Source organism: Streptomyces sp. NPDC047880 (assembly GCF_040706515.1).
In the GTDB taxonomy this organism is placed as follows: Bacteria; Actinomycetota; Actinomycetes; order Streptomycetales; family Streptomycetaceae; genus Streptomyces.
Map to the genome: position 1 here is coordinate 1 of NZ_JBEZOK010000031.1, position 57,671 is coordinate 57,671.

43 protein-coding genes and 1 pseudogene (1 of these 44 running past the window's edge) are annotated in these 57,671 nt (G+C 67.4%); 19 read left to right on the top strand and 25 right to left on the bottom strand.

Annotation, left to right across the window (positions count from 1 at the left end):
• Positions 1-1,079 precede the first annotated feature (1,079 nt).
• The 6 genes and pseudogenes from AB0937_RS33410 to AB0937_RS33435 all read right to left on the bottom strand — a co-directional run bounded on the left by AB0937_RS33410 (position 1,080) and on the right by AB0937_RS33435 (position 8,739).
• Positions 1,080-1,397 (bottom strand): DUF742 domain-containing protein, encoded by a 318-nt coding sequence (locus tag AB0937_RS33410; RefSeq protein ID WP_366717281.1) that lies wholly within the window; start codon positions 1,395-1,397, stop codon positions 1,080-1,082.
• Positions 1,383-4,184, bottom strand: a pseudogene (locus tag AB0937_RS33415) (GAF domain-containing SpoIIE family protein phosphatase); the annotation flags it as partial. The gene AB0937_RS33410 and the pseudogene AB0937_RS33415, both read right to left, overlap by 15 nt.
• A gap of 34 nt (positions 4,185-4,218) precedes the next feature.
• The gene (locus AB0937_RS33420) at positions 4,219-5,148 is read right to left on the bottom strand and encodes an ATP-binding protein (RefSeq protein ID WP_366717140.1); all 930 of its coding nucleotides are present in this window, start codon (positions 5,146-5,148) and stop codon (positions 4,219-4,221) included.
• Positions 5,145-7,211 (bottom strand): hypothetical protein, encoded by a 2,067-nt coding sequence (locus tag AB0937_RS33425; RefSeq protein WP_366717142.1) that lies wholly within the window; start codon positions 7,209-7,211, stop codon positions 5,145-5,147. Before AB0937_RS33425 ends, AB0937_RS33420 begins: the two co-directional genes overlap by 4 nt.
• Complete coding sequence (locus tag AB0937_RS33430) at positions 7,208-8,140, bottom strand: alpha/beta hydrolase (protein ID WP_366717144.1); 933 nt, start codon at positions 8,138-8,140, stop codon at positions 7,208-7,210. Before AB0937_RS33430 ends, AB0937_RS33425 begins: the two co-directional genes overlap by 4 nt.
• 452 nt (positions 8,141-8,592) lie before the next feature.
• A complete protein-coding gene (locus AB0937_RS33435) occupies positions 8,593-8,739 on the bottom strand; it encodes a hypothetical protein (protein WP_366717146.1) in 147 nt (48 codons plus the stop codon).
• 727 nt (positions 8,740-9,466) lie between these two features.
• On the opposite strand from AB0937_RS33435, the gene AB0937_RS33440 reads away from it, so the two are divergent.
• Together AB0937_RS33440 and AB0937_RS33445 are read left to right on the top strand one after the other, a co-directional pair.
• Complete coding sequence (locus AB0937_RS33440; RefSeq protein WP_366717148.1) at positions 9,467-10,774, top strand: ATP-binding protein; 1,308 nt, start codon at positions 9,467-9,469, stop codon at positions 10,772-10,774.
• Positions 10,775-11,013: 239 nt separating this feature from the next.
• On the top strand, positions 11,014-12,267 hold the full coding sequence (locus tag AB0937_RS33445) for an ATP-binding protein (RefSeq protein ID WP_366717149.1): 1,254 nt from the start codon (positions 11,014-11,016) through the stop codon (positions 12,265-12,267).
• Positions 12,268-12,489: 222 nt separating this feature from the next.
• Here the strand turns inward: AB0937_RS33445 and AB0937_RS33450 are convergent, their stop codons facing one another.
• Complete coding sequence (locus AB0937_RS33450; RefSeq protein ID WP_366717151.1) at positions 12,490-13,062, bottom strand: hypothetical protein; 573 nt, start codon at positions 13,060-13,062, stop codon at positions 12,490-12,492.
• Positions 13,062-15,635 (bottom strand): DnaB-like helicase C-terminal domain-containing protein, encoded by a 2,574-nt coding sequence (locus tag AB0937_RS33455; RefSeq protein WP_366717153.1) that lies wholly within the window; start codon positions 15,633-15,635, stop codon positions 13,062-13,064. The genes AB0937_RS33450 and AB0937_RS33455 overlap by 1 nt, the downstream gene beginning before the upstream one ends.
• Positions 15,636-16,098: 463 nt before the next feature.
• Between AB0937_RS33455 and AB0937_RS33460 the strand changes: the two genes are divergently transcribed.
• Positions 16,099-16,323, top strand: a complete 225-nt coding sequence (locus AB0937_RS33460; RefSeq protein ID WP_366717155.1) for a hypothetical protein — start codon at positions 16,099-16,101, stop codon at positions 16,321-16,323.
• A 646-nt stretch (positions 16,324-16,969) separates the two neighbouring features.
• Positions 16,970-17,473: a lamin tail domain-containing protein gene (locus AB0937_RS33465; protein WP_366717157.1), complete on the top strand. Its 504-nt coding sequence runs from the start codon at positions 16,970-16,972 to the stop codon at positions 17,471-17,473.
• 152 nt (positions 17,474-17,625) lie between these two features.
• Here AB0937_RS33465 and AB0937_RS33470 read toward each other — a convergent pair whose 3' ends face one another.
• From AB0937_RS33470 to AB0937_RS33490, 5 genes are all read right to left on the bottom strand, one after another.
• Positions 17,626-18,441 (bottom strand): hypothetical protein, encoded by an 816-nt coding sequence (locus AB0937_RS33470; RefSeq protein ID WP_366717159.1) that lies wholly within the window; start codon positions 18,439-18,441, stop codon positions 17,626-17,628.
• On the bottom strand, positions 18,438-19,346 hold the full coding sequence (locus AB0937_RS33475) for a sigma-70 family RNA polymerase sigma factor (RefSeq protein WP_366717161.1): 909 nt from the start codon (positions 19,344-19,346) through the stop codon (positions 18,438-18,440). Before AB0937_RS33475 ends, AB0937_RS33470 begins: the two co-directional genes overlap by 4 nt.
• A complete protein-coding gene (locus tag AB0937_RS33480; protein ID WP_366717163.1) occupies positions 19,343-19,561 on the bottom strand; it encodes a hypothetical protein in 219 nt (72 codons plus the stop codon). The genes AB0937_RS33475 and AB0937_RS33480 overlap by 4 nt, the downstream gene beginning before the upstream one ends.
• Before the next feature lie 800 nt (positions 19,562-20,361).
• On the bottom strand, positions 20,362-20,853 hold the full coding sequence (locus AB0937_RS33485; RefSeq protein ID WP_366717165.1) for a hypothetical protein: 492 nt from the start codon (positions 20,851-20,853) through the stop codon (positions 20,362-20,364).
• 32 nt (positions 20,854-20,885) lie between these two features.
• Entirely contained in the window at positions 20,886-21,218 is a 333-nt protein-coding gene (locus AB0937_RS33490; RefSeq protein ID WP_366717167.1) for a hypothetical protein, read from the bottom strand.
• Between the two features lie 414 nt (positions 21,219-21,632).
• Between AB0937_RS33490 and AB0937_RS33495 the strand changes: the two genes are divergently transcribed.
• From AB0937_RS33495 to AB0937_RS33510, 4 genes are all read left to right on the top strand, one after another.
• Entirely contained in the window at positions 21,633-21,770 is a 138-nt protein-coding gene (locus AB0937_RS33495; protein WP_366717169.1) for a hypothetical protein, read from the top strand.
• Positions 21,771-23,401: 1,631 nt separating this feature from the next.
• Positions 23,402-24,184, top strand: coding sequence for a hypothetical protein (locus AB0937_RS33500; RefSeq protein ID WP_366717171.1), 783 nt, complete (start codon positions 23,402-23,404; stop codon positions 24,182-24,184).
• A 49-nt stretch (positions 24,185-24,233) separates the two neighbouring features.
• Complete coding sequence (locus AB0937_RS33505; protein ID WP_366717173.1) at positions 24,234-25,337, top strand: XRE family transcriptional regulator; 1,104 nt, start codon at positions 24,234-24,236, stop codon at positions 25,335-25,337.
• Positions 25,338-25,419: 82 nt separating this feature from the next.
• On the top strand, positions 25,420-26,163 hold the full coding sequence (locus AB0937_RS33510) for a hypothetical protein (RefSeq protein WP_366717175.1): 744 nt from the start codon (positions 25,420-25,422) through the stop codon (positions 26,161-26,163).
• Between the two features lie 12 nt (positions 26,164-26,175).
• Here the strand turns inward: AB0937_RS33510 and AB0937_RS33515 are convergent, their stop codons facing one another.
• The 4 genes from AB0937_RS33515 to AB0937_RS33530 form a co-directional block, all read right to left on the bottom strand.
• A complete protein-coding gene (locus AB0937_RS33515) occupies positions 26,176-26,811 on the bottom strand; it encodes an integrase (RefSeq protein ID WP_366717177.1) in 636 nt (211 codons plus the stop codon).
• Positions 26,808-27,050, bottom strand: a complete 243-nt coding sequence (locus AB0937_RS33520) for a hypothetical protein (RefSeq protein ID WP_366717179.1) — start codon at positions 27,048-27,050, stop codon at positions 26,808-26,810. Before AB0937_RS33520 ends, AB0937_RS33515 begins: the two co-directional genes overlap by 4 nt.
• Positions 27,047-27,223 (bottom strand): hypothetical protein, encoded by a 177-nt coding sequence (locus AB0937_RS33525; RefSeq protein ID WP_366717181.1) that lies wholly within the window; start codon positions 27,221-27,223, stop codon positions 27,047-27,049. Before AB0937_RS33525 ends, AB0937_RS33520 begins: the two co-directional genes overlap by 4 nt.
• Positions 27,224-27,510: 287 nt before the next feature.
• Positions 27,511-27,948 (bottom strand): hypothetical protein, encoded by a 438-nt coding sequence (locus AB0937_RS33530; protein ID WP_366717183.1) that lies wholly within the window; start codon positions 27,946-27,948, stop codon positions 27,511-27,513.
• A gap of 1,235 nt (positions 27,949-29,183) precedes the next feature.
• Between AB0937_RS33530 and AB0937_RS33535 the strand changes: the two genes are divergently transcribed.
• Together AB0937_RS33535 and AB0937_RS33540 are read left to right on the top strand one after the other, a co-directional pair.
• A complete protein-coding gene (locus AB0937_RS33535) occupies positions 29,184-31,175 on the top strand; it encodes an AAA family ATPase (protein ID WP_366717185.1) in 1,992 nt (663 codons plus the stop codon).
• A complete protein-coding gene (locus AB0937_RS33540) occupies positions 31,172-32,920 on the top strand; it encodes a UvrD-helicase domain-containing protein (RefSeq protein ID WP_366717187.1) in 1,749 nt (582 codons plus the stop codon). The genes AB0937_RS33535 and AB0937_RS33540 overlap by 4 nt, the downstream gene beginning before the upstream one ends.
• Positions 32,921-33,210: 290 nt before the next feature.
• Here AB0937_RS33540 and AB0937_RS33545 read toward each other — a convergent pair whose 3' ends face one another.
• The 4 genes from AB0937_RS33545 to AB0937_RS33560 all read right to left on the bottom strand — a co-directional run bounded on the left by AB0937_RS33545 (position 33,211) and on the right by AB0937_RS33560 (position 37,230).
• Positions 33,211-34,416, bottom strand: a complete 1,206-nt coding sequence (locus AB0937_RS33545) for a hypothetical protein (RefSeq protein ID WP_366717189.1) — start codon at positions 34,414-34,416, stop codon at positions 33,211-33,213.
• A 208-nt stretch (positions 34,417-34,624) separates the two neighbouring features.
• Positions 34,625-35,398, bottom strand: a complete 774-nt coding sequence (locus tag AB0937_RS33550; protein WP_366717191.1) for a hypothetical protein — start codon at positions 35,396-35,398, stop codon at positions 34,625-34,627.
• 10 nt (positions 35,399-35,408) lie between these two features.
• A complete protein-coding gene (locus tag AB0937_RS33555; RefSeq protein WP_366717193.1) occupies positions 35,409-36,173 on the bottom strand; it encodes a TIGR04255 family protein in 765 nt (254 codons plus the stop codon).
• A 139-nt stretch (positions 36,174-36,312) separates the two neighbouring features.
• Positions 36,313-37,230, bottom strand: a complete 918-nt coding sequence (locus tag AB0937_RS33560; RefSeq protein WP_366717195.1) for a hypothetical protein — start codon at positions 37,228-37,230, stop codon at positions 36,313-36,315.
• 441 nt (positions 37,231-37,671) lie between these two features.
• Between AB0937_RS33560 and AB0937_RS33565 the strand changes: the two genes are divergently transcribed.
• Both AB0937_RS33565 and AB0937_RS33570 read left to right on the top strand, forming a co-directional pair.
• Positions 37,672-38,385 carry a hypothetical protein gene (locus AB0937_RS33565; protein WP_366717197.1) on the top strand — a complete coding sequence of 238 codons (714 nt, stop codon included), beginning with the start codon at positions 37,672-37,674 and terminating at the stop codon, positions 38,383-38,385.
• A complete protein-coding gene (locus tag AB0937_RS33570) occupies positions 38,382-38,942 on the top strand; it encodes a hypothetical protein (protein WP_366717199.1) in 561 nt (186 codons plus the stop codon). Before AB0937_RS33565 ends, AB0937_RS33570 begins: the two co-directional genes overlap by 4 nt.
• Before the next feature lie 69 nt (positions 38,943-39,011).
• Here AB0937_RS33570 and AB0937_RS33575 read toward each other — a convergent pair whose 3' ends face one another.
• Entirely contained in the window at positions 39,012-39,146 is a 135-nt protein-coding gene (locus tag AB0937_RS33575; protein ID WP_366717201.1) for a hypothetical protein, read from the bottom strand.
• Between the two features lie 239 nt (positions 39,147-39,385).
• Between AB0937_RS33575 and AB0937_RS33580 the strand changes: the two genes are divergently transcribed.
• The 5 genes from AB0937_RS33580 to AB0937_RS33600 all read left to right on the top strand — a co-directional run bounded on the left by AB0937_RS33580 (position 39,386) and on the right by AB0937_RS33600 (position 44,770).
• Positions 39,386-40,045: an HNH endonuclease family protein gene (locus AB0937_RS33580; RefSeq protein WP_366717203.1), complete on the top strand. Its 660-nt coding sequence runs from the start codon at positions 39,386-39,388 to the stop codon at positions 40,043-40,045.
• Between the two features lie 1,362 nt (positions 40,046-41,407).
• Positions 41,408-41,671, top strand: coding sequence for a helix-turn-helix transcriptional regulator (locus tag AB0937_RS33585; RefSeq protein WP_366717205.1), 264 nt, complete (start codon positions 41,408-41,410; stop codon positions 41,669-41,671).
• Between the two features lie 160 nt (positions 41,672-41,831).
• Positions 41,832-42,716 (top strand): DUF6083 domain-containing protein, encoded by an 885-nt coding sequence (locus tag AB0937_RS33590; protein ID WP_366717207.1) that lies wholly within the window; start codon positions 41,832-41,834, stop codon positions 42,714-42,716.
• On the top strand, positions 42,713-43,201 hold the full coding sequence (locus AB0937_RS33595; protein ID WP_366717209.1) for a hypothetical protein: 489 nt from the start codon (positions 42,713-42,715) through the stop codon (positions 43,199-43,201). Before AB0937_RS33590 ends, AB0937_RS33595 begins: the two co-directional genes overlap by 4 nt.
• Positions 43,202-43,300: 99 nt before the next feature.
• Positions 43,301-44,770, top strand: a complete 1,470-nt coding sequence (locus tag AB0937_RS33600; RefSeq protein WP_366717211.1) for a UvrD-helicase domain-containing protein — start codon at positions 43,301-43,303, stop codon at positions 44,768-44,770.
• 414 nt (positions 44,771-45,184) lie between these two features.
• Here the strand turns inward: AB0937_RS33600 and AB0937_RS33605 are convergent, their stop codons facing one another.
• The 3 genes from AB0937_RS33605 to AB0937_RS33615 all read right to left on the bottom strand — a co-directional run bounded on the left by AB0937_RS33605 (position 45,185) and on the right by AB0937_RS33615 (position 55,911).
• Positions 45,185-45,505: an ankyrin repeat domain-containing protein gene (locus tag AB0937_RS33605; RefSeq protein ID WP_366717283.1), complete on the bottom strand. Its 321-nt coding sequence runs from the start codon at positions 45,503-45,505 to the stop codon at positions 45,185-45,187.
• A 59-nt stretch (positions 45,506-45,564) separates the two neighbouring features.
• On the bottom strand, positions 45,565-52,077 hold the full coding sequence (locus tag AB0937_RS33610) for an RHS repeat-associated core domain-containing protein (protein ID WP_366717213.1): 6,513 nt from the start codon (positions 52,075-52,077) through the stop codon (positions 45,565-45,567).
• Positions 52,078-52,236: 159 nt separating this feature from the next.
• Positions 52,237-55,911, bottom strand: a complete 3,675-nt coding sequence (locus tag AB0937_RS33615) for a LamG-like jellyroll fold domain-containing protein (RefSeq protein ID WP_366717285.1) — start codon at positions 55,909-55,911, stop codon at positions 52,237-52,239.
• Positions 55,912-56,240: 329 nt separating this feature from the next.
• Here AB0937_RS33615 and AB0937_RS33620 point away from each other — a divergent pair, with 329 nt between their 5' ends.
• Together AB0937_RS33620 and AB0937_RS33625 are read left to right on the top strand one after the other, a co-directional pair.
• Complete coding sequence (locus AB0937_RS33620) at positions 56,241-56,471, top strand: e9imm peptide (protein WP_366717215.1); 231 nt, start codon at positions 56,241-56,243, stop codon at positions 56,469-56,471.
• An 815-nt stretch (positions 56,472-57,286) separates the two neighbouring features.
• Positions 57,287-57,671 carry the 5' end (the start) of an RHS repeat-associated core domain-containing protein gene (locus AB0937_RS33625; protein WP_366717217.1) on the top strand. Its footprint extends 6,566 nt past the window's final position, so 385 of the gene's 6,951 nt are visible here — the first part of the coding sequence; it begins with the start codon at positions 57,287-57,289; the stop codon falls past the right edge of the window.

The following is a 57,671-nucleotide window of genomic DNA, read 5'->3' on the forward strand; positions in this document are numbered from 1 at the left end:
ATCCTCTTCGTGCAGACCGTCCCGGCGCTGGCCGCCCTTGCGCTGGTGCTGGCCGCGCACTGACCGGCCGGGCGGGACGTCACGCGTCCCCCGCGTCGCTCTGCCTCCGGCAGCCGAATACTCGCTTCGCTCGTTTCGCGCGTCCCCGCGCGAATGGCCCGCCTCCGGCGGGGAGTTCTGGAATTGGCCTCCGGCCATTCCAGAACTTGCGTGCCTCCGGCACGAAAAGCGAGCAGAGAGGGTTTGTGCCTCCGGCACAAACTCGCGGGTTTTCGATTGGGTGTGAAGTATGGGGTGTTGGTGTTGGGGTGGGAGTTGAGGGAGCGTCACCCGGCTTTTCGGGGTGAGAGTTCAGGGAATCTCCGATTTCCCCTGAACACGGAAGGGAATTGATTGGTATTCCGTGAGAAAAGTAGAACACGGAATACCAGACAGAGACAACAGGCCCCCTCCGGGGTCCTGTTGCTGTGGACGAACGAGAGCAGGGGCCTGCGCCTGCCTCCGGCAGACGAGGCCCGTTCCTGGCTCCCGAGCTGGGCAAGGAGCTAGCCGCCAACTCCACCCCACGGGCCCAGGGGCCCATCACCATGGCCAGCGCGGCGGCCGCCGGCCGACGCGTAACACCACACAGGCCGGCACCCGGATTCCCGAAGCTGCCGCCACCGACCACACCCGTGCCCCTCCATCGAACAGTTGTCCTCAGCCCTCGCCCCCCCCGGCCCCGCGCTCCGAGCGGGCGCCCGCGGCCGGCGTCCAACGGGTACCTCATCCCTGAACTCCTGTGCGCCCCTGGGTAGTTGCTGGGGTAGGGATCGCTGCGAGCCGCGTATGGATCGGCTGGATCGCCGACCAGTGCGGAGAGCAGCATATCGACCGCGGTCCCAGCGTTTAGCCGGTGTGGGGCATGCCCCCTTGTCAGGGCTGCCGAGGCCCGGGTCCCTTACGCCCTCGCCGGATGGGTGCAGGCCCTTCCCCGGAGCCGCGCCGCCTGGTCACCTTGGGTTCGAGCAAGAGCCGCGCGAACTCGACGCTGGCGAGATCCCGTTGCGCTGACCGACGCACCCAGTCCGTGTGGAGGACTACAGCTTGCGGAGGCTGTTGAGCACTCGTTCGATCAGACTTGTATGGGCCTGGAGGCCGTCATTCTCGCGTTCAGGTTCGTGAATGGCTACTAGCCCCGCTTCTGCCAGATCAGCCACCAGGATGCGCGTGGCCCCCAGCGGAATGGACAGTAGCGCCGAAACTTCCGCCACCGACTTGATGTCACGACACACGTAGCAGATCCGCTGATGTTCCGGCAGCAGCCCCGTCAGTTGTTGAGCGCTGGCAGTGTTCACCACGAGTGCCTCGATGGCCAGTTGGTATCGCGGCCTGGTCCGCTCGTTGCTGGGTGCGATTCCCTCGAGACGGGCGGCCAACAGTGCGATGTCATCATCCCGGTCGCCGGGGCCGAGCATGTCGAGCACCTCGTCGCACAGCGCTTCCAGGGGCGGCGGATGGTCCGGCCCGGTGAGCTGCGCGACCGCGGCGAGCTTCTCCCGCAGCTGCTCGATGCCGGTCCACACATCGCGCAGCCGCGACTCGACCAGGCCGTCGGTGTACAGGAGCAGTGTCGCACCGGCGGGCGCGTCCAGCTCCACGACCGCGAAGTCCACGCCACCGACCCCGATCGGGGCACCGGTCGGCACGGGCAGCACCTCGGCACGGCCGCCCAGATGAAGCAGGACGGGCGGCAAATGACCGGCGTTGGCGATGGTGATCCGGTGCGATACCGGGTCGTACACGGCATAGAGGCAGGTCGCCATGCGGTCCACGCCGAGACGCTGGGCCTGCTCGTCGAGGTGGTGCAGGACCTCCTGCGGCGGCAGGTCGAGGCCGGCCAGGCTCTGGGCCTTCGTGCGCAGCTGGCCCATGATCGCGGCGGAGGCCATGGAGTGGCCCATGACGTCGCCGACGACGAGGGCCACGCGGTTGCGCGGTAGAGGGATGGCGTCGTACCAGTCGCCGCCGACGCGGGATGACGAGGAGGCGGGCAGGTAGCGGGACGCCAGCTGCACGCCCGCAAGTTGTGGGAGCGTCTGCGGGAGCATGCTGTGTTGGAGTCGGGCAGCGATATCCGCGTCGTGGTTGTGCTGCGTCATGTTTCCGAGCGCGAGTGCACTGTGAGCAGCAAGTTGCCCGGCGATCAGAAGGTCATCTGGATCGAAAGGGGCACGGTCCTGGCGGCGCACGAAGAGTGCGATGCCGATCACGCGGCGCTGGCTGCGCAGCGGGGCGACGATGGCGTGGTTCTCCATGGGCACTGCAAACGTCAGCCCCCTACCGAGGAGTTCGGCCAGGGCGGCACGGGCGTCGGGCTCGTCGATTAAGGCCGGGTGCCCATTCTGCAGCACGTCTGCGAGTGCGCTGCCCGGCCTTACTTCGCACATGTCGTTGATCATTTGGAGGGCGGACCGCGGAGGCGACGATGGCGCCAGATTGCCCGCGATGCCGTCCCTATGGTGGTCATCCCACCGCCGTAGCGCGATGGGTCTGGTGGGCCGCTCGTCGCCGACCGGCATCGGGTCGCTCAGGTAGACAATAAGGTCGTCTGTAACGAGTGGCACTGCGGAAGAAGAAAGGGCTCGGAGGATGTCGTCGACGTCCAGTCCGTCGTCGATCCGAGCCGTAGCGTCAGCCAAAAATGAGGCCCCACCGTCTGGCTGCTGTGTGCCATTGCTGATACCGAGTGCCTGAAGCACGCTGCGGGCGGCATGGCCGAAGGGCCGCACTTCGGCAGGGAGGTGCTGCAGGGCGGCGGGATCGTGCAGTACTGCGGGCACACTCACCGTGCCGTGAGCGCGGGTGCTCACGTGCTCCTCCAGCATCCCGCACAACTGCCACGCCTCGTGTTGGGGAAGCAGCCGCTTCAGCTCCGCTTCGGCGCCGTCGCGGAAGGCCATCACGAACGTGCCGTTCTCTTGCGGATGAAGGGACACGATGGCGCTCGTGATCAGCTCGGCAAGGTCGGCGACCGTGGCTTGGGGCACAAGCTCGTGCCGGATCAGCTGAACCACTGGTAGACCTATGCGCCCGACCAGGGCGCACAGGACGGCGAGTTTGACCGCATGCGGCGAAGCCGTTCGGACGAACGCCTGGACCGGATCGATTTGTGCGGTCCGGCCGGAGTTGGTGCTGTCGCGCTGGATTCGCCCGGTGGGAGGAATGAGTATGGCGTCGCAGCCGCTGGGATCGCCTCGCATCTGGGCGCGTGCCCAGCGACCGAGTGAATGCGGGCTCAACGACAGGACAGGGACAGGCAACCAAGCAAGCGGGCCGTCTGCCGGCTCCTCCAGGAGCGGTGGCATGCCGAAGTGCAGTGTGGTGCTGCCGTTGCCGGGCACGGCTTGGGTGGCGCAGACGCCAGGGAGGTCAAGCGCGCTGCGGCGCCACAGTTTCGGGGGCAGTGGATCGAGTAGTGCCACTGACGTCGATTGAGCCCAGGCGCGCAGTTGCTTCCAGATCTCCTGCCGATACCAACCGGGGGCCGAGCAGTCCGACACGAGCAGAACCAGTCGTCTGCCCTGAGGGGAGAGCACGTGATCCGGGCCGGCCACCGCTCCCTGGTGATCGTAGAGGAGAGGTTGTGCTTCATCAAACGTCAGCCCCCAGGTGCGCAGGAGCCGGAAGGCTCCCAGGTGGTCTAGCACACGTTCCAGCTCGGCGATGGTGTCCTTCCACACCTGCATGGACAGTGACCGGTCCACGATCAGCAGAAGGTCGAACCACCGCTCCGGAGCGGCTCGGAACGCGGGGATGAGTTCACCGCTGCGTGCGTACCCGTCAATCGTCCGCTCTACGTCCAGCTCTGTGTGCAGGCCGGCAACCCACGGCCGTTTGTACGCCCGCAGCGCGCGCAAGAGGTCCAAGCTGTCGGGCAGAGCACGGCCCCGGGTGACGGCAATCTGCTCCCCGGGCACGCTGCCAAGGCTGCCGGGCAGTTGTTCGTGCACCGTAGCCCCGGGCCGGGGCCCGTCCATGGCTGCCCGGTCGCCTTGCGCCCGAGGGCTCCGTGCACCCTCAGCCCATGGTCGTACCGGCCGTGACTTGCCGGTGCCTGGTTGCTGGGGGCCGGTCGGTCCACGGAGTGTGGCAGCCAGCCACACCGCTTCGGCCATCGCGGTCGCGTCCAGGCCTGTCCCCATGTCGTCGAGGGCCTGCAGCGCGCGGGAGAAGCGGTCAGGCACGGGAAAGCTCGCGCAGGAGCATTGCGGCTACCTCCTGCCGACCAGCACCGTCTGGAGCGGAGCTGCCGGTCGTCACATAGACGGCATTGAGCAACTGGTCGATGGCCAGGCTGTCACCGCCTTCCAGGCGCGTGACGAATTCCTCGACGAGATCGCGCACCGGCCCCCCGTCATCGATATCGATCTGAAGATGAGCCATGATCATTTGACGGAGCAGAGGTACTGTCGGTGGTGCCATGGTGTAGCGGATGCACCGGCGCAGGAAGGCGGCCGGGAAGTCACGCTCGCCGTTGCTGGTCATCACGATGAAGGGGAACTGCGTGCAGCGCACGCGGCCCCGCTGGATGTCGTCATGTTCGTCTCCGCCCCAGTGCCGAACGGAGACGACGTCTTGCTGGTAGCGGGCGAGTTCGGGAATCTCGTATTCGCCGCGTTCCAGGACGTCGAGCAGGTCACTGGGCAGATCGAGGTCGCTCTTGTCCACCTCGTCGATCAGTAGCGCGCGCGGATGAGGTGACGGCAGAAGGGCTGTGCCGAGCGGCCCCAATTGCATAAAGGGTGCGATGTCATCGAGGCCATCGGCCTGGCCGAGACGCTGGGCGTGGATGCGGCCGAGTGCGTCGTAGCGGTAGAGCGCTTCGGTGAGAGTGCTGCGGGAGGTGATGTGCCAGCGCAGCACGGCTCCGAGTTTCAGCTCACTGGCCACCTGCTCGATGATGGTGGACTTGCCCGATCCCGCCGGGCCTGTGACCAGGAGCGGACGCCGCAGGTGCAGGGCTGCGTTCACGGACTCAACGAGTCCCTCGGGCGGCTTGAACTCCATCGCCATCGCGCGGCGGGGGAACGTCCGCCACGGCGGAGGGGGCGCGAGTTCGACGTCGCGCGGGACACCGTCCCCAATGAAGTACGGACTCCAGGTCATGTAACGCTCCCGTATACGGCGTCGTGGCTGTCGAACCAGCTGCAGAAGTCGAGCCATTCAAGGTCGTGCCAGACGGATCTGAGGTCGGCGAGCCCGTCGGACGGTGCGGCACAGCCGCCCTGCCAGCGCTGCCGGTAGGCCTCAGCCAGTTGGGCCGGCAGGTGGTCCCAGAAAGGGTCGAGCAGCGACTGTTCATTGGGGGACAAGCGATGATTCGAATCGGGCCACAGCACCACGGGCACGTAGGCCAGTAACAGTTCCATCACCTGCCTGAGGTGCGCAGGGCGCTGCGCGAATGCCACCGCGCGTGTGTACCGTCCGGCCCGCAACCGCTCTGCGAGGTCCTGCGGCTGGCTCGCGTCGTCAGCCAACCAGTCGACCGGGGCCCCGGCCGCACAATCGGTCATCTTCTCCAGTCCCGCCCGGGCGTGATCGTTGATCCACCACAAGTGCGCGGGCGGATTCAGGCGCATGCTCCAGCGCACCACCACATCGTGGTTCACGCCCAACCGCACGCCGAAATCGGTCTCCTCGGGCTTCCAGCGCAGTATCAGCGCGGTGGGAACGGCGACATCCACGTGCTTCAGCGGCGCCTGGCGCAGCCTCGCGTGGTGACGTGCCCAGCGCACGGCCTCTCCCAGCTTCGCCTCTATCGCCGCCTGCGTCGGAACACAGGCGACTTCGGCCCGCTCGCACACTGTGCCGCCGTCCAGCAGCCACAGGCTCAGCGACTCGGGCCAGTCGTCCGCGACCGTGGCGTGCAGGCTGACAACCAGCCGCAGCCGCTGTGCGGCCATGTTGCGGGCCAGGTCCTCCTGGGCGTCGTTGAGCTCGATGCGGGCCCCGCAGGCATCTGCCCATGCTGTGACCTCAGAAGCGGAGAGGTCGAGTCCGGCGTCGGCGCCCAGCGCGGCAACGAACTTGGTGAGGAGTGCCGTGCGGCTGTCGCCGAACCGTGGTGCGCGTAGGACAAGCAGTTCGAGGAGGTCCGTGAGCAGCGCGGTGCCAGTGGTGTCGGGCACCAGTGAGTACACGTCGGCGGCCAGCGCGGGCAGCGCCCGACGCAGCCTCTGGGTAGTCAGCTTCCTGCCCGCCCAGGACGCGAGGAAAGACTGCGTAACAATGCAGATGCGCAGGCCGTCCACCACATGGACGGCCCGGTGGATCAGCGCCATGGGGCCGATGCCCGTGCCGGCTTCCTTAATTGTCTGGATGTCGTGTCGTAATCGGTCCAGCTCGGCCAGTGACCACGGCTCCGGCCAGGCCACGCTTGGACCGACCGCTTCCAACGCCGCCCTGAGATCCTCCGCGCCGATCGCGCCCGGACCGGGGCGATCGCTGCTGGCGTAGCAGGGGTTGTGCGCTAACCACAAGCCCTGCACCGCCAAGTGATCACCGTCGTGTTCCGTGCTGACGACGTCCTGGCCCGTGATCATGTGGCGCAGCTTTTCCCGCAGCGCGGAAACACTCGACTGTCTTCCAGCGTCGGGGATGCCTCGTCTCAGCAGTTCAGCGAGCTGTCGGCTGAACGTGAGGTCGAATGCCTCTTGTTCGGCACCCGAGGCCATGAGCAGGGATACACGGGTGCGTCCGCCTCGTACGCCTGCCACGAGCGCCTTGACGTCGGGCACCGCACCCGCGGCGTGGCAGGTGTCGACTAGTCCGATAACGCCGTTGACGCCCGGGTGCTCCGCCGCCTGGACGATCAGCTGTCCGACGTTCACCGCGGTGCTCATCATCTCTGGCTGCGCGTCAGCCCCCATCAGGTAGAGCTCAGGGCGCCCCGGCGGCGCCATCCCGTGGCCGAGAAAGGCCAGGACCAGGGTGGCGCCAGCTTCCCCGGCCCGCCGGGTGGCGGCCCGCACGGCGGCCTCGATCCGGGCCTGTGTAATGCCCGTGCCATACAGCAGGACGCCCCTGTCTGCCAGGGCTGGAGCACAGTGGCCCAGTTCGTCGTGCTGCAACACCTTGGCCAGGGTGCGTGCGGCTTCCTCCAACGCGTCCAGGGACCCCTTGGCCGCATTCTGAGGAGCCAGAATGAGAAGCATCCGCGAGGTCGTCATGCCGACGCACTTTCCCCAGCCAGGCGGATGGCCTCAACGATAGGGCCAGCCACGCTGGCCTGGGCCAGATACTTGGTGGCCGTGTGCACCCAGATTCCGTCGGAGTCAACCCGGTCACTCTCAGGCGCGCATCCAACGGTGTTGGGCAGCACGTCCCGCTCCAGCCACGGACGCGGGGCGATGACGTCGTCCCGGTCCCAGTAGTTGAGCCAGCGCCGCACGCAATCTGGGGTAGCTGGCGGCTGGGGTCGCAACCGTGGATGTACCACGGTGCGCATGGCGATCGGAGATCCGAGGGTCACGAGCAGCGGGATGGGACCCCGATGCTCGTGCAGGGCTTCCAGGGCGACAACACTGCCAAGGGAATGGGCGATGACAACGGTCGGTCGGTCTTCCTTCAGGAAGCCGAGAACCCGATCACGGATGCGTTCATCGAGGGTGCGTCCACCATCGACTTCTGCTCTGGCCAAATAGCGGGTCACCTGAGCGAGGTGACCCACCATGATCCGGCCGCTCGCCCACTGGCCTCCGCGCCGGATTCCGGGTAGGGCCAGCAATGTCGTGCAAACGTTCACCAGGCGCCTGACCAGTTGCCCGCTGCCTTGCGCCTGCCGGCGGGTGGCTGTCAGCTCCGCATGCGCGTGCTGCAGTACACGCCGCTCCTCTTCGCCCGAGCAAGCCAGCAGCTGTGTGTTGATCATTTCGCCCAGCAGTTGCCGGAGTGCCTCGTCTTCACCCGATGCGGCTTCGGGTGGCCTCGTGCCGCCTTGGGCGTTTGGACGGACGAACAGGTCGCCGTAGTACGCGAAGGCCGTGTCGGTGAAGCAGTTTTGCTCCAGCGCCGAGCCCTCGAACGAATGCCCTGCCCTGCGGGCGCCGCCAGCCAGGGCCTCGAGCCAAGAGCCACGCTCCGCCTCCGGGTCCCGCATACCGCCGATGCCATGTATGAATACCAAGGCTGACCTCACGCCCTGGTCCCCTTCCCCCCGGCCTCTATCCCGCATCTCAGGTCCAACCAACGGCGCGGCGTGCAGAACCAGTCGACGCGGTCCGTGTGCCGGACAAGAACTTGACATTAGCAAGTGAGGCCCTTGTACGGCCTATGTCCTGTGAGGTTCATCATCGCCGCATCACGGAACGCCTGCTTACGCCTCAACGACGCCGCCTCGAAAAACTGAACTCGGCGGTCGAGAGCAGGGCTTCTCGTTGCTCGCGGTAGTTCGGAGAAACTGCTCAGCGTGTGCTGCTACCTGAGGAGAGCCACGATGACGACGAGGATTTGAGGTGAGGACGACGACGGCCGCTCAGTGGAAAGTAGTGGGCCCCCAGGTTGGCGAAGGGCCGGAGCGCTCAGGGCCCATCGGGAACCATCGCCGGACGGTCAGATGAGAAGGGTGGCGAAGGTGCCAGCCACGGTCGCGGCGAAGGTGAGGACCGCGGCGAAGGTGACGGCGGCCCGCGTGAGAGCGGTGGGGTAGGTAGCGCCGTCCAGGCGGGCGAGCTTGCCAGCACAGGCGGCAACCATCATAAGTCTCGGTGTGCGTCATGGTGCACCGGGAGACGTAGCTGCCCCAAAGCCTCCCCACGACCGCACATCTTGTGGAGCCGTTATGCCCGACCCTCGCCATCACGTACCCGTCCCCGCTCACGACCTACGCCCCGGCCCCGAGCAGTGGGCCAGCGCCTTCACCGCCGTCGTCGACTCGAAGCCGGTGGTATGTGTGCGCCCCGTGGACACCGACCGACCCAGCTGGAGCATCTACACCCACCCGTGCCTCCACCCGGAGAGCTACCTCGGCACTCGGCACGCCAACACTGCCCCTGACACTCCGTGGTGGGTGCAGACAGCCCAGGAGCGGCACACGCGTTTCAGTGACGCGGTACGCAGCCTGCGCCGCCCGGACGACTGGCAACGCCACCGCGACCGCGTGATCACCTGGGCCCGGGCAGCACTCGCGCCGACCCCCATCTACTGGTCATCGACGTGCAGACCACCGGACTCCACGCGCCCTACGCCCTCCAGATCGCCGCCACCGACCGGCACGGCAGACAGGTTCTGGACCACACCCTCAACCCCCAATCAGCCACTCGACAGCCGCTATCACGCCCTGACGAACTGCCGCCTCCTGCTGACACGACTCAAGACGATCGCCAACAGCACTCGGGCCTAACCACAGCATGGCGCCAGCGCGGGCGGCGCTCCTGCCACTGCAAGTTTTCGGTGTGTGAGTACAGCGCTTGATGGACTATGAGGGATGACCAACTCCTTGTTCGCCGCTTCGGCGGCGGATCTGACGATCGAGCGCATCCGAGCTCTTGCCGCACGTCCGGACCAGCTCGAGAGCCTGACGCTGGAGTTCAAGCGCGAGTACTCCCTCAGTCTGGTAAAGACCATCGCGGCGATGGCCAACACGTATGGCGGCATGATTCTTGTTGGCGTCAACGACAGGGCAGAGCCAGGTGCCGAGCGAGTCGTCGGCGTCGACGCACAGCAGACGATCGACAAGATCGCCAGTACGTGCAGCGAGAAGCTGGACCCTCCCTGGGAGCCGACCTTCTTCACCGTCCCGTTCGACGATGACTCCGGGCGCAGCGTGGTCGTCATCCGGGTAGACCCCAACGCCGCCCCTCGACCCCTGCTGATCGATCTGAAGGCGCCGATTCGGCTGAGCGGGCAGAACTCCACTGCAGACCGTGACCGGCTCCTCAAGCTCGCCCGTGAGGAGCCGTCCGCAGGAGTGCTGCCCATGGGCCAGCACGTGATGGCCCCTCGACTGAACCAAGACAGCGAGGGCCTGGCCACCGAGGATTTCATCCTCCGTACCGGCATCAACCTCCCGATGGGTGAGGCCGGCGCTTGGCGCCCGCTGTCGGAGCGGTCCGTCTCTGCGCTCGCGCAGGCTCTGAACGACTCTGTCTTCCCCAGCACCCTGCGCACCCTCGCAGATGGAACGTTCGACCGTTCTGAGAGCTTCCGCCCGCTTGGACACAACAGGTCTCGGACGGCCCGGCTGGTGTTTCAGACCATCAGCCGCGCCCCGGTGACGAACCCTGTCGAGGCCGTCGTAACGGTCAACCTGCCCGAGGTCTACGGCCCCACTTCCACTGCTCTGACCGCGACCATCGTCATCGACGTCATCGTCCGTGTCCGGCGGTATGCCGACAGCATCGAGGCTGCGGAGGCGTACCGGTATTCGGTGCCGAACCTGGCAGACCTACTCGAGGGCCTCCTCCAAGCCGTCGTCGACCCCAAAGTCGTCACAGAGATTGCTCGCATCACGGACATCGACACCGCCCTTGTCAGTCAGCCGCGCGAGCTCCACCTCGTCGCGGACCGGCAGGTGAAGGACCTCCTCCACCCCATCGGACTGCAAGAGATCCCGGACGCTGGCGCATCGTCCGGCGGCATCTTCCGCGCCAACCCCGCTCTGGATCTGCGCATCGCCGCCGAGCGCCAGGAGCAGGTGGACGACTGGCTGCGGCAGCTCGGACTGGACGCTGGCCTGACCGGCATGGAACGCCTAGTCGAGAGCTACCGGGTCGCGACAACACCACCGGCGTAGCCATGCGATAAGCAGCCGGCCGAGACATCTCGCGCCGAAGGTTCGAGGCCACCAGCGCGGCAGGGGCTGCGTAGCTGCAGCCGAGCCGGGAGACGTGCCGGTGGTCGGAGGCGTTGAGCTTGACGAAGAGTTTGGCGTTGCCGCAGTCGGTCAGGGTGTCCGGCAACGCGGCTGACCGCTTGAACCGGGAAACCTTGGTTCCTGGGTCTGCTGGGCACTCGATCCCTACACTCTCGCGTATGAGCTTCACAGCACTCCATCGCGCCGTCGGAGCAACACCAGGGCCCCTGACCGACGATCTCCTTGACGCGGCTGTGGCGGCTGGTACGACGGAGACAAACGATCTGGATTGGAAGGGTGAGCTGCCTCCGGCGAAGGGGCTGACGCAAACAGACTTCCCCAAGGACGTTGCGGCAATGGCGAACAGTGGCGGAGGCGTGATCGTCTACGGTGTGCTCGAGTCGCAGAAGGCAGCGACTGGGCGAGTCGATGTCGGAGAGTTCGATGAGGCCTACGAACGATCGCTGCGCAGCGCCGCAATCACCGCCATCTCCCCGCCCGTATTCGGTCTGAACGTGCATCGCCTCGAAGCCGAAGGCAAGCGGGCCATCGTCGTGGAGGTCCCCGCGAGCGTCGACGGACCGCATCTGATCTACAGGAACGACTATTTCGGCGCGCCCGTCCGGAATGACTCAGACACCGTGTGGATGAAGGAACGGCAGATCGAAGTCATGTACCGCGCCCGGTTCGAAGAGCGCCGACATGCGAGCGAGGCTCTGGACGCTCTATTCGGTGAGGCGTCTGCTGGACGGGACTCCGACAAGCGCGCCTGGCTGATCGCGGTTGCCCACCCTCGCATTCCCGTCTTCCGTGAGCGGATGACGCGCGATAGGGCGCGCTATGTGTTCGCGACGACGGAAACCCTGGCTCTGAGCTATGCCGGGCGGGAAGGGGTGCATCCCCTGGAGAACGTTGACCGGACCAATCCTCGCCCTGGTTTGCGCCGCTGGGTCGCCGTGAGTATGGCTACAGGCGACTGGTCGAGCTGGAAGGAAGCCTGGATGAGCATCTACCACGACGGCTCGGTCACCCTCGCGGCCGCGGTCGGCGGGCACCGCAGCGGAGCTGACAGCTACTTCGAGGGCTGGGAGGTCGAGTCCTCCGCCATCGAGTGCGCCATCGCAGATGTCATGGCGCTCATGCGCGCCACTGCGGAAGTGACCGACAACCAGGAGTACGACGTTCGTGTAGGTATCGAGTGGGCTGGCCAGGAGCCACTGACCATTCTCTCGAGGGACCAACTTGGGTACACCTATGACGGCGCTTCGACCCCGTTGTACCGTTATACCCCTATTGAGACGACTGTGAACGCCGTGGAGCCCGCATCTGATTATCACTGGCACGTCCACGATCTCGCTCAAGACTGTGTGAATCAAGGCGGCATCTCGGACGTACTGATCATTCGGCCCCCGGCGCGTCGCGAACAGCAGTAGCCGGACGACCAAAGCGAGGCAGAACTCCACGCCTCGGACCGCGCAGGCTGGTCATCATCTCCGTCGATCTGGACGTCGGCGAGCCGATCCCCGGCGACACCGCCAGCCCCTTCACCCTGGCTACCGAAATGCTCAGGATTTCACCGAGTCCCGCGCCGCCACGTCCGGCGTTTACCGCGTGGCTCCCCTTGCGCGGGGCGGTTCGGTTGCTCGTGCGTACTGCTACCGGACTTCGACGGAGTACGAGGCGCCAGGGAACTCCCAGCCGTCGGTGCCTTCGCCGATGTCCTCGACGATGACGTCGTCGATGAAGCGGTCCTCGAATTCGTCGTCGGTGAGCTCGCCAGCGAGCCAGAGTTCCTCGATGTCGTCCCAGTTGCCCCTGCTGCCGTCAATGCGTAGAGGCGCGGCCCGCCGGTTGCCGCGTTCGCGTTCGTCGTCGCCGGTCTTGACGATGCCGCTGATCTCGTACTGGCCTCGCCTGATGTGGTCGGGGAGCGGGTCGGCAGGGGCGACGGCGACGTTCTCGTAGGCGGTGTGGATCAGGTCGCGGTAGGAGCGGCGGACGTTGTACTCGGAGTCTGACAGCCAGTTGATCAGCGTTTTGGTCGTCACGTGGAGTCCGGCGTCCTCGAGGGCTTGCTGTCCGCGGTGGGTCGCGGTGAGCTGGCTGAGCTGGGCGTGCCAGTGCTTGGCGTTGTATGACGACAGCCGGTGTCGGGGGGTGACCTGGGAGCGTAGGAGGTCGTTGAGGGCGGCGCCCAGGGAGTGGCCGCGTCCGGTGAGGCCGGCCATCAGTCGTCACCTTCCAGGATGGTCTCGCCGGGCTGGACGAACTTGGCCTTCACTTCGCCGAAGCCGGTCCCGATCCGGTAGGTGGCGGGCGCGGTGCCGTCGGGCGCCCAGAAAACGGCCGCATCCACGTTGCGCAGCGCGAGGAGCTGGTGGCCTTCTTGGACGGCCCTGAAGGCCACGCTCCAGTGCCGGACGGAGGCCTCCGCGACCATGCTCATGCGCCAGTCCGGCCTCCAGAACGGGGACTTCTGGGAGGGGCGCTTGGGCCACAGCAGGCGCAGGGCGATGGACAGTCGGGTCTTGTACGCCTTGTAGGGTTCGCCGCCAGCCTGAACGAGCTCGGTCCGTGCCTTGCGTGTGGCCTCGTAGAAGGGCTTGAAGAGGGACTCGTTGGCCTTCCCGGTCCAGGAGTCGTGAATGGCGGGCATGGCGGCGAGGTGGCCCGTCCGGACGAGTTTCTCCAGTTGCTTTATGTGGGGGGTGGTGACCCACACGCGGCCGTTCTCGTCGGGACGGTCGATGATCCGCCCCAGGGGGTGAGGCATGTCAGTGCGGGGCCACTCCGGGATGTCGATGAGGTAGATGCCGGCTGCGGCCTTGTCGTACGCGTCGAGCGGGCCGGTGTGCAGGAGTTTGTTCGGGGCTAGGGGAACGGCCGAACAGGCGGAGGGGAAGCTGCCGTTGCGGTCGATGAGGCACAGCGCGCCCTCGCCGAAGGAGTCGGGCACGTCGAGCTGGTCGCGCCGGACGCGCTTGCCGTTCGCCCGGATGTGGGGAACGCGGGTGGCGGTGACGTCGGGGTGGACCCAGCGGGGCTCGCCGTCCATGTGCTCGCTGATCAGCGGCCACGGGCCGCTGTCGCGATCCGCCGCGCGGATGACCGGGATCGGGTGCATCTTCGAGCGGCCGACCGCGTCCTTGAGGATCTTCAGAGCAGGAAAAACGTGCCCCTCGGGCTCGTTCTCCTCATCCCCCGGCTCCAGACCGTCCTCGGCGTCTTCCTCGTCCTCCGCTACGTCGTCCCGCGACTGTCCGCTGTCAGCCGGGGCCTGGACAGGAGCACCGGCTGCAGTGGCCTGGCCGGTGTTCTGGGTGGCGTCGGCCGCGTCGGCGGACATGGGGGTGCCGTAGGGGTGCAGTGCGGCGGCGAGGCGGTGCCCCTCATGCGTGTCCGGCATCTGCTCTACCGCTGCGGCGGCCTGGAGCAGCGACGGCAGGATGTCCCTGAGGACGTCCTGGTCTCCGCCTGCGACCGCGGTCCGCCATGCCGCCAGTTCGCGGGTGAGGGCGGCGGGGATCCCCCGGTGTCCGCCGGAGGTGTAGGGAAGGGCGGCTTCAGCCAGTTCCAGCGCCGCCGTTCCCCCGGCGGCCGCCGAGAACACCGGGCCCGCCGGGCGGTCGGTGCGCTCGAGGGGGGCGGCTCCGGCGTCGAGGAAGCGGGCGTGGATCAGGTCGGGCTGGAGGTACGCCGAGCCGATCGTGCCGAAGTCACGTTCTGTGACTGTGGCTTGGACCTTGCCCGGGTCCGCGGTCGCGGTGAGCGTCACTACGACGTCGGCGTCCAGGAGTCCCAGGAGCGTGGGGTCGTCGCTGTCCACGACGGCCAGCACCGGTACTTGCAGGTCGCGGGCAAGGGCGGCCAGGACCTGGGAGGCATCCGGGAGGCGGTCCCCGGACAGGGGCAGGCGGGCGCTGTGCGCGGCCTGGAGGCGGTCTACGACCACAAGGGACAGGCCCTTCATGTGCGGCGCGGTGTCCGCGATGTCCTCGGCTCTGAGGTTGGTGCCGTCGTCGATGAGCAGCAGGTCACCAACACCTGCCCGGACCAGCTCGTGGGCGACCTCCTGCTCATACTCGGTGAGGCGGCCCTGCTTCAGGCGCGGGTACTCCCCTCCGGTCTCGGCGGACAGGATCCGGCGGAAGATGTCGTCGCGGTTCGGTCCCGATGCCGCGTACAGCACCGTGCGGCGGTCGACGAGCGCGGTCTTCCGCGCGGCGGCGAGACCCAGAAGGCTTCCACCGACGCTCGGCGGGGCCGACACGAGGGTCAGCCGGCCCGCAGGCAGACCGCCCGTCGCGGCGTCCAGGCCGGGCAGTCCGAACGTGGGGCCGCCGACCGGGCCGCCAGTGAGTGCGGACATGGCGTCGCCGAGCGTGGCGAGCCTGCGGGGCGTGCTGCCGCCCTGGTTGCCTTGGCTGTTCACCGCACCTCCTGCGGTCGCCGCGCCAGTATCTGCGGCTGTGTCGGTCGAGAGGGCGCTTGCGGCGGGGTCGGCGGGGAGCAGTACCGCGACCGGCGTGGTGTTGCGAAGGAGGACCTGCGGTTCGCCCTTCGCTGCCAGCGTGACGAGGTCACCGAAGTCCTTCTGCGCAGCGCTCAGCACGTGGGCCGGGAAGGCATCGGTCTTCCGTGCTGCCGGGAACCGGTCCAGCGGCGCGAGCAGAGCGCGCACCTTGTGCTTGGTGATCACCGTGGTACGCCCCTCCTCTTCGGTGAGCTTCACCAGCGAGTACAGGCGGGTCCGCGCCGCGGACGCGCTGACCGGGCTCTCCTCCTGCGGCGACTGACTCACTCACCCTCCTAGAACACTCAACTCGCTGCCACGTTAACAGAGTCCACTAAGTCAATCGGCAAAGTCACCATGTTTTTTGAGAAGCTCACTCATTAGTGGTGTGAGTTGACGGGCTGGGATGCCTCCAGGACCCATCAGTAGCTGACAGAGCGGAGGCTCCGGCCTCCGCTCTACACCGTCCGCAGACGATCACAGCTGCCGAACCGGCGGGCTCAGCTCCCCGTCGCCGACTCCTGCTCGTCGGGCGTTTCCATACACGACGTGCCCGATGACGGAGTGGGTCGCGCTCAGCCTGCTGTGGAACGCACCCGCGAGATCCTTCGCTTTGCCGGAAGCTCTGCAGGATGTCGTCGAGTGGCTCGCCCCGGTAGGTGCTCCTCGGCAGTCCCTTGCCCTGTAGGCCCTGCGCGGAGGCCTCGATCAGCTCGATGGCGGTCCTGGTCTCGCCGACGCAGCACTGGGCGTGCCCTGGGCAAAGGCCGCAGCGGTGCCGGGCCTCGTCCAGCGCTCTGGCACCGACGGACGGCGCGACGCAGGCCATGCAGTCCGAGGTTTCGACCGTCACCTCACCGAACCCATCGGCTGGATCCAGGACTTCCCGTCGTTCTCCCGGTTCGTCACCGAATGGGGCGACGTCGTCAGTCAGGCCGCCCGCCGCGACTGGGTCGTGATCGGCCTGCGGAGCTAAGCACCTACGGTCGGCAGCCGGATCCGGTCCACTGCTCCGACCATGTGCGCGCAACTGCGCAGCGGCCGGAATGTCGCCGTCAACCGGGCGCGTAATTCCGGCGCGCGTCGGGCCGGTGGACTGACGCCATCAGGTCCGCACTTGCCTTGGGGCACGGTCGACAGCGGGCCCGCGGGCACCAACCTCGCTTCGCGTGCGGCGTCCAGACTGATCCGCTTGGCAACAGGACGGCACCGTGAGGTCCCCACCGTTGAGCGGAGGGCTCGGCCAGCTACTGGTCCTCACCGCGTCGGGGTGTGTTGGCGGTCCGCCTTGAGTAGCGCTGTTACTCACTTTCGGGTGACAGCCCCGGCCGGTGGGGGGTGGTGCAACCTGGCGAACAGACCACTCACCCCAATGCCTGCAAGGGGTGTGGATCTGTCGGCTCGTCAATTCTGTACCCGCGGCTTATAGATGGATGTTGCATGTGAGAGTCATAGAAAGTTGGACAACAGGTAACAGGGGTCATGTTTTCCCCTCAATTTCTCCACGGCGTGGACAGAGTGTGTGTGCGGCCAGCCGGTCGCAACCGCACACCGCACCAACGTCCCCGGCTTTGGCCCCTAAGGGCTTGTCCGGGGAGGGTGTCCGCACGTGAGGGGACCTGATGTCCGCTTCCGCTTCTGTCACCGCTCGCCGTATCGCCGCCGCCGCGCTCACCGCCGGCGCGCTCGTCTCGGTGGTGACCCTGCCGGCATCCGCCGCCGACCACGCCCGCCCCGACCGGCCCAAGGTCCAGATCACCGCCGTCCAGTACGACTCCCCCGGACGTGACGACCGCTCCAACCGCTCCCTGAACCGCGAGTGGGTGGAGATCACCAACAGCGCCCGACGCGCGGTCAACCTCGACGGCTGGACCCTCCAGGACGAGGACGGCCACACCTACACCTTCGACCACTACCGCCTCGAGGGCCGCGCCACCGTCCGCATCCACACCGGCATCGGCCGCGACCGCAGCACCGACCTCTACCAGGACCGCCGCCACTACGTCTGGGACAACCGCTCCGACACCGCCACCCTGCGCAACGACCGCGGCCGCTTCATCGACGACGCCTCCTGGGGCCACCACCGCCACGGCGGCGGCGACCACCACGGCCACGGCCACCGCTGACCCAGCCGACTGCACACGTGACCAGTGACCGGCCCACGCGTGACAGCTGACGTGCGCTGTCGTTGAGCAGCACAACTCCATATGCCGGGCCCCGGGGAGGCTGTTTCCCCCGGGGCCCGTGATGTTGTCCGGGCCCGGATCGTCCTTGCGCTTCAGCGTTTGGCGGTCCCCATCTGCTCGGGGATCGTCTGCCGGTGCGCGTGGTCGTCACCTCTGTTGAAGGGGCCCGGCTTGGAGCGGGTGGGTCGGCTCTCCCAGGTGGAGGGATGGTCGGCCGCAGTGAGCAGGCTGTTGATACGGCGGGCGAACTCGTGCCCGGGCAGCGGGAGCTCGGTGTCGGGCTCGCGGAGGTAGCCGGCTGCCACGGCAGTCGGGATGTAGGCCATGAGCTTGGTGACGCCGGGCCGCCGTGTGCGGACGGTTTGCTGGGCGAGGTGGCGCAGGATCCGCATGAAGTGGGTGGTGGAGGTGCTGGTGATCCGGTGGTCTGCCGGCTGCCAGGTCCCTGCGTGGTCGAACGCGGGGGGTTCGGGCGGGGGCTGGACGTCGTCGGTCTGGCGGTGCCAGAAGTCGGCGGTGTCTCGCTCTCCCAGCGCCAGGTGGTGCAGGTAGAGGCAGTAGGCGGCTGCGGCTTGGCCGGCGCCGGCGGCGTACTGCCACCAGAAGCGGGCGCCCTCGTCGGTGTCGGTCAGCTGCAGGACGCACGCGAGGATCAGGGCGGCCCGGGGTTCGGGGACCTGGTTGGTGACGAATTTGGCGACGGTGTGGGGCGGGGTGTGCTGGACGAGGGTTTCGCACAGGGCGCGCAGGTCCTCGGCCGCCGCGCGGCTGCTGCCGCTCGAGAAGCTCTGGCCGGAGTGAGTGGCATCTGGGGCGGGCCGCGGGGTGGATGCGGGGACGGTGTCGCGGGGCAGGGTGCGCTCGCGGACGAGCAGGGCTCTGGAAAGGAGTTCTTCGATGCCGGTCACGGGGTGTTCCCTTCGGTCGGGGGCGGCGGGCACAGGACGCTTTCCAGGAAGCGGGTGGCGTGGCGTTCGTCGGAGCGGACGGCGGCCAGGGGGACGCCCAGGAGGGCGGAGACGTTCTCGGGCGGCAGGTCGTAGAGCCAGCGCAGCACCATGACGTCGAGCTGGTGGGCAGGCAGGCGGCTCATGGCCGTGAACAGCTGAAGGCTCTCGGCGATCTGGTTCAGGCGGTCGGCAGGATCGGTGCAGGACTTCAGGGCGACGGTGTCGAAGGCGGCCATGCCCAATTCGGGCCAGCCGTCCCGGTGCGGGGTGCGGGCCATGACCGTGGCGCGCAGGACGTTCCAGGCGTAGCGGCGGGTGTCCTGGCTGGCCAGGGCGTCGTCCCAGGAGAGCCAGAGGATGTCGAAGGTGTCGTCGACGGCGGCGTCGCGCTGATCGTCGTCGAGGAAGGCCTGGGCGAACAGGTGGTAGTCCGTCTCGACCAGTTCGCGGAAGGCGCGGTGTTCCAAGGGCGGGGCCGTGTGGGTGGCGGTCAGGGTGGGAGTGCTTTCGGTGCAGTTGTCCACCCACTCGCTGCTCTTGTGGGCCTCGTAGGCGGCCTGACACCACAGCTGGTAGAGAGGCCAGTTCGGCATGCCCAGCTCGGTGGCCAGCAGGTAGACGATCTCCCAGCGCGGGTAGAGGCCCACGCCGCGCAAGAGCTCGGAGAGCTTGGACTTGGCGAAGCGGACGCGGGTGCTGAGGTCGTTCAGGGTCAGGCCGCTGGCGAGGTAGTTCTGGCGCACCGGGTCCAGCCAGGCCCGGTGGGCGCTGCCGACGGTGGGGACGATCGGTCCGAGCTTGCGGCCGGGCCGGGCGGTGAACGGTCTGCCGGGTGATGCCGGCGGCTCGGCAGGAGTGATCACGGTGCGTCGTCCTCCTTGTCCGTGGCCGCGTCCAGGCGAATTCCGGTGCTGGGCGCGGGGTGAGTGCGGGAGGCGTGCACGATCTGCTGCACGGTCAGGGCGAGGGCCGGGGCGAGCCCGGCCACCGCGGCCGTCTCGCCGACGGCGACCAGCACGGTGCTCCAGGCGAACACCGTCGCCGTGACCGTGATGACGACTATCTGACGGGGCTTCATACAGGTTCCTTGTGCTGTCGGGAGGTCGGCCTCGTGATCCGGCGGCCCCATCCGAAGAAGGCCGCCGCGCACCCCGGGCGGGCGGGTGCCACACCGCCGTGCCCCAGGGATGAACCAGCATGGCCAGAGCGGTAGTTGCTACGCCACGTGATCAAGGAATCACGGAACAATGGCGATCACGGACCACCTCCGGACGCCCCGTCAGGACATCGCCGATCAGAAAGCGCAAGCAGGCGCGCGGACGGGTGGAAGTTCCCGGATTTCCTTGCAATTGCACGTCGAAGAGACGTCAATAGAACATGACGCCGTTGGTGTCGGCCTTCCATCCGGAAGGGCCCGCCCCCGTGCCAACCCGTCAAAGGGGGGAAGCGGGCCATGCCGCTCTCGCCTGGCCAGCCCTAAGGCCAGGCGAGAGCACAACGGCCCCTTGCCGGGACCCCATGACCGTAGACCACGGCACTGACAACGCCCCTGCCGTAGCCGGGACTTCGCCGGAAACCACCCTGCGGGCTTCCAGAAGATGGGGCTGGTCGTACCGCCTATGCGGCTCTGAGCTTGTGGAACGCCCCGATCGACCTCCGCACCTCGGACGCCCGTTCCCACTAGCGCACGAGCCCTTCGGCGATGCCAGCAACATCGTCCGCAGACTGCGGCTGTGCGCCTGGGCTGCTCGGTGGATCAGGTGGGGTACTGCGCGCGGTGCTCTGGGTTCTGTCATCGGTACGGAAAGGGCGGCTGTCCGCTCTGCCCGACGTGCTTGGAGATCGCGGAGAGCGCGCGGGCAAAGCGCTGAGCACGGGTCAGTCGGCCGTGCCCGTCCAGCGCGGGACGTCGGCCACCGTGAGATCGGGACGGGGCCGGTGCCATCGTGCCGAGTGCCGCCAGCGTCCGGCGCTGTCCCGGGCCACGTCGACTCCGACCTCGACGACCAAGGCGGGTTGCACGAGGGTGACGTGCAGGGTCTCGCGGCTGCCCCACCCGGCGGAGAACGTCCAGCCGGTCCACGGGTGCCCTGCCTCGCCGGCGGCGTCGTAGCGCCCCAACAGCAGGGTGCGGGGCATGGCCGTGGAGCCGGTGACCGCGCCCAGAACGGCGTCCTCGGTCTCGCGCACCTTGTACTTGCGCCAGCCGCGCACGTTCGGCTCGTAAGGGCTGTCCAGCCGCTTGAACACCACCCCCTCAAGGCCTGCGGCTGTCCACTCGGCCAGCCACCCGCGGACCGTCGCCGGGTCGGTGGTCGACGGGCACAGAGCCCACGGGGCGGCGAGCCGGTACTCGAGGAGCTGGCTCACGCCTGGCCGGCACTTCGTCGTCGTTCGACCTGTTACGCCTCGCGGGCGCGGACACCATCCGCTGGCCGTACCGGCGAAGGCGTGAAGCGTTGGAGGAGTGCCAAGCTCGCGCCGCGCCGCTGCAGGCGGCCCTGGAGCCGCTCGAACGCCAGCCGGTCGTGTTCCCACACCACCAGCTCCCCGTCCAGCGCCGTGGCGTCCGGCAGCTGGCTGACGGCAGATCGGATCTCGGGGAAGGCCGAGCTGAGGTCAGTTCCTCGGCGGGAACGGAGCACCAGCCTGCCAGCATCCAGGCTCAGCAGGGCCCGCCAGCCGTCCCACTTCGTTTCGGCGGCCCATCCGGGCTGCAGGGCGGGGTCGGTCACAGAGGTGGCGAGCATCGCCTCGGGGGGGCCCAGATCATGGGCTCATGCCTTCCCCACCACCACGACGATAACTACTTTAAGTCACCTCACATAGCTATGCGTGATCAGAGCGGGCGGCCATCGTGCTGCTACAGACGTCGGTGAGGCGAGCCGACCATCGACGTCCTTATGGCCCCTGAGCTGCGGGTTTACCAGAAAACGCGACCGGGCTTTCTGAGGCCGAAATCCCTCAACAGACTCGGGCCCCTCAGGGGCCTTATCCACGCGGTTTAAACGGCATTCGCGAAAGGACTTCCCGGACTCACAGCACGCGGGACATGAGTCGCTCCCGATGTTGTATTCTTCGAGGGCATTACCTCTTCGGCTGCCCGGGTGGGCGACAGCTGGTCCCATCCAGCGAGAGGAGGTGATGAGGTGTACAGCACCGGCGCGGAGCCCCCCAAGGGGGGCAAGGAGTCGGTGTGGGCGAAGCGTCTTCGCCAGGCCGCAGATGCGGCCCGGCTCGTGGGCTCCATGATGCAGGCCGTGTACTACGGCCTGAAGATCTGGTGACCTGCGGTTAGAGATGCCGACGGGCCCTACCCCTGCATGGGTGGGCCCGTCGAGTCCTACACCCGGAGGAGGCCCCGCGTGCGTACATCCGGTGCGAGCGCGGGGTTCTCTTATGTGGACTGTAGGAGACGACGTGAAGTCGTCTGTGACCACACAGTACCACGCATCGCTAATATTCTTCCTCCAGAGCTATTTTTGAGAAGCTGCGAAAAATAAGCGCAGGACGCAACTTTGCCGAGGGAGAGAAAAGCTACTAGAAGTCTCCCATCAAAAAAAATAGCCTGTTCGATGCAAAAGTACCGGCGCCCAGTTTTTTGGACTGATCGAAGTCTGCTGGATGAACCTGTCAGACCCAAAAAATTGTCGATCCGCCTACGTGCGCCCCCCTGGTCTTTGGGCCTAGACCATCAGCCGACGCCCGTCGTCGACACCGAGGCCACACCCGACGACGGGCGTCTGACGGACTGTTTCCCTGTCCAGTCACTGCCAGCCGGCCAAGGGACTGGTTTCCCCAGGTGTACTGTTCGCGGCCACCGCTGAGCGCAAGCTCAGACGCCCGTCGTGGGTGTCGACGTGACGTCGACGACGGGCGTCGTCCCGCTCTCTGCGTGGCCCGCAAGCCCTGGAGCGATGTGAAGACACCATCCGCATCGAGATCAAGGAATACTCCACCCGGGGGAACAGTCGTCAGCGCCCCTCGTCGGGTGGGCCTCGGTGTCGACGACGGGCGTCGACTGGTGGTCTAGACCACCAGGGGTCACGCCGCCCCGCTCGGCGCAGAGTGCACCTGTCAGGTTCACCTAGGGCCCTGAGCTGCAATCCAGGTCTCACATCAACCCAGTGGAACTGAGCGATTGTTGAGGTTGGGGCCGTTCGGGATTACAGACCGTCAGGCAGGAAATACGGCTGGCTCCGCTGCCCATCCATCGAGCACGACCCCGTGCATGTGTAGAGGACGGCCCCCTCCATGTGCAGAGGACCCACCCCGTCCACGGGGTGGGCGATCAGCGTTTTAGGACCCGCATCATTTCCGTCTCGATCCGAAGAACCATGCATCCAGACCACTCCTCGCCAGGCCCCCGTCGCGACCGCGATGCACCTGGTCGACCTGCCCGCCGAGCCGAGTGCGGGCGGTCCGCGTGCGTGGTTATGCGCCCTGGCGGGACGACCCGCGACCCCTGTACGGCCCGCTGCACGGCACGTACGCCTTCGGGTCCCACCCGGCAGGCAGCACCGGGCGGATGTGCGGTGGGTTGAGGGCTCTACAGCACGCCGTGCAGGGCGTTCTCCTTGAAGCCCTCGTCTTCCTCGCGGTAGCGGCGCATGACCGGCGTCCCGCGCTTGCGCGGGACGGTCTGGCGGTGAACGCGCCGAAGACGCCTGCCAGACCGCCGCGGAGGGCCGCCAGGCCCTCCGGGGCGTCTCCGCCCGAGACCTGTGACCCACTGCCGCCACCCCCCCCCCACCGCCCCAAGAGCGCTACGCCCTTCTCTGCATGGTGCCGGAACGTAGCCGAAGCTCACTTCGAGCTGTTCAGCGAAAGCACCCACGCAAGTTGATTGAGATCAACTAAAGTGATAGCACTGTCGGCACGCTTCGATGTGAAGCGCTGAACCGGAAGGGTCAGCCGTATGGATGTTCCTGTTTCCGCTTGGGCCGTGGAGCTGTTCAACGACGAGGAGACGGCGCGGGAGGTGCGCGACAGGATCGGTCAGGCGCTGGTCGATATGCAGGCCAACGCTCGTTCTTCGCAGCAGGACGCCGATGTGTCGTCCACTCAGGTCCACGGCGTCGCGCGCTTCCGCGGGGCGTTCGAGCGGGTCAGCGAGGAGTTGGCGGACCTCCCGGGCGCGCAGCTGGTCAAGCCCAACGGCTTCCAGTTCGACCTGGTGCGCATCGGGAACGGTCTGCTGTACCCGTTCTGCTTCTCCAAGAAGGACAGCAACGTCCGTAGCGCACGGATCCAGAACGTGTGGTCGGTGATCCGGGAGCTGTTCGCCTTCGCCCCGCCGCCGGAGCAGGCGGACCTCTTCGGCGGGTACGGGTTCGACCCGAGTGCAGTGGAGCTCCGGCCGAGGCTCGCGGCCCTGCCGAAGGACACGCGTCTGGTCCTCATTCCCTTCGCCTGCAACGCTGCCGGGCTCCTCAAGCCCTACTGGGGCGTTGCGGCACTGGCGGACGAAAGCGGCACCCTGGAGTGGGTCATCGACCCCGAGCCCCTGCCGTTGCCGGACGCTCCGAAGGCGAAGCTGACGATTCCGCAGCAGCTGGCGGGACACCCGGGCTTCGACGAGGGCGAGCAGCCCATTGTCGCTCTCGCGCCCCGCCCCAGCGCGGAGCGGAAGCTGGACCTCCCTCCGGTGAGCGAAGTCGCCCCGATCGAACCCCTGACGAACGAGAACGATGAGAAATGACCACCCAGTCCTTCCCGGACTGGAGGACCGCACCGCCACACCCCGCGCGGTGTCCGATGCGTTCGACCCCGCACGTCTGACCCAGGCCCGGCGCCTCGCCGGCCTGACCAAAAGGGACGTTGCCGAACACCTCGGTGTCACCCCGGCGGCGGTGGGCCAGTACGAGACGGGCGTCTCCCGTCCTCGCCCGGACCTCCTGCCACAGCTGGCAAAGGTCCTCAAGGTGCCGGTGGAGTTCTTCATCGCCGGCAGGCCGAGCCAGCGTCTCGACTCCTCGATGGCCCACTTCCGCGCCCTGCGCAGCACGCCGAAGGCTCAGCGAGAGCGGGCTTTGGCATTCGCCGAGCAGGTGTGGGAACTGACCTACGCGCTGGAGCGCCGGGTGCAGCTGCCGCCTGTGGACCTGCCCGGTTTCGCCGGCGGCGAGGTGCATCCCGGGATGGCCCTGCCGTCGGAGCCCGTCGCTGCCGCTCAGGAACTGCGGCGTCAGTGGGGCCTCGGGGACGGCCCGGTCACTCATCTCGTTCGGCGCATGGAAGCGCACGGCGTCGTGGTGGTCCTGCCAGCGGAGGCCGATGCAGCCGCCGCGACGGTGGATGCGTTCTCCTCTCGCTCGGCACGCCCGCTGGTGGTGCTCACCAGGAACCGGGCCAACGACGTCTACCGCCACCGCTTCACCGCGGCTCACGAACTCGGCCACCTGGTGCTGCATGGCGACGCCACCGGCGACAGCAGGCAGGAACGTGAAGCGGACGCGTTCGCCGCGGAGTTCCTCACCCCACAGGCGAGCATCCTGCCCCTGCTGCCGCGGCGGATGGACCTTGGGCATCTGGCGGGCCTGCGCCGTACCTGGGGCGTGTCCGTGCACTCCCTGGTGTACCGCTGCCGCGAACTGGGCGTCATCTCCGACGCCACGGCGAGCCGCACTTATCAGCGGCTCCGCGCCCTAGATGGTCAACCTGGCTTTGCCGCGGAGCCGGTCAGCGGCTACCCGGGAGAGCAGCCCGTCTTGCTGTCCCAGGCCTTCGACCTGGCGGCCCAGGAGACCGGGCTGGGCGTACGAGAGCTGGCCCAGGACCTAGCCTGGCCACTGGCGCGAGTCAGGGAGCTACTGGGGATGCCGGACAGCCGGCCGGTGCTGCGGCTGGTGTGATCCGCTGCAAAGGCTGTTGGGCTGGTTGGCCTGGCCGCGTGGATAAACGCAGCATCGGGCGCGCTTCGGATACGTTGTCGTGGTGACCGCTCACTGGTTGTCTTGCGGCGGAACAGTTCCCGCAGCAACGACCTCGCAATGGGATTGGGGCACGTTCCCGCAATGGTTGTCTGCCCTGGGGACCGTCGCCGCCACGGCCACTGCCCTATGGGTCGCCTCTCGTCAGCGGGCCGCTCAGGAACGGGTGCTGGCGGGCGTTCAGAAAGAGAAGGCCGCCCACGTCGCCCTGGAGGACCTCGACCGCGAGGGTGTGACGGTCCGGAACCACGGCCAGACGCCGGTCACCAACACCCTCCTCGTGAGAGTAGAGGTGTACCTGGACGAGGACGGCGGGGAGGACGTGGGCTGGCTGACGGTCGGGCGAGCCCGAGCCCGCAGTGAGCCCCAGCGGCAGGATCTGCTGCCCGCTGGCGACAGCGTCCCGTTCACCTTCACCGACTGGTCCTCGCCAGAGGAGCTGACGCTCGACTCCTCCCTGCGGTGGGGTAACCCTCGGGTGACGTTCGCCTATACCGACGCGGCGGGCACGCGGTGGCGCCGCGAGGGGGGGCCGATCTTCCCGTCGCATGGGGCGGGACCCCGCTGCCTGGCGCTGCAGCGGAGCGACGGCGCGCCGTTCGGCGCAAGGCGATGGCGGCGATGGGGACAGCGGCGCAGGACAGCCTGGAAGAACCTGCGACTCGGCCTTCGCGGCAAGGGCTTCACTCGGAAGCAGCGGCGCGAAAAACGCATGAAGAAGGGGATGCAGCCGAGCGGCCAGGGCTGAAAGTGGGCCGGGCTACAGCACGCCGAGCAGGGCGTTGTCCTCCCACGGGTCGACGACTTCGAGGTAGCCGGCGAGGACCTTGAAGTGCGTGGCCCATCCGCCCTGCTTGGCGATGACGATCTGGTCGTGGCCCTTGAGGCGGGATGAGGTGGCGAGCCCGCGGCGGGGACTGTGGCCGGTGAAGCGGATCTCGATTCCGGCGCGCTCGCCGGCGCGGGTGATGACGTCGCCGATGGACTCGGGCTGCAGCCCGCCCTCCATGACGGTGTTCCATCGGTTGTGCAGGCGGCGCCAGGCGTAGCCGTCGGCGTCGTCGAGTCCGGCGGCGTTCCTCCATGCCTGCCAGGCGCGGACGGGGCAGATCGAAGGGCGGGAGCCGTAGGGGACGGGCACGACGCGGGGGCGGATCTTGGAGACGCGCATGTCGGCCTGGATGCCGCCGGGGGTGTCGGCGTAGTCGCGCACGCGGTTGGCGGCCAGTTCGTGCTCGCGGCCGGCGACGGCGAAGTGTATGAGGACCAGGGCGCGGTCGCGGATGCCGCGGAGGTTGTCCGGGCAGGCGGCGCTGATCGCCACGAGGTGGTCGACGAGCAGCGGAGGGGCCTGGCCCCGGCCGCGGTTCTCGCCGTTGGCCTCCATCTCTTTCACCAGCTGCTTGAGCCGGTTGCGTCCAGGCGGGCAACACCGTCTTCCAGCTTCAGCCCGTGCTCGGCGCGAGCGGAGACGACGGTGCCGGAGATCCGGCGGTCGATGATGGAGGGGGCAGTGAAGGTGCCCTTCTTCCATCCGGGCTGGGTCCACAGCCATTCGACGAACATCACCAGGGTGCCGGGCGTGATGGCGAGCACCAGCACGCCGTTGGCGGTGCAGAACTTGCTCCAGCTCATCCAGTCCTGGGCGTGCCCTTGCGGGTGCGCTCCGGCCGGCCGTCGGCGACCGCACGCAGGGCCTGGCCGTCGATGTGCTCGAGTGCGGCCCGGGTCGCGGCGTCGTAGGCCTCCGGCCGGACCGGCGCCGCCGGATGGACGACCGCTTCAACCGTCTTCTGACTGCCTGACACGAACCGCCCTGTTTACCGGATTTGCCGCTTTCCATGGACTACGGACATGGGGAGCTTATCCGGGAACCACGTCGCAGGGTTGGCCCGGCGGGGCAACGAGGGGGCGGAGCCAAGAGCGGCTTCATCGAGCCACACGATCGTCAGCGCACCCGGACGTTCTCCCGCTGGGAGTAGTCCGTCTGCAGGCCCGCGGATGGGGTCAAGAGCTGGCCCATCTCGATACTGCCGCTGCAGTCAGCGCCCCCCTGGGCGTCGGTCACCCACTGGGGCCACCAATCAGACTGTCGTCAATGAAGTAGCCCGGCTCGAAGGTATGCGCGAACCCCTTCCAGCGCAGAGATGATCTGGCGACTCCAGTCCCTCTGCTCTTCCAAGCCCTCCCGGTCGTACTGCCCAAGGTCAGGATAGGCCAGCTCCACCTTCATCAGCGGTTCGGTGCGTCCCTCTGCCGGACAGCCGGCAAACCCATTGGTGACATGGACCTCGCTGACGTAAAGGGCAACCAGGGTCTTGGTCTCGTGCGGAAGATCGGACTTCTGCACCCACTTCTTCACGTCGGCCGCCGTCACGCGGCCGAAGTCCTTGACCACGCCGTCGCTACGTCTGGCCGGCGGCTCGTCGCTGATGCTGCACGCAGACAGAGCGAGCAGACAAGCGGTGACCGCCAGCCCGTGCACCAGCCCGCCGCGTATCGCCCTCGACCCTGCAACGTTCAGATAGTTCATTCCCGCCCCTTGATCACCCCATGGGCCGACCGGCGCCCACAGGGACATCATCCGCAACGTCCCCCAGTCGGCACGAAGAGGGGCCCAGACCGCTCGATGCCGCGAGGGCCTCGCCTACGTCGTTTGCTGATGGCAGGTGTCCCGACGGCTCTGGGAGCGCCGTTCCCTGCGGGAGCGGGCCGGCGCTGAGGAGAACCGCAGGCCTGCCAGCCCGCGGGCTGATCTGCGGCGGGGTCCGGCAGCCGGACCCCGCCAACAGGCCATCAGGACGAGCTGCTGACGAGCCGGAGGGCTGGCCGGTCTTCCTCGCAACCGAGCGTGCGCCGCACCTGGGCTGCACTCCAGGCCAGCTCGTGAGCCAGTTCAGTAATTGTCAGCCCATGGTCGCAGGCGAGGGCGAAGGCCTGGGACAGCAGCGGGCTGTTCGCCGGGATAGCCAGCCAGGGGTTCCGGAGCGAAAGCGGGTTGCCCCTGCAGGCCGTGCAGCCGCTGGTAGGCGCGGCCGGCCGAGGAGTCCGACAGGAGGCCGAGTTCTCGGCAGCGGTACAGCAGGGAGTGCACCGAGATGCCCCCAACCGTCGCGGAGCTGCGAGAGCTTGTGCAGGTCCGCCCGTGCGGGCAGCTCGGGCAGGATCGATTGCAGCCGACCGCGCTCGACGCCCTCCGCCTCACCCTAACCCCCCCCACACCGGGACGCTACGGCCACTACCTGCAACTCCTCGACGACCTCCTCCACCACCGCCCAGCACACGCCGATAACTGGACCGCACGCGACATCGACACCGCCCTGCACTGGCTCAGCACCAACCCCAACCCGCCAGCACACACCGACCCCGACCACACAACAAGACACTGACCAGCACAAACACGCGCCAGCCCTTTGGATACCGGACGCCATCACTAACACCACAACACCGTTATCAAAACCCCGACAACCGCAGGTCAGAAAACCGTCACCACCGCGCCGAAGCCCCAAGAAAAGAGCCCGCCCCCTTCTCATAAAACCCCCAACACCCCAGCTCACAACCAACCCACCACACCAACTACGGCACTCTCAACCACACGGGAGCAGCCGCAGCCTGGTGATAGGACGCGGGGCGTGGGTGGCGCGCTGGCTCGGCGTCAGGTGTCACGCGCAACCGGTCCAACCGCCTCATCGTCTATCGGCATGCCGAACCCGCTCTGCTGTGACAACGCCAACGGCTGCGCCCCGGCACCACCGTGATGACGGCTTGGTGTACGCCGAATTGTGCATAAGCCGCTGGGCCGAAGGTTGCTCGGCTTACCATCGTCTGCTGATCATCATCGCTCAGGGTGACGTGTCCGGGGACGGGGGGCGTGCGGTGTACGTATCCGAGGTGCTGGTGGAAAGGTTCCGGTCGTGCGAGCGGGTCCGGATGCCGCTGCGGCCGGAAGTAACGATCCTGGTCGGGGAGAACAACGCGGGCAAGTCGAGTGTGATCGATGCGGTGCGTCTGCTCACGGATCCTCTGGACGGGCGGCGGATGCGCTATTTCGAGGAGGCAGACGTCCTCGCGGTAACCGCTGAACAGGACGGCCCCAGTCTGCAGCTGGACGTGGCCGCAATCGGCCCGCAGCAAAGCGGTGCGTATCTGGAGGCGCTGCTGCCTGAGGGGGCGCCTGAGAGCCGTACTGCGCGGTGGCAGGTGTCTTGGACGCCGCCGCAGACGGGCAGGCGGCGCGGCAGCACGGTCTGGACGCAGGGTGCGGGCCTTCCGGTGACGGGCGAGCCTGCCGCGCGGGGTGGTGTGCGGCATGTCTATCTGCCGGCGCTGCGCGATGCGGAGCGAGAGTTGGCGTCGGCGGGCGGGGATCGGGTGCGGATGATCCTGCGCGGGCTGCTGGGGGACGACGAGCACGTCGACGCCTTCGTGGAGCGGATCGGCAGCGAGCTGAAGAAGGTGGCCGCGGACCCGGATGTGGTGAGAGTCGGAGAGAAGATCAACGAGCCGCTGCGGGATCTGACGGTCGGTGCGCATCCCCAGCAGAGTGAACTGGCACTGGCTGAGCCCACGTTCGCGTCAATTGCCCGGTCGCTGCGGGTGCTGTTGGGGGATGCCTCCGCGCTGCCGTTTCCGCTGTCGGCGTCGGGGCTGGGGTATGCCAACACGCTGTTCATTGCGACGGTGATGGCGGAGCTGGACGCGGCGGCCGAGGCCGATTTGACGGTGCTGCTGGTGGAGGAGCCCGAGGCGCATCTGCACCCGCAGCTGCAGACTCTGCTGCTGCGGTATCTGCAGCAGCGGGCGCGGGCCTCGCGGCGCCGGCCTGCGGGTGATCCAGCGGAGCCGGCCGGGCATCTGCAGGTGGTGGTCACCACCCACTCCCCCATCCTGTCGGCCGCCGCCAGCGTGGAGAACCTGGTGGTGATGGCGCGTTGCCCCAGCGGGCTGTCGGACGGCTGGCAGGCGCGGGCGCTGCCCGTCCCCCGGCTGCAGCTGGCCCCGGCCCGGGTGCGGCATCTGGACCGCTATCTGGACGCCACGAAGAGTGCCCTGCTGTTCGCCTCCCGGGCGATCCTCGTGGAGGGCATTTCCGAGCTTCTGCTGCTGCCGGCTCTGGCTGAGCGGGTCCTCGCCGCCGGCGAGGGCGCCGACGCACCGGCTGGACGGGAGGCACTCGAGGCAGTGGAGCGGTTCTTCGGCACCACCCGGGTCATCGTGGACGGTGTCAGGTTCGAGGTCTATCTGCGGGTGCTGCTGGCGCCCGTCGACGGCATCTGCCTGGGACGGCGGGTGGCGCTGATCACCGACACGGACGTGGCGCCCGGCCATCCGGAACCGGCACGGCTTCAGTCCCTGCGCAAGCTGCCGCAACGCTGGCATTCTCCCGGCGTGCTGCACCTGGCCGCAGCACCGCGGACGCTGGAGCCGGCCCTGTGGTCGGACGACAACATCACCGCCCTGCGGGCGGCGTTCATCCGCTGTGCGCCGCGCTCGGAGAAACGCTGGCAGCAGGTCGTCAAGGCGGACGATCCCGCGCTGGCCTTCGGGGAACTGTTCGTTGCGAAGGCCGTCCGCACCGTCACCGGTGCGGACGGAGAGCTCGCCAAGGGCACCCCCATCTCCAAGGGAGAGTTCGCGCAGCAGCTCGCCGACGTACTGGCCGACCAGACGGTGCCGTTCACCGTGCCCGCCTACCTCGCGGACGCCATCCGCTTCATCACCGCTTCTGACGCCGGCACCCCGGTGGTGGGCGCGCCGTGACCACTGCGGAGCAGAAGAACGCGGTGCGGGAGGCCGCTGAGGCGCAGCAGCAGGCCGCCGTGACCGTGACCGCGCCTACTTTCGTGCCCGCCTGCCCCGGCGCGGGCAAGACGTACGTGATCACCAACCGGCATCTGCAGTCGTCCCGGCAACCGCTGCGCAAGGGCCGGGCTCTGATCTCGTTCACCCGGGTGGCGCGGGACCAGATGGCCCGCCGCTGCCGCCAGGCGGGCCGCGCCGATCTGGTCCAGGCGCCGCACTTCATCGGCACGCTCGACTCGTTCCTGTGGGAGTTCCTGGTCAAGCCGCGGCGCAAAGCCGATCCGGTGCCCCGCCTGCTGGAATCCTGGGCAAGCGTCAAGGCCCTGGTGGAAGGCGTGGACCGGGAGATCTCTCTGCACCGCTTCCCCATGACGTTGGACCCCTCGCACCACTCGGCGCACGGGAAGGTGGCCTGGGGCAAACTCGACTACGACACCCGCCAGCTCATCGACGCCAGCTCCTGCAGCCGCTCGGTGTGGGAAGAGAAGATCCTCGCCACCCGCAAGTCATGGTGCGAGCAGGGGTACTTCACCGGGCACGAGGTGCGGGCCGTGGCCCTGTGGAACCTGCGCAACGCCGAAGCCGCCGCCGCGTTGCTGCCGCCGCTGCAATCCCGGTTCGCGGAAATCATCGTCGACGAGGCGCAGGACTGCTCCGCCGCCGACCTGGCGATCCTCCAACTGCTGCACGACGCCGGTCTGCCACTGGTCCTCGTCGGTGACCCGGACCAGGCCATCTATGCCTGGCGGGGCGCCGAACCCCAGGCACTCGGGGCCTTCGCGGCACGCCTGTCCCCCACCCCACACCGCCTGACCGGCAACTGGCGCAGCTCCCCCGTCATCTGCCGGCTGGCGGCCACCCTGAGGACGGGGCAGCGCCCGCCGGACACGTCCGTGGTGCGCGACGACAACATTCCCGTCCTGCTGATGCCCACCTTGTTTGCCGCTACCGGCAGCCGCCACATCCACGCTCCGACCGGCGCCGGCATCGTCGACGCCTTCCGCACGCTGGCAGAGGAGTACTCCGTCCCGGCACGGGACTGCCTGGTGACCGCCTACAGGTACGCCACCTTGCCGGGCATCAGCCGGGAGAAGCCCAATACCAACGCCATCACCAGCCTGGCGTGGGCCCGCACCGTCGCCCACACTCCGGGCGCCTCCGGCGACGACCTGGCCCGTGCCTGCGCGATCGCCGTGCGTGTCCTGTTCGGTTACTGGTACCCGGGTCAATTCGGCGGCCCCGAACGCATCATGACCAGCCACCGTCTCCCTACCGGCCAGGTCAACCGCACGGCCTTCGCGTTCCTGCACAGCCTGTCTGCGCCTCACAAGAAGTGGGGGCCGCAGGTATGGCAGGCCATGAAGGCCTGGCCCGCTCTGCCCGGGGCGGCTCCGCAAGGCGGAAAGGGCCGGCTCGCCGGGAGACCCACCCTGTCCCGGCCCCAGCCGACCACCGGCATACGCACCAACATCGTCCACCAGCTCAAGGGCGACGAAGCGGACGGCGTCCTGCTGTTGCTGCCCGATGCCGGAAGCGTCCAGCGCTGGGCCACCGCGGACCCGGCCGCCGACGAGGTACTGCGTGTCTGGTACGTCGCCGTCACCCGCGCCCGCCGCTTGGCCGCCATCGCCCTGCCCCAGGAGGAGACCGATGCACTGGCCCGCCTCCTGGTCGGCCACCACGTACCGCTCCGCATCGCATGAACCCGGATGCGCTCGGCCCAGCATGCGGCAGAGATCAGTCGCGGCCCGGCCCCGGCGGGCACGAGGACGTCGCTCCTTCACGGCTCACGTCGTGCTCGCACAGCGAAGATCTCCACAAGCCGCCCGGCATGCTGCCCCGCCGTAGCGCTCACCCTAACCGCACCGAAAACCGCAGGCCAGGGGCCAGGTGCTGCCGGAGAAGGTGCGCGGCCAGCTTCCAGGGACTGTCGTCGTCTCGTGTCTATCCGTTCCTTGCCGTGGGCCGTTTTTTGCGCCCGTGCCCATGTTCCTCAGTCGAAGGCAGTCACGATCGTGTCGATGATGGCCCGGATCCCGTCCCAGTCCTCACGTCCACTGCCCTGCCCGGAGCGGTGAATCTGCACCTTGCGCAGGAAGCGGTCCTGGGCCGCCTTCTTGTCCACGTCTGCAAGGCTGCCCTGATAGCGGCGCAGCTTCGGGTTCCATGAGCGCCACTGCACGGGCATGAGTGTGCGGTCCTCGCTCTGCAGGACATCACGGCCGAGGTACATCTCCAGGGAACCCGCGCGTCCGTTGACGTCTGCCGGCACTGGCTCGTCTCCGTACGGGCCGAGGGTCGGATAGGTCTTGAGCGCTGGCAGCGGCGGGTAGTGCAGTACACGGCAGCGTTTCGGCAGCGGCTGCTTTTTGAGATTGGCCAGTCCGGCGTGGGCTTCGGTGTCGTTGTCGGCCAGTGCGACGAACCGGTTGGCCACGCCGGCGGCGACGAATGCGGACACGGTCTTCGCAAGTTGGGCGACGCCGCCCTCGGCGCCGGCGGCACCGAAGTCGAAGAAGGTTATGTAGCCCTTCAGATGCGGGTGGGTGACTTCCAGGCCCGCTGCCAGAAGGCGGGCATCGGTGGGGCCTTCGGTCAGGACCAGCAAGGGGGCGTCCTGGGCAAGACTCGCCAGCTGCTCGGCGCGCGCCTCGCCGGCAACCGGATGTGCGGGGTCCAGGTCCACGCCGGGCCCGGTGAGTTCGCTGAGATCGAGGAAGACGGTGGCGTGCTGGTCGGGAGCCCATTCCAGCAGCAGGCGGGTCAGGCTGCGGTCATCCATGTACCGGGACAACGCGTCGGGCAGGTCATAGGGGTTGGGCTGGAAGCTCTCGCTTGGCCATGCTTCCTCAAAGGTCATGGCGAGGAGCTGACGCACAGTGGCCTCGACGCTGCGCACGTCGGGCTCCTCGGAGAAGCGAAATGCATCCAAAGGCCGGTCTTTCTTCCATCCGGCCAGGACCTCGGCGAGTTCGGTCTTCGCCCGGGCGGCGCTGAAGCCCTGCACGTGGAGTCGCTCTCGCAGTCGCGCCACCGTTGTCCCGTAGACGAACTCGGTCAGATTAGCCTGCAGAGGGAGGCGCGCGTTCGCAGGCTGGCGCTCCGATTCGGTGAACAGGGCGGCCAGTTCCGGCGGGTACTCCGCTCTCCAGTACAGGAGCTGGTGATCGGCGATCCCCAGGTGCGAGTGAAAGGCCATGCGGGACAGCTTCTCAAGTCCGGGCCTGGGGCGCTGCTCTTATGGTTCGGGCCGTGGAGGACCGTGCGAACTCGCTTGGCACGCTGTGTCGGTGGGAGGTGGCCGGGGCGTCACGCAGATGCGACCCCAGAGGTCGGCGTGATGCCCTGGCTGCCCTCGTTTTCTTACCGGCCGGTTGCCGTCTACTGCGAAGGCGGGCGTCGGCAGGTTACTGGCTCCTGGTGGGCAGGGATGTGCCGGAGCGCAGAGGTGTGGTGGTGGACGGAGCGGGTGGGGGTGGTGCGTCGTAGTCCATGTCCTCGTCGGGTTCCCAGCGGGTGACTGGAGCCGAGGGGAAGAGCATGTCACGGGCTTGGCGGGCGAGTTCGGCACGTCCTACGGAGTCAGCGAGGTAGTTCTGGCGAGGCTTGCCGCCTGTGTGGGCAGCTAGCCAGGCGCGGGTTCTCGCTTCTCCTTCCGCTTGGATGAGGGATTGCACCAGGGCGTGGGCTTCGTGGAGGCCGGCCAGGGAGGCCGCGTTGGGGTGGAAATCGCCCTTGATCCAGTTGTAGTAGTTGCGGCGGTGGCCCAGAAGCCGGGCGGCTTGTGCGGGGGAGACGCAAAGCCAGCGGGCGATGTCGCGGATGGCTTTGACGGCGGCCTGCGTGCGCTGGCGCCCGGGGTCGGCAGCGGCCGAGGTGTCGTGGGCGGTCTCTTCCTGCGGGGAGCTCGTCCAGTCGGGTGTCGGGCGTTGTACGGCGGCAGGGGGCAGGAGCCGCTCGGTCACGGTGAATCCGCCGTGGACCATGGCTGCCCATGTCTGCGACCAGGTCTGCGGCTGCTGAGCCTGCAGGAAGCGCGGCAGGTCGCGGCGAATGGTCTGGGCTGCTGCCTGGGCCGGCTGGAGGCTGCGGTCGGGGCCGGGTGGGTGCATGGTCAGGGGTGTCTCGTCGATGCACCAGTCTCTGCTGTAGGCGCCAAGCACCCCTTTTGCTACGTCCATCGTTGTCCCCCTAGGCGTAGTACGTGCGCAGGTCTTTGGTGGTGGCCCAGACAAAGGCGCTGCGAGCCATGCAGTGCAGGTGTTCGAGCGAGGCGATGATGGCCTCGGTTTCGAAGGTGCGCTGTTTTTGACGTGAGCAGTCGCTGTCCAGGACGTAGGCGAGGCCTTCGCGGAGCTGGAAGCCGTGACGCATGACGATGCGGTGGGCTGGCTCGGGCTGCAGGTCGACGACCTGCATGGCGGCTTGCAGGTCGGCGCCGGCGGAGGTGTAGAGAGTGTCCTGGTAGAGGGCGTCGCTGATGAGACTGCGCCAGTCGGCGGGCTGGGCAACGTCGGGGTGCTGCAGTTGATTGACGTAGCGCAGGCCGATGCGCTGTTCGATCTCCGGCTGGACGGTGGCCTGGACGGCCTCGACCAGAGTGCGCGCTCTACGGAGGAACGCCTCCCAGCCCGGGTAGCAGGAGGTCTCAATGGTGAAGTGGTCTGCCTGGACGGTGACGCTCCACTCGCCGTCGACGGATTGCATCCGCCAGCCACGCGCGACGGTACCGACAGGCGGGGCGGACGGAGTTTCGGTGTCCGCAAGGGGGGCGGGCAGGGGCTGGTGCTCCTCGAGTCGGGTGTCCCAGCCGAGCGCGGCGTCGATAGCCAGGGCCGCAGCGGGGCTGCAGGCCGCTGGCAGGGTTTCATGGCGGACTTGGCAGACCACCAGGGAGACCGGGGGGCGGGTGAGGTCCAGTTCGTCCACTGGCAGGGCGGAGGGTTTGGCGTTCATGCCTTCCCTCGCTTCCTGGACCGGCCGTCACGTGGGGTTGGGCTACAGACTTTCACGAACTTTCACTCCCGACTATCTCGCGCGGCAACCTGCTCGTCAACACAAAACAGGCAAATTGGTAATTTGGGCTATTCGTGCGTCAACTGTTGCTGAGATCGCTGTGCAGGCGCCCTAAGACGGTCAGCTGCAGATACTCGGCGGCCGGATAAGTGGAGAGGTCGGCAAAGACGGGTCCTGTGATCGTCAGGCCAGCCATGGCGGCCTGCTCACGCAACCCGTCCACCGCGACCTGCCACCACTCCCGGCATTCCCCGCTGACCCCTCCCCCGCTGAGGACAAAGATCGCCAGCCGGTGGGGGTCCAGACGGCTGTCCGCCTGCACCGCCCACTCGCTCACTTCCTCATCGATACGTACACCGAGCTCTCTGTTCTCAGCAAAGAGCCTCTGGAACGCCAGCTGCAGTGGACGCTGCACATGGTCGATGAAGACCTGTCCCATCGCAGGGCGGTCCCTGACCCAGGCCAGTGCCTTACCGAACTGGTCACGCTGCGCTTCGTCATCGAAGACCTCCACCGGCTCCTGTCCGGCGAGCCAGCTCTTTTCGACCGGCTGGTCGTAGCGCAGGTCAGCCACCCACAGATCGCTCTGGCGCGCGGCCAGGGCCGGCAGGTACACGAAGTGCCCGACCCTGTTCCGGCGAACGTGTCCCTGCTGCCCGCGGTCCATGTGCTCAAGGTTGACCACCGGTGCGACCTGGACGAAGGGTTTCTTCGGCTTCTTCACGCCCGGCTCGGCGATGTCACAAGTCGCCGTCGTGATGATCGCCCACTGGGGCGCCTGGCCCTCGGGGACCTGCATGACCATCTCGCCCTTGAACTGACCGCTGGCGGCAAAAGCGGCCGATACCGAGTTCAGCGGTTCCTGCACGCTTCCATAGAAGCTGAACGTCGGCGCCGCGACCACATGTCCCTGCACAAAGCGTTCCAGCTTTTCCCAGATACCAGCCGGCCACGACTCACGCGCCGGCACACCATCCACGAAGCTGCCCAGGCTCATGGCGCCCCCGCCCCCCTCAGCCTCACAAGAAGGCCGGTCTTGCTGTCCGTACACCCCGCCTATGCCACTGAGTTACCCCATCAGCACGAACCGTTACCCTAGGGGACTCGTCGACACGCGCGCATCCAGCCTGGCCATATCAGCCTGCCACACCTCAACGACCAGCGAAAACGCACCGCTCCTCCACACTCAATCACCCGAACGGGTGACCCGTTGCGCCGCAATTCACAACGGCCGCCAGCTCGCGCTCGACCGGGTCTGCTCGGTGGGGACAGGGTTGAGTGTTGCCCTTACTCGGTGTGGCCCGGTACTCGTGGCCGGGCTGCCTGTGACGCAGCAGATCATTTTCTGTTCAAGGCATGCCAGTAGACAACGAGGTTGGACCGAATACCTGCGGCAGGCCACCATGTGCGGCACTCTGTTCTGCAGGGAGGGGGGACCATGCGCCACGGGCCAGCGGATGAGGAAGAAGGCGGCTCAAGCACCATTAGCGCCGGAGGGAGCTACAGCGGAGGCGTATTCGCCGTAGGCCGAGATGTCTCAATCGCGCACTACCACAACGTGATGTTCGTCGGGCACCAGCCCTTGACGCAAGAGGAAAAGCGTGTACTAACCAACGCGATACGGCTGATCGAAGAAGGGCTGGCTACCATCGCGCTTGCCCATGTGAGAGATCTGGCTTATCAGGCCGCAGTTGAGCGCGGCGTTGACGCTCGAGTATCCGTGTTGCTCAGACACATTCTCGTGGTTCTGGACACGGGAAAGATTGACGCGGCGCAGACCCTACTCAAGGGCGTCCTGGAGCAGGAAGAAGCCTCACGGCCAGTGGTTGGGCAGGCACATCTTCTCCAGGAGGGCTCCAGGCTTGAGCCATCCCAGGGCGACGAGGGCGTTCCATCAATTGATGATCTTCTAGCGGTACACGCCTCCCACGCGCAGCGAATCGCTGTCTGGGGCCCGCCCCAACTCCCTGCACTGAATGAAGTCCCCGTGACCTCTGACGACACGGAGATCGACGAGGTTGCAGCGCTCGAGGTGCGCGAGGCTTTGGATAACGCCGTCACTGAGCTTCTGGTAGTCCTTGGCCCCCCTCCGGGGTCACGGGTTGACGAATCACATGCACCTGCGGACGGCGACGGAGGGGCGAGCGCGTGACCACCGAAGATGCGGAAACATTCCCCGCGCAGCAGGCACACACCAGCTCCCTCAACCGCAACACACTTTCCGCGGCAGCACACGGCCTGGCGGAGCAGTGGGCAGAATTCCCCCCTGATCACTTTGATGCGATGATCTCGGCAGCCGCAAGCCAGGCAGCGCTACTTTCGCAAGAGACGGTGCTCCGCATGCGCCTGGATCATGAGGCCAAGATGGCGCGCCTCAGGATAGAGGCGGAAATCACCAACCGCCAGGCCGAGGCTGAGAAAGAGCGCACGGCGCGTGAAAACCAACTCGCTATCGAACGGCTTCGTCATCGCCGCCATCTTGTCAATGTATCCGCTGGCGCCCTCATATCGATCGCTCTGCTCGCTGCCGGTGTTCTCGTTGCCGACACCGCCATCTGGCTATCGCTGCTGCTATGCGGCCCCAGCCTGCTGGCCCTGGCGAAGGTGTATGTGCTGAGCCGGAGCGATCCAGATGACATGAAGGTAGTCGGGCGTGGGACACAATCGGCAACGAACGCCGCCACTAACGCCCAACCGCCGCCGTTGTGAGTAGAGCCCGGTGCGTCTCGTTTACCCGTCCGGCTATGTGGGCCATTACCCCAAGATCAACTTCGGCGATCAGTCGCGGGCGGTGTGGTCGGAGTTGTTGCGGATCGAGACGCCGCGGTCGATCGCGGAGGGCAGGTCCTTGACGCTGTCGTCCACGGCGCGCGCCCCCAGGGCCTGCGGTTGATTCAGGGAGCCGGGGGGCATTGAGGTAGCCGCGCAGGTCGTGGACGGAGCCGCCGCTCCGGGTGATGCACGCATGCCGACCGCTGTGATTGCGCGCCCAGTACCACGAAGGCCCGTCCAGGAGTTGCGGGACGTCCCCGCGGCATGAGTGGCCACCGAGCCGACTGTGTCGTCTCTCCGATACGACCATTGCACTCACACCAGGGGCGCAACCGCCGTCCCGGCCCGTGCGCCCCAGGTAGGCCGCTACCAACAGGTACATGCGTACCGCTCTGCTGCGCGGCCTGCCCGCCGCGCTCCTCACCGTCCTGTCCCTCACCACCGCACCGCTCGCACACGCGGCCCAGATCATTCCACTCGCCGAAGCCGTCGCGAGCCTGCCGCTTGCCACCGAGTCCCGCGACGGCTACACCCGCGAGGCGTTCAAGCACTGGAACTCCGGCGACGACCCGGCCGACGGCTGCTCCACCCGCAACGAAGTCCTCATCGCCGAAGCCGTCGACGCGCCGGCCGTGGGCCCGAGGTGCCGGCTCACCGGCGGCACCTGGTGGTCGTACTACGACCAGACCACAGTGACGTCCGCCTCCGGCCTGGACATCGACCACATGGTGCCCCTGGCCGAAGCCTGGGACAGCGGCGCGTCGGCTTGGACCGCGCAGCGCCGCGAGGCCTACGCCAACGACCAGGGGGCCGAGGCCAGCCTGGTTGCGGTCACCGCCCGCTCCAACCGCAGCAAAGCCGACCAGGACCCCGCCCAGTGGATGCCCCCGGCCGACGACGTCCACTGCCGGTACGCCGCCGAATGGACCGCCGCCAAGCTCCGCTGGAACCTCACCATCGACGCCACCGAACACGCGGCCCTGCACGACCTCGCCGCCGCCTGCCCCGACCAGACCGTCACCTACACAGCCGCCATCTGAGACCTAAAAGGCCGTTCCTGCCGTCGTGGCTACCGCCCCGGCGGCGCCGGCCAGGTTGCATCCGGACCCTGCCTGCCGCTTTTCGCCACAACACCCCGGCAAGCGCCACAGAGCGGCGACCTCAAGAAGTTGATGGTGCCTGACCTCGCCGAATGCCAGGGCGGGCAACAGTTCGATGCCGTGTCTTCCCCTGAAGGCCCGCCAGAGTCCAATGCAGATCTTCCCAGTCTCCGCAGGTCTGCCAGGACCTGAGTAATCCGTTCACGGCCAGCTGATCAAATGTGCTGACCAAGTCAGCGGATTGGGTTCCGCAAGCGCGGGCCATCTGGTCGAGCTCTGTCAGGCCGGTACCGGTGTCCGGGTCGGCGTGTGCAGTGAGGTAGAGGCTTGCCAGCTGCGGCAGTGGGCCCGCCATCGCCCCAGCCGTCGAGGGGCTGGCGACACGAAGTGCCCAGTCTGCTGCCTGCGTGCGGTCGGGGCGTGCGGGGGCCTGGCTGAGCAGTGCGGCATCGAGTAGCTCAGCCCCAACTTCGTTGGCGGCGCTTGCCAGGCTGATACGCAGCCATCGTGCATGTTCCAGCTCGCGCCACGGGTCTGGGGTGTCGAGGCGGAGGCTGCGCAGCATGCCTTTGGGTAGGCGGACCTGCATGGCTGTGTTCACGCGGAGCGCGCACTGCAGTGCGAGCAGGCGTGTTGCGGCTGGGGTGCTTTCGGGCAGGGCGGCAGCCAGGTAGCTGAGCATTTCGCGAACTCGGACCCGCTCGCCCGGGCCTCTGGGGATCCGTCTGTGGTGCCGGGGTGCTGTGGGCTCCGGGGCGCGGGCGAGGGTTGTGTCGGGGACGACGGCGGCGTGTGTTGTTGCTGCGGCGCAGGCGCTGCAGGCGTCGGCGAGTCGCCAGAGTCGTCCGCCGCGTTCGCGTGTGAGGAGGAGGTGGATGGGGCCGGCGCAGCCGCGGTGGCGGGGATGCCAGCGGCAGCCGCGCTCGTGGCATTGACAGGTCCGCAGGTGGGGTGGGAGCAGGTCACTGCGTGCGTGTCGTGCGAGGTGCGCGAGGGCGGCCGAGCGGGCGGAGGCTGCGGTGACCTGTCCGCTGCCGTGCGGGCATTGGCGGCATTTGAGGAGAAGCCCGCTGGGGTGTGGGCGTAGTTCCACGGTCCAGGTGCGTGGTGTCGCCGGGCGTGCTGTGCGCAGCCTCATGGGCGCGTGTTCCTCCTGTTGCGTGCGCGCCGGTTTCGTCGGGGGCTGTGGGGCGGCGGCCCACCATAGTGCAGAGGTCTGCCCTCTCGTCGCCGCCACCACCTGCAGAAATAGGGCAGAGGTCTGCACTGACAGGGCAGGGGTCTGCACCGTCGGATGGACGGGTGACGATCTTGCCGCCCGATCCGGACCTCGACGCGCTGCGGTTGGAGCTCGCGCGTCTGCGGGCCGCGCGCGGGTGGACCTACGACGAGCTCGCCGCCCGCAGCGGCCTGGCCAGGCGCACCGTCATCGAGATTGAGCAGGGCCGCACCATCGGCACGCTGAAGACCTGGCACTCGCTCGCCCATGCGCTGGGCACCCCGTTCGACGAGCTCTTCAGCACGCTATGCCGCGGGCATGACCTGCCGGGAGCGAGCGGGGACTGAGTCCCCGTCCGAGCAGCCACGGCGGATCACCCGAACCGACGAGACCACCTCGAACGTGCAGATGATCATTCGCACTCCAGTCGCATAGCGTGGGGCCGGGCAGGTGATCCCGCGGCAGGGCTGCCGGAGGTCCGGCGTGTTCGCTGGCAGGTTCGCGCGCATGCGCTCCACACCTCCCCCGTCCCGGCACTGGGACGGCAGCCCCATCACCCATCGCGTGCGCCGTTCCTTGCAGGTCACCCCCAACGGCGCGAGCCGGCTGCTGCGCTGCGGCCAAGGCGACCAGTGCCGCGAATGCGGCAACCGGATCGAGTGGTACCACCGCAGCGACCGCCGGCCGGTGCGTCTGCATCCCCACGAACTGCCCACGGCCCAGGTACCAGTGGCGTGCCGCTGGCACGTCAGCTCCGGTGTCGCCCACCCGGCCGGGGACGGCAGCAACTGGTGCCGTCTGCCGCATGCCGCCGTCTGCCCAGCCCGGGACACGCCCCCACCTCTCCCTGAGCTGGCCGGCCTGCGCCGGTCGCTGGCCGTGCGCTCGCGCCGCCTGATCGACACCGGCGCCTTCACTCCTGCCCCGGCCTCGCTGGACAGTCCGCCGTCACGCCCGGCCGTCTGCCGGCCGTCCCGGCCCATCGTGCAACTGCTGTATGTCCGCTACCTGGCCGCCCGGCCGGTGGACGAGATCCAGTGCGTTGCTCAGACCCGGCGCCGCCACCGCTGCACCAGCCCGCTGCTCACCCCCGACGCCCCAGCCGGCACCTGGAGGCTGATGTCCGCCACCGCAGCGGACGGCCAACTGGCTCTGCCTACCGATGTCATGGCGGCCTACGACCTCAGCCGCCTCCCCTACGCCGAGCAGTTGCGCTGGCGTGCGCAGCACTGTCCGCAGCATGCCACCACTCCTACGGCCGCCGATCTGGCCTTGACCGACTTCGAGCTCTTCGACCCGATCCGCCACCACGCGCACATCCACACCCGCCTGCCCGCCCCCACCCGACGCCCCGGCCCTGCGGGCCGTGCACGACAGGCAGCCCGGCCATGACGCCGCACCACGCCGTCGAGATCACCCTGACTCGACCTGTTACCCCTGGTGAACTTCGAGGGGCGTCCGGTGGTGTGCTTCTGGCCGCGAACGCGGACCGCACCCGGCTGATGGCGCTCCACATTGCACGCCATCCGGGCGGCGCCCTGCATGCGCTGCGGCGCCGGCTGGGTGCGCGCTTGCCGATCGACGTGCTGAGCACGCACTATCCCGACCGGCACGGCCAGGTCGTGCTCAACATCGCACTCAGCCACGCCGCCGACCAGGCCCTGCGCCGAGACGCGGCCACCGTGGGACAGCGTCCCCAGGAGGTACTCCGCCAGCGGGTGAGCGCAGGTGTTGCCCGGGACCAACAAGAACGCGCCCGCCGCTTGGAGGAACGGCTCGAGAGCCTGCTCGCCCGCCATACCCCCGAGGAGGTCCTGGCCTGCGCGGCTGGCCTCCTGCACGGCCGTCAGCACCGCCGCGTACCGACAGCGCCGTAACGGTCCTCCTCTCTCCCCTTCCCCTCGCGTACCTCGGCGGGCGGTGATCCCTTCCCCTCCGCTCGTCCATCTGTCTTCACCTCTTTCACGGAGCCCTCATTGCCCACGCCCACCGATGAACAAGCCCACGCTGTCGAGGCCTTCCAGGCAGGCCACCATCTCGTCCTGCAGGCCGGCGCAGGGACGGGAAAGACCAGCACGCTCGGCCTGCTCGCCGCCAGCACTCGCCGCCGCGGCCGCTACCTGGCTTTCAACAAGGCCATCGCCCGGGATGCCGCAACCCGCTTTACCCGCACCGTGGTGTGCAAGACCGCCCACGCCACGGCCTACGCCGCCGTCGGCCACCGCTACACGAGTCGGCTCAACAGCCCCCGCCAGCCCGCGTGGAAGACCGGCCAGGCACTCGGCATCACCCGCCCGGTCCGCATCGGCTCTCACGAAATCAGCCCCAGGGCGCTGTCCCACACCGTGCTGCGTACCGTGACCCGTTACTGCTACTCCGCCGACCGCGCCCTGGGCCGCCACCACGTACCGAACCTGCGTGGCCTGGACACCGCCGACGAGCACGCCCAACTCGTGCAGCAGGTTCTGCCGTTCGCCCGTAAGGCCTGGGCCGACCTGCACGACCCCGAGCAGGGTGTGGTCCGCTTCGAGCACGACCACTACCTGAAGATGTGGGCGCTGACCGAACCGAAACTCGAAGCGGACTTCCTCTTCCTCGACGAGGCCCAGGACACCAACCCCGTTCTGGAAGAGGTCTTCGCCGCACAGCGCACCCATGCCCAGCTCGTCATGGTCGGTGACTCCGCCCAGGCCATCTACGGCTGGCGCGGCGCCAGGGACGTGATGACCGGTTTCGACGCCGTGCCCCTCGCCTTGACCCGCTCCTTCCGTTTCGGCCCGCTGATCGCCGAAGAAGCCAACCGGTGGCTGGCGCTCGCCGACGCCCCCATCCGGCTCACCGGCACCGAGACCATTCCCGCACAAGTCGGGAACCTCGACTGCCCCGACGCCGTGCTGTGCCGTACCAACATCGGCGCCATGACTGAGGTCATGCGCCTGCTCGGCGACGGTCACCGGGTGGCGCTGACCCGCGGCGGGCACACGCTGGCCGCGCTGGCACTCTCGGCCCGCGACCTCAAGGACGGCCGCCGAACCTCCCACCCCGAACTCGTCCTCTTCAGCTCCTGGGGCGAACTGCAGGAGTACGCCGAACACGACCCCGCCGGCAATGACCTGCAGCCCTTCGTGGACCTCATCGACACCCACGGACCCGACGCCATCCTCGCCGCGATCAACCAGCTCACCGATGAGAAGGACGCCGACGTCACCGTCTCCACCGCCCACACAGCGAAGGGCCGTGAATGGTCCACTGTCAGAATCGCCCCCGACTTTCCCCCGCCCAAGGGCACCGATCAACACGACGCGCACGGCCGCCCGATCCCAAAACCAGTCAGTGACACCGACGCCCGCCTCGCCTACGTCGCTGTCACCCGCGGCCGCCACCACCTCGACCTCGGCGGCCTGTCATGGATCGACACCCACCCCGCCACACCCCCGGCCGCCTGAGCGATACCCGGCCACAAAGTGAAACCGGAACACCGGTCAAAGGCTGAGGGTCCAGGCTCTGTGGGAAGGGTGACGTGACCGTGCCCGTGTCACTCCAGCTGACGCTCAAGCCCCCGAAGTCTGGGCTGGTGAAACTCGGGCGCGGGCCGGATGCTCCGCCATCAGTACGGGAAGAGCTGGGACGACCTGCCGCGGCGCTGCCCTGCGGCCGCCCCCAACTCCTCGACCGGCTAGTGGCCACAGGCACCCTGAGTGCACGGCATCACAGCCAGGAGACGGATGAGATCTTCTGGACCTGCCTCAGCCTCAGGCACGAACACCTGCTTGCATGCCGCCTCCTTGTCACCCAGACCGCAGCTCTGAGGCCAGCGCCAAGCAAAGGACACCATTCGGCGGGAACATCGGCTCCACCCGCTACATGAAGCGCTGAAGCAGCCTTTGGGCTGTCGCGTGCTGATATTCATTCGCTAGATCCAAAGGACCTTTGCCGACATCACCCACAATTCTTGGAGACGCTCCATACGCCAGGAGGACCGCGATGAGGGTGACTTCCATTTCCTGACCGGCTTGGATGGCCACGTCGGCCTCGTAGTCAACGGCATGAGCCAGCAGTGTCATCCCGCAGCAAACTTCATTCGGGTCCGCGCCGGAGTCCAAGAGTCGAGCCAACTCGCCCGCGTCTCCATTTTCGACGGCCTGATGAGCAGGACTCCACAGGTTCTTCACATCTCCCATCACGCCGCCATCATACATGGATCCCGGGGGTTTCCATCGAGACCCCCAGGATCCAATACCTACTGGCGACCTGATGTGTAATTGATCCGAATATTCGGGAATTCCTTGGCGAATTGCCCGATTACCGGCGTGCAGGAGAAGCACGCCTCTTGTGACGAGTGCAGCGTGAGACTGCCCTTGACCTTGGATGGCGCGCCCAGCTGATTGGCTATGTAGGTGAGCATCTTGTATTCGGTGTCATTCACGCGACCGTTGTTACCAGTAGAGGTGGCCGTGTAGCGGGCCGGATTTCCCTTTCCTCCGACGGTTGGCACGAGTCCAATCTGCTCATGCTTCCCACTTGTTGCTAGCAGGAGCATTGAAGAATTTCCTTCGATCTCCAGCCTCCCAGCTAGGGCAGCTCGCCGCTTTCCTGCGATTTGCTTCGCAAACATGACTTCTACCTGCGCTGCAAGTTCTTTGGAGGTCGCCTTCGTTGCTGCCCGGGCAAGCAGAGAGGACCCAGCGACGTCAAATGTACCTGTGGCTGGCTCGCATACAGCGGGATTAGGGCAGTCCGGGTTGAGCCGATCCCAAGCCTCATCGAGGTCTCCCGAAAGGAGAGCGGCGAGTGGCCCCTGAGTGAAGGAATCTACAAACGAATCGAAGAAGGACGGAATATCAGGGCCTCCGGCATTGCCCATGTTGTTGATGTTGTCCGCCGGACCCTTCTTAGCGCCGCAGGTGTAAATCGGCCAACAGGCAGCGCTTGACCCACTGCTGGTGTTACCGGAGCTATCGGTGCTCGCCGTTCCACCGCCGAGGCCAACGCTTTCGCGTGTCCCGTCGTAGGGGCCATCGTAGGGCGGCGGAGCCCCACGCTTGTCCGGCTTCTGGTGTCCCAGTTTTCCGCCGTCATCGGGCATGCAGTGACCGTTGCCAGGGTCCATGCACAACCCTGTCGGATCGCTGAATGTGACGGGCGTGTTGTTCGCGTAGGCATAGCCGTTGAGGGACTGATGCTGATCAACGGCGAGTATCGGATCGACGCTGATGAACTGGCCGATCGACGGGTCGTACTCTCGGGCGCCGACGTGGGTAAGGCCCGTGGATGCGTCCGCCGGCTTGCCCAGGAAGGCCTTGTCGTCGGGCCATGTGGTCGATTTCGTGCCCCGTACCTCACCGAAGGGTGTGCTGTAGCGCTTGGTGACCGCGTACGTGCTCGCGTCCAGGGCGACGCTCGACGTGCCGTGGTGGTCCGCGGCCAGGAAGCTGAGCTTCGTGCCAGAGGCACCCGACACCGCCGTGCGCACCGCGATGGTCTGGCCGTTGGCGGTGTAGTAGCGCGTGCCAGAGAGGGTCTTCGTCGTGCCCTTGGCTGTGAGGCGAATCTCGTTGCCGCCGGGCAGGTAGAGGACGGTGTCTCCATCGCCCTTCGCTCTGCGGATCAGCAGTTCGCCGGCTGCGTCGTAGAGGTAGGTGCTCTCTTTGGCGCTCTCGGTGAGCTTGGTCAGTTCACCTTCGGGGTTCCAGGTCAGCGTCTGCTGGGCGGTCGGACCGGGGCGAGAGGTGGTGTTGCCGGCGCTGTCGTAGGAGTAGCTGCCGGTCCGGGCACCGGTGGTCTTGTCCAGGGTGTGCGGCTTGGTGTCCTTCGTCGTGTCGTCGTAGGTGTAGGTAGTGGTCTGGTCGCCCGAAGAGGTGTGCTTAGTCTCAGTCTTGCGCTGCCCTGCCGGGTTATAGGTGTAGGAGGTCCAGTAAGGGGCTGAGCCGTCGATGTTGGTCATCACGCGGCCGGAGGTCGCGCAGTCTGCGGTCTTGGGTGTCCAGGCTTCTGTCATACGGCGGTGGCCGTCGTAGGCGAAGCACTGGAAGTCCGTCTTGGTCGTTCCGCCCTGGGTGGTGCCGTCGAAGATCGACGTGACGTTACCGGCGTCGTCCTGGGTGAACTTCAGCTCCTGCGGCATGTAGCCGTGCACGTCATCGGTGACGTAGGCGCTGGTGAGTCGGCGTGTGCCCGGCTCATAGGACCAGTTGAGGTACGCCTTCTTCGACGAGTCAGCGGGGTCAATACCCAGGGCGAGCTGGCCAAGATCGCCTTGCGGGGAGAACCTCGCGCCTTGGAGGTAGCCAGTGGTGCCCTTGGAGCTGATCTGGTGGCCGGTCGAGTCGTACTCGTAAGAGACCGTCTCGGCGGACAGCCCACCGATCGCCGGCGAAGCGTACTGGCTGGTCGTCCCGTCCAGGTTGAAGCCCGTGCTGAACGACAGGGCCTTCGGGACGCCTGCCGTCACCAGTGGCTCGGCGTCGGGCAAGAGGAGCTGGCTGCCGGTGACCTGGTAGAGGTTGTCGTAGGCGGTGATCTTCTGGGTGTACTCCTTGCCGGCCAGGCCACCGTCGTAGCGGACCGCGGTGTCCTGCTGGCCTTTGGCGAGGGTGTCGAACGTCCAGGCTGCAAGCTTGTTGGTATCCGTCTTGGCGACCTGCCACATGCCCGTCTTGCGGCCGAGGTCGTCGTAGCCGTAGAGCAGCTTCTTGTTCGTGTCGCCGTTCGGTGTGGTGCTGACGACCTGGTCGAGTGCGTTGTACTCGGTGGTGCTCTTGCCCTTGTCCGGGTCGGTGGCCGCGACCTGACGGCCGAACAGGTCGTAGCTGTAGGACCACTTGGCTTGGTCAGGGCCTGTGATGGTGTCCTGCTGGCCTGCCGGCGTGAAGGTGAGAGTGGTCTTGGTGAAGTCGGTTCCCGTCGGCTGCGGGCCGCCGTACTCACGGCGTTCGGTCGTTTGGCCCAGGGCGTTGGTCACTTCTGCGGTGGCCTGGCCGCCGTTGGGGGCGCTGGTGCTGACCGTGTCACCGGTGTAGGACGTGGTGGTCGTCCAGCGCGTAGCGCCGTGTGCCTTGGTGACCGCCTTGATCGGGCGGCCGGCGCCGTCGTAGATGGTGTCCGTCTGTATCGGTGCCTGGGCGGCGGAGGTTTGCACCGGGGTGGCCGCGGGGGCTGAGGTGCTGTCCCAGATGTCCCCCTGCTGGCTGACGGTCAGGCCTCTGGTGTCGTAGAGGTTCAGCGAGACGAGCCGGCCGCCCTGCGGGGTCGGTGACTGAGTCTGGCGGGTGCGCAGCAGTGAGTCGTAGAAGGTGTAGCTGGTGTTGTATCCGGAGCCGTCGCCCTTCAAGGTCCCGGTGGATACCCAGGACATTGCGGAGTTGGTGACGTTGTAGGCGTAGATCTGGTTCGGCGTCTTGTTCAGTGCCTTGAGGCGGTTGGGCAGCCAGACTTTGGTAAGGCGCCCGAGGCTGTCGTACTCGGTCTCTGTGACCTTGTTGTTGGGGTCGGTCACCTTCCGTGGCGTGCCTGTGGCGAAGTCGACGTTGGTCGTCGTCTTGTACAGCTTGGCGTCTTCGGCTGTGGTCGCGGTCAGAGGTCCGGCTGCAGTGGGTGTGTAGGTGGTCTTGGAGATTTGCAGGCCGTTGGTGTTCTTGACGATCAGCGGGCGGCCGAGTGTGTCGAAGGTCGTGGTGGCCACCTTCTGCCAGGCGGGCGCATCGTCACTGCCATAGCCCTTGGCCCGTCCGGTCCACGTCGCGTCTCCCTTGGTGGGTGTCTGAGCGGTCGACCAGGCGGTGACTGTCGCGTCGTCGTAGACGGTGGCGGTGTCGGCGATGACGTCGCCGGGACGGCTGGAGTCCGCGGGCAGGTCGAGTGCCGAGTCGGCAGTGGAGCAGGGCTTGGCCACTGTCCGGGTGCGCGATGCCAGGGAGTTGATGCCCTTGGCGTCGTTGCGGGCGTACCAGGTGCGGGTGCACTTCTCGTCGCCGGAAGCGGCGGTGTCGCCCTGGTCTTCGACGGTGTCGGCCATGCCGTAGTCGTCGAAGGTGGTCTTTACCGTGCGTACCCGGTCGTAGGGGTCGAGCTTGCTGGTGATGTTGGTGCGGGAATGGGTGGCACCGGTGCGGACGTAGTACGCCTCGATGTCCGCGTAGGACTTGTGCTGGGTTGCGGTGCGCTTTGACCAGGGGTCGTTGATCGTGCCGGTGACTTCGGCGGTGCCGTTGTAGGTGACGGTCTCGCGGGTGAAGCCTGCGTACTGGTCAGAGTCGGTGATCTTGCCGGCCTTGATGCCGGCGACTTCTGCCGTCTTGCGGGCGTCTGGATCGGGAGTCTTGCCGTCCGGCCCCAGGACGCGGTCGCCGTGCATGCCGCGCAAATACACGGTGACGGTTTTGCTCTGGGTTCCCGTCGAAATGCCGGCGAGGTGGGTGACCTTCTCGAAGCCGCGCCAGATGGACCAGGTGCGCTCCTTGGCCGGGGTGAGCGGGTCCTCGTTGTAGTGCCAGGCGCCGCCGCCGCTGTACTGGTAGGTGTCCTCTAGCGCCTCTGAGCCGCCCCGCTCATCGACGGTCTGCACGGAGTTCACCGGGTACTTCTGGAACCAGTCGAGAATGGGGTTCTTCTCGCCGTTGGGAGACCAGTACACCGGGTAGCAGCGCTTGGTGTTCCGGTCGGCCTTGGGCATGGTCTGGCCGGCGACGCAGTCGGCGTCCAGGTAGGTGGCGATGGTCTGCGCGCCGGTCTCGGAGGTGACGCTCTTCAGGCGTGGCTTGTGCAGGGGCAGGATGTCGTCGGTTCCGTCGACCCGGTTGGCCAGCATCTCGTGCGTGAACTTGACGGGGTCCAGCGACAGGTCGGTTCCGCGCTTGCCCGTGTGCTTGATCTCGTCCAGCCACAGCGACTGATCCGTCGAATCACCGGTGTCGCCCGGGTCCAGGTAGTTCTGCTTGAGGGACCAGACGTCCACCGGGTCGAAGGCGGGGGTCGTGGCCGCCGCGTTCCACGCGTAGGTGGTGACGGTAGTGAGCCGCTTGCGGGTGAAGAACGTCGGGCCGGTGTTGCCGGTGCACTTGTCGTCGTTCTTGCAGACCGCGTCGAACGGCACGTCAGGCCAGTTGTCCCGCTTGTCCTCGGTCAGCGTGTCGCAACCGGTGCCGGTGGCGAGGCAGCGTTCCGCGTAGTCGAGGACCACCTTGTTCGAGGCGGCCGGAGAGCCGGAGAAGAGGGCGTTGGCACGCTGGCCGTAGCGGATCTCCTTGAGGTAGCCGCCTCGGACGTAGTCGGTGCCGGTGGTGTCGTCGCCGAGCTTGTCGTAGTTGTTGTGTTCGGCCGTGTACCAGTAGGACATGGCGTTGGCGTGGGTGTCTTCGACGTAGTCGAGGTTCCACCGCCAGGCCTGGGGCTTGGCGCGGCCGGAGAACGAGGTTCCGTCGGCGTAGCCGGGCTCGCCTTCGTCGTCGCCGAAGACGGGTACGGTCCACACCGACTTGGTGCGGTCGTCGGTTCCGGCCCCCTCGAGTTTGTTCAGGCCGAAGACGTACTTGGTGCCGTCGCCTGTGATGACCGTCCAGTACTCGCCGTTGTCGTCACCGTTGTCGGCGTCGGTGGAGCGGGTGACGGTGGAGGCGTCGTCGTTCTTCAGCCGCCATTTGCCGGTGGTGTCGTCCTTGACCAGCTCGGTGGCCTGGCCGTTGAGGACGAGGGAGGCGTTGTCGTACTTCCAGCACAGGTCGAACTTGTCGTCCTGGCCGTCGTCGTCACAGGAGCCGTACTTGCGCTCGATGTAGGACGAGGTGAGGTCGAAGCCCTCGCCGATCTGGCTGCCCTGGTTGTTGGTGCTCGCGGTACGTCCGTCGACGGCGCCGGAGTCGTACGAGAGGGACAGCGTGGGCTGGGGTCCGGCCGCGGCCGGCGGTACCCGCAACGGGTAGGACCAAGTGAACGTGCCCGACGAGCCGCCCGCTTCCCAGGTTGAGGAGGCCGACAGCGGGGTTGCCTTGTAGTCACCGGCTCCGGACTGTGTCCCGGCCGCCAGCGCCAGCATCATCGGTGTACCGGAGGACGGCAGGTTGACGGGCGCCGATACCTGCTTCTTGAGGCGATTATTGGACGAATCGAGTGTGAGTCGTTTGCGGCATTTCGCTGTGGCCGGATCGGTCAGCGAACAGCCGGGCAGGCGCGTCAGTTGCAGGCGGCCGGCCCAGTCGCCTCCGTAGGCGGAGGCGAAGGCCGAGTAGTCGAGGCCCAGCCGCGTCTTGCCGCCGTTCTTCGGGCCCGTGAGTTTCAGGGCGACGCCCTTGATGCCGAGCTGCGCCGCCGCCTTCTGGCCGAGCACCTCAACCGTGACGGGATCAGTCGTCTGGCTCTTGCCCGGGGCAGTCAGGGTGATGGGCAGGGACCCTGGGGTGGCTTTGGCGGTGCCCTTGGCCGGCAGGTTCACCTGCGCTTTGCCGGCCTTGGGCCACGTGGTCTGTTGCGCCCAGTCACGGCGTGCGCGGGCGATTGCCGCCTGGTCCGCTTCCTTGGACTTTTTCACCGTGGCGGCGGCCTTCTTGTTCACCTTCGCGGTGAACGGGCTGACCTTGGCCGAGCGGGGCTTTTGCAGGCGGGGAGCGCCCAAGGGGTCGGCGTCGGCGCCGAATGCTACGGGTGTGAGCAAGCCGGGGAGCATGGCCAGTCCGGTGGCTGCGGCCAGGCGGCGGGACCAGCGTCTGGTGATCTCGCTCCTGCGGCCCGGGCCAGAGCCGGGTATGCCGAGGGGGTTCATGTGGTGTCTTCCTGTACGGCGCCGGGGCGGCGCGCCGGACGCGGGCCGTTGAGACGGTGGAAAGAGAAGGTCAAGGGGTCCGGTCTGCCGGTGTTGGGTGGCCGTGCGCGCTCGCGGGGGCGGCCACCCAGCACCGGCAGATCCGGCTCGGGGCATGTCTCAGGTGGTGTCGGGCGTGTCCAGCACCTGGGAGCGGACCTGGTCGGCGGTCATGGCTCCGGTCCAGAGCCTGAGGTCCTGCAGGCCGCCGGGCAGATAGTTGCCGGTTTTCCCTGAGGCGGTTCCCCGGCCGAGGCTCAGCTCGCCACTGCCCTGCTGCGGGGTGGTGAAGCCGGGTGTTTGTTCGGAGGGCTGGTCGAATTCACCTATGTAGAGGTGGAGTTGGCCGTAGCGGGCTTCGGTGGTGCCGTCGGTCGGATCGGTCCACTCCCAGGTCTCCTGGGCGTCGAAGGTGCCTGTGATCTGGACCCAGGTGTCGGTGGCGGCCACGTCTGCTGCGGGTACCTGTGCGCTCTGGGTGACCTTGCCGTCCGGTCCCACTGCGGTGCGGGTGAACTTCCACTGGTAGATGCCGTCGCCGGGCTTTATGACCCACAGAGCCCATGAGGATTCTGAGTCCAGGCGCTGTGCGGCCACCTGCGCCTGGTAGCCGACCGGCTTGGCATTGAGGGCCGCTGAATCGAGGCGGACGCTCGTCGACACCGTGAACGAGCCGGTCTCGTCGACCACCGGGCCGGCGGCGGTGGCGTACCCGGCTGTGCCGTTCAGGAACAGTGCGTTGTCTTCCTCGTTCAGCGTGGCGCCGGAGGAGGACAGGGTCATGGCCGAGAGCGGGTAGGCCGTCGTCTCGGCGACCTGGGTGCCCTTGGCTGTGGTGGCGTCCCAGTGTGCGACCAGTTCGTTGGCCGGCACTCCGTCCTGCAGGATCCTGGCTTCGTTGGCGACTTCAGCCGGCTGCAGGGCTCGCTGCCACACTGCGGCTTCGTCGAGCAGACCGAAGTGGTGATCGACGTACTTGCCGCCCGCCCTGGAGCGGCCGAACTGCAGTCCCTCGCTCGCAGTCCACGGAGTGTACGTGGGGGCGGCCTTGGACAGGCCGACCGGCTGGCCCTGGGGCTGGCCGTTGATGAACAGCTGGATGGTGTCGTTGGCCGGGTCGGTATCCGGGAGGTTGTCATCGCCTTCGGTCTTGAAGACGCCCGTCACGTGCGTCCACACGTTGAGCGGCGGGTTCTCATGGTCGGACATTGAGCGGACGTACACCGGGTTCGCTGTGTCCTTGTCGGCGCGGTTGAAGACCCACTTCTTGTACGCGGCGGAGTAGTAGAGCGTGAATGAGCTGCCACTCGTACCCGGTGCGGACAATACCGCCCGGTTAGCGGAGGCGTTGGACAGTTGCACCCAGGCGGAGACGGTGAAGGAGTCTCGGGTGTTGACCGCAGGGGCGGACGTTGCCGCGTAGCCGGTCTGCTGTGCCGGGTCGCTGGTGTCGTCGTTCAGACGCAGCGCGTAGTCCGCCTCGCCGCGACGGGCCCTGGTCGACCAGCCGGTCCCTTCCTCACCAACCAGTGTGGCGTCGTGTCGGGTGCCGACGGTGGCGGTGTCCTTGGCGGTCACGGTGCCCGAGCCGGGAACTCCGTCGAGGTGCCAGCGGCCCACCGCTTCCTCGGCCGTGGCTACCTTGAAGGTGAACTCCTGATAGGCGCCCCACCGCTTATAGACGTCCTTGGCGCGTACCGAGAGCACCTGGGTGCCCGACAGCGGCGGGGTCACGTTCGGGACAGTGACCTTGAGAGTGCCAGCGACGGGTTTGGCCGGAGTGGACAGCAACTTCCACTCATAGCCGGTGACGTCGGTCTTGCCGCTGGTGTTGATGTCGGCGGTGTTCGGCTGGAAGGTAAAGGAGCCCGGCACGCCCGGCCCGCCCTTCCCTTCACAGACGTTCGCTGCGCATGCGGTGTACGGGGAGCCGGCAGTGATGCGGGGCGGCTTCGGCGCCGTCGAGTCGATCTTGAAGTAGCACCAGGAGCTGTAGCCGGAGAACAGGTCGCCGGATTTGCCGCTGTAGGACCAGTGGGACTGAGTTCGGGCCTTGTAGCGGTACAGGCCGCCCTCCGCGCGGTCACTCATGCGGAGTCTCTCCACCTTGCCGTCCGGATGCCAGCCAGTATCGGGAGCATGACCGGTCCACACCTGATGCCAGGAAGCGTCGTCGCCGCGCTCCACGACGTACTCGGCCTGCAGGGAGCCTTCCTGGTCGCCCTTGTGGGACTCGACCTGGGTCTGGACGGTGGCCTGGACGATAGGGTCCTTGCGGGTGACGATCAACGGGTCACTCGAGGACTTCTTGCAGTACGCGGTGGTGCCATCGCCAGAGATGAGGCCGACATCCGTAGGCGTGCCTGGCTTGTAGGCGAAGATGACCTGCAGCTCAGCGCTGTCGTCGAAGCGCTTCCAGGCGCGCGGCTCGCCTTCGTCCTTGGCCCGCAGCATCAGCGTCAGGCGGCTGATCTTGCCGTCCGCGAAGGAGCGGACGGTGTTCTTCAGGTTCTCGTCCGCCTCGTCGGGGTTGTCGTTGAACTCGATCCACGCGTCGGGCTGGTCGGGCGTGCACAGACCGCCGCGCCCGGCGGACACGTACCGGTCGCCCATCTGGTCCAGCTGCTTGGGGCCCGGCCAGCGGGTGCCCTCGGAGATGTTGTCGGTGCGCTCCAGGTCCACCCAGTAGGGCGTGCAGTTGTACGACCACGTCTCGCGGGCCCGGAAGGTGGCGTCCAGGACGTGCTTGCCGGAGAGCTTCGTGGGCGCGAATTCGAAGTACATGCGGTCGATGTAGCCGCTACCGCACGAGTAACCGTCAGCCGTTCCGCATTTGCCGACGCCCTTGTCGCCGTCGAACATCCAGAACTTGTCGCCGTCGGAGGAGATCTTCGTGCGCTCCTGGGCGCCGAGGCCGACCGACGGGTCGATGAACACCGGGTAGACGGTGTCCTTGCCGCGCAGCAGGTCGAGGTCGGGGTGTACGGCAACGGTGTTGTTGTCGACCTTGACGGGCAGGACTGCGCTGGCGTCCCCGTTGCCGGGCTGCGAAGGGTCGCCTTCCTTGGGGTCGTTCGCAGCGGTCTGCACGCCGGACGCCAAGAGCTGGGGCTGCGGACCGGACTCGATGTCATCACCAGCCGAGTCCCACATCTGCCCAGCCGGCCCACGGAAGAGGGCGTTGCCGTCCTCGTCGACGGCCCGCAGACCGCCACCGGCGCCCGGTACCACGGTCAAACCGTCTCCGGATGCGGTGAGCTTGACCTGCTCGAGCTCGGGATTGTCGGCAGCTTCAGGCGTCTTCACGACGAGTACCTCGCGGTACCCCTCGGCGGTCGCGGTCAGCTGCAGATCCACCCCGTCCAACACGTTGGCATAGGTGGCTGTTGCGTCCTTCAGGGTCGGCTCAGGCAGCGCATCAGTCCAACCAAGGCTGATCGACCGGCCATCCTTGCCCATCCGCAGCATGTCAGAGCCGGAACCACCGCCAGAGAACGACAGATCCACCACAGCGCCCTTGGGGGCGATCCGGCCGTCAGGCCGGCGCTCCAGAACGGGATCGACCGGCCCCCAACTGCCGTCCTCCCGGTGGACGCGCCGGGGGGTCGAGGATTGGGTGAGCAGGAACGTTCCGTCCGGGTTGGCGTGCGTCGTGGAGTACTCCGTACGATCCGCCGTCACTTCCACAGGCTCGCCGGAGGACTTCGCCTGCTCCAGCGCACTCGTCTCATCGACCACACTCGCCGTCGTCGCCGCAGCGGCTGTTGACTGCGCCGCAGCCGTCGCCGGCAGCATCGGCAGCGCCGACAGCACCAGCGAGGCGGCTACACCACCCAGCAACACCCCGCGCGTTCTTCGCGCACGCAGAACGAACACAGACCCCACCCCCCGCATCACGGAGCCCACCCTCCGTCACAAATTTCACACAGAAAGCACAGAGTTAATGCAGAGTCACAGAGCGAGTCAATCAAGTGTGGCCCGCGTCACGCACACTTGTCCGAATACGCCTTGAGCTGTCCAAATACACGCACCTGACCACCCGTCAAGCACGAGGATTCCTTAGCGGCTAGGAGCTGTCCGGGGCGATCACACGTCCCGTTAAGGTGACTCAGCGGAGGGACGTGATGAGTGGTGGGGAAATGAGTCACGCTGAGGCGGTTGCGCTCGTGCAGCGGATCATGGATGCGGACTACGTCTCGGACGACGAGGTGGACGGCTGGCTGGACGGGCTGGACACAGCCCTTGCGTGCCCGTCCGGTTATGTCAGCGAATTGATCTTCTGGCCGCCGGGGCGGGAGCTTTCGGCTCACGAAGTAGTCGATCAGGCTCTGGCGTACCGGCCCATCCCTTCGTGAGGCAGCGGCAGGATGCAGCCCGACCCGCAGAACCCGGATCTTCGCCAGCACCGTGCGAACTGGGTGCAGTCCGCCCGCTGCCCTGGCGTGACGACCAGGGACAGCAGGCGGCAGCAGCCGTCCGCGCTCAGGTGGAGTTCGCTGGTGAATCCGCCTCGCAAGCGGCCCAGGCCCTCATCTCCCGCACCCCCTCTACCAGCCGGGGCAGCAGGCTCTGCCGCGGTGTTCCGCCCAGGCATTCTGCCTCTGACGCGGGCGCTGGCGCTGGCGGCAGTCCGGTGCGGGCATCGGCCGGGTGTCTTCCGGCATCTGGGGGATCCGCCCGGAGGGGGCTCGGGCACGGTGGGGCGGCGCTTCGTCCTGTAGCGACGGAGACTGATGCCCCTTGATCGCGGACAGCAACTGAGCGGCCTACAGGCTGCGAGAGGCGCCTATCCAGTCCCCTGATGGCAGCACCGGTGGCCACGTCCAGCGCTGTGAGCGGCAACCTTATGCTCAAGAGCGCTGACACTTGGTCTGCAGCGGCACTCGTCCCGGCCGATCGGGCCCCTTCCAGCCGCACGTCTTTGCCATGCGACACGTGTGACTGCCCAGTCTCAGCCACATGCGATCTCTGCTGTCACGTACATGACGCAGTGTGGTTATGGTGTGACGGCTCGTGCGATGTGAGTGGGGTTCACGGGGCCTGGGTGCCCTGTGCAGTGCCTTGGGGAGGGCGCATGCGGTCGCGGGTTGGGCACTTAGGTGTGATCAGACGGGGGCGGCATCGGCTGGCGACGGTCGGTGTGCTCGTCCTGGCGCTAGCCGCGGGAACGGTGTCGGCCGAGGCCCTGCCGCCGGAACCTCCTCCCGCCAAGACGACGCCGTCAGCGAGCGCTGCTCCTTCCCAGCCCCGAGACCAGGCGCAGGCCGAGCCCGCGGAAGAACCCAAGCGGTCGGCTGCCGCCGAGCCCACGACGAACAACGCCGTCTACGCCTACGACGCGGCAGGCCGGTTAGCCGGTGTTACCGATCCTGGCGGCCAGACGGCGCGTTACCGCTACGACGAGGCCGGCAACCGGCTGGGCATCGACCGCTACGCCTCCAGCACACTGTCGGTGCTGTCGGTGGTTCCCGTCCGGGCGGCCCCCGGCGCGAAGATCACCCTGTCGGGTACCGGCTTCTCCCCCACCGCCGCGAGCAACGCCGTGACGATCGGCG

What these genes read in the sequence shown, in the direction of transcription:
- AB0937_RS33465 (WP_366717157.1), top strand. Translation starts at nt 16,970, where the DNA reads ATGTCCGCTTCCGCTTCTGTCACCGCTCGCCGTATCGCCGCCGCCGCG.
- AB0937_RS33545 (WP_366717189.1), bottom strand. Translation starts at nt 34,416, where the DNA reads ATGGCCTTTCACTCGCACCTGGGGATCGCCGATCACCAGCTCCTGTAC.
- AB0937_RS33500 (WP_366717171.1), top strand. Translation starts at nt 23,402, where the DNA reads ATGGATGTTCCTGTTTCCGCTTGGGCCGTGGAGCTGTTCAACGACGAG.
- AB0937_RS33425 (WP_366717142.1), bottom strand. Translation starts at nt 7,211, where the DNA reads ATGACGACCTCGCGGATGCTTCTCATTCTGGCTCCTCAGAATGCGGCC.
- AB0937_RS33480 (WP_366717163.1), bottom strand. Translation starts at nt 19,561, where the DNA reads ATGAAGCCCCGTCAGATAGTCGTCATCACGGTCACGGCGACGGTGTTC.
- AB0937_RS33550 (WP_366717191.1), bottom strand. Translation starts at nt 35,398, where the DNA reads ATGGACGTAGCAAAAGGGGTGCTTGGCGCCTACAGCAGAGACTGGTGC.
- AB0937_RS33595 (WP_366717209.1), top strand. Translation starts at nt 42,713, where the DNA reads ATGACGCCGCACCACGCCGTCGAGATCACCCTGACTCGACCTGTTACC.
- AB0937_RS33610 (WP_366717213.1), bottom strand. Translation starts at nt 52,077, where the DNA reads ATGAACCCCCTCGGCATACCCGGCTCTGGCCCGGGCCGCAGGAGCGAG.
- AB0937_RS33530 (WP_366717183.1), bottom strand. Translation starts at nt 27,948, where the DNA reads ATGAACTATCTGAACGTTGCAGGGTCGAGGGCGATACGCGGCGGGCTG.
- AB0937_RS33555 (WP_366717193.1), bottom strand. Translation starts at nt 36,173, where the DNA reads ATGAACGCCAAACCCTCCGCCCTGCCAGTGGACGAACTGGACCTCACC.
- AB0937_RS33560 (WP_366717195.1), bottom strand. Translation starts at nt 37,230, where the DNA reads ATGAGCCTGGGCAGCTTCGTGGATGGTGTGCCGGCGCGTGAGTCGTGG.
- AB0937_RS33565 (WP_366717197.1), top strand. Translation starts at nt 37,672, where the DNA reads ATGCGCCACGGGCCAGCGGATGAGGAAGAAGGCGGCTCAAGCACCATT.
- AB0937_RS33620 (WP_366717215.1), top strand. Translation starts at nt 56,241, where the DNA reads ATGAGTGGTGGGGAAATGAGTCACGCTGAGGCGGTTGCGCTCGTGCAG.
- AB0937_RS33435 (WP_366717146.1), bottom strand. Translation starts at nt 8,739, where the DNA reads ATGATGGTTGCCGCCTGTGCTGGCAAGCTCGCCCGCCTGGACGGCGCT.
- AB0937_RS33520 (WP_366717179.1), bottom strand. Translation starts at nt 27,050, where the DNA reads ATGAGCTGGAGCAAGTTCTGCACCGCCAACGGCGTGCTGGTGCTCGCC.
- AB0937_RS33420 (WP_366717140.1), bottom strand. Translation starts at nt 5,148, where the DNA reads ATGACCTGGAGTCCGTACTTCATTGGGGACGGTGTCCCGCGCGACGTC.
- AB0937_RS33440 (WP_366717148.1), top strand. Translation starts at nt 9,467, where the DNA reads ATGACCAACTCCTTGTTCGCCGCTTCGGCGGCGGATCTGACGATCGAG.
- AB0937_RS33615 (WP_366717285.1), bottom strand. Translation starts at nt 55,911, where the DNA reads ATGCTGCCGGCGACGGCTGCGGCGCAGTCAACAGCCGCTGCGGCGACG.
- AB0937_RS33605 (WP_366717283.1), bottom strand. Translation starts at nt 45,505, where the DNA reads ATGGGAGATGTGAAGAACCTGTGGAGTCCTGCTCATCAGGCCGTCGAA.
- AB0937_RS33590 (WP_366717207.1), top strand. Translation starts at nt 41,832, where the DNA reads ATGCGCTCCACACCTCCCCCGTCCCGGCACTGGGACGGCAGCCCCATC.
- AB0937_RS33450 (WP_366717151.1), bottom strand. Translation starts at nt 13,062, where the DNA reads ATGGCCGGCCTCACCGGACGCGGCCACTCCCTGGGCGCCGCCCTCAAC.
- AB0937_RS33575 (WP_366717201.1), bottom strand. Translation starts at nt 39,146, where the DNA reads ATGCCCCCCGGCTCCCTGAATCAACCGCAGGCCCTGGGGGCGCGCGCC.
- AB0937_RS33580 (WP_366717203.1), top strand. Translation starts at nt 39,386, where the DNA reads ATGCGTACCGCTCTGCTGCGCGGCCTGCCCGCCGCGCTCCTCACCGTC.
- AB0937_RS33430 (WP_366717144.1), bottom strand. Translation starts at nt 8,140, where the DNA reads ATGCGGGACCCGGAGGCGGAGCGTGGCTCTTGGCTCGAGGCCCTGGCT.
- AB0937_RS33445 (WP_366717149.1), top strand. Translation starts at nt 11,014, where the DNA reads ATGAGCTTCACAGCACTCCATCGCGCCGTCGGAGCAACACCAGGGCCC.